Raw genomic sequence first — 55,745 nt, forward strand, 5'->3', positions numbered from 1 at the left:
GGTAACGGGCGCTGGCGCCGGTAGCGATGATCAGCGCGTCGCAGGTGTAGGTGCCGCTGTCGCCGGTCAGGCTGTAGGGCTTGGAAGCGAAGTCCACGGCGTTGATGTGATCGAACACGATCTCGGTTTCAAAACGCTCGGCGTGCTCGCGCATGCGTTCCATCAGCACCGGACCGGTCAAACCGTGGACGTCGCCCGGCCAGTTGTCGACTTCGGTGGTGGTGGTCAATTGACCGCCGGCCTGCATGCCGGTGATCAGCAGCGGCTTGAGGTTGGCACGGGCAGCGTAGACGGCAGCGCTGTAACCGGCAGGGCCGGAACCGAGGATGATCACTCGCGAATGACGGACTTCAGACATGAACCTGCTCCTGTTGACCGGCCAAGACACCTGGCCGGACGCCGGACTGCCGGCGGGAATAAAAAAGGACTGTGGATAACCTTGGGGAAGGCGTGAGCTCGACAGTCCTGTAAAAAGTTGGGTGCAGCGTATCGAGGGGGGCAAGATTAAGGAAATACGGTTTAACAATCCAGCTCATAGGTGGTCTCTATGCCGACACACTGACGAGATGGACGTCTTTGTTACAGTGAATGTCGATCCCGCTGCCGCGCTTTCACAGGTCCTGCAAAGTCGGTAAGGTCGGCGCGTTTTCCCTTGCTCGGAGCACCTTATGCCCGCCCCTGTTCTGTCCGGCCCGCAATACCTGCGCGAAGGCCTCAAACTGGTCTTGAGTCCCGGCCTGCGCCTGTTCGTGCTGCTGCCGCTGGCCATCAACCTGGTGCTGTTCGTCGGATTGATCTATCTGGCCGGTCACCAGTTCAGCCTGTGGGTCGACACGCTGATGCCGTCGCTGCCTGAATGGCTGAGTTTCCTCAGTTACATCCTGTGGCCGCTGTTCGTGGTGCTGGTGGCGTTGATGGTGTTCTTCACCTTTACGATGCTGGCCAACGTGATCGCCGCGCCGTTCAACGGCTTCCTCGCGGAAAAGGTTGAAGTGGTGGTGCGCGGCACCGACGACTTCCCGGCCTTCAGCTGGGGCGAACTGATCGCCATGATCCCGCGCACCCTGGCACGGGAAATGCGCAAACTCGGTTATTTCCTGCCCCGCGCGATCGGCCTGTTCATCCTGTCGTTCATCCCGGTGGTGAACATCGTCGCCGCGCCGTTGTGGCTGCTGTTCGGGGTGTGGATGATGGCGATCCAGTACATCGACTACCCGGCGGATAACCACAAGCTGGGCTGGAACGAAATGCTCGCCTGGCTGCGCCAGAAGCGCTGGCAGAGCATGAGCTTCGGCGGGATCGTTTATCTGGTGTTGCTGATTCCGCTGGTCAACATCCTGATGATGCCGGCCGCCGTGGCTGGCGCGACGCTGTTCTGGGTGCGTGAGCGCGGGGCCGAGAATCTGGTGATGCAACGCTGAGACCGCGTCACAAATCCATCATCGGAACGTCACAACCACGACATGGCCTCAGCCGACACTGAGGCCATGACGACAGCTCTACATATCACCCTCATCAGCGAAACCTTCCCACCGGAAATCAACGGCGTGGCCAATACCCTTGGCCGCTTGTGCGACGGTTTGCGCGCACGCGGGCATCGGGTGGAACTGGTGCGACCGCGTCAGACTGACGATCCGCAGCGCAGTGAAGACGACGCCCTGCTGCTGTGCCGGGGCTGGCCGTTGCCGGGATATCCGGGGCTGCAATGGGGCCAGTCGTCGATGCACAAACTGTTGCGACGCTGGACGCGTCATCGCCCCGACGTGCTCTATATCGCCACCGAAGGCCCGCTCGGGCTGTCGGCGTTACGCGCGGCACGGCGCCTGGGGATTGCCGTGGTCAGTGGTTTTCATACCAACTTTCAGCAATACACCCACCAGTACGGGCTGGGCTTGCTGACGCGCTTGCTCACCCACTATCTGCGCTGGTTTCACAATCGTTCGGCCATGACCCTGGTGCCGAGCGTCAGCCAGCGCCTGGAGCTGGAGCGTCGGCACTTCGAGCGCCTGGCGCTGCTGTCCCGGGGTGTCGACAGTCAGTTGTTCCACCCGGCCAAACGCCTGAATGCCTTGCGTGAGCAATGGGGTCTTGGCGAGCGGGACATTGCTGTCATTCACGTAGGACGCCTGGCGCCGGAGAAAAATCTCGGCTTGCTCAAGCGCAGTTTCGAAAAGCTCGCCGGCACTTATCCACAGCGCAACCTGAAGCTGATCGTGGTCGGCGACGGACCGCAACGAATGGCACTGGAAAACGAACTACCCGAGGCGATTTTCTGCGGCTCGCAACGGGGCGAAGCGCTGGCGGCGCACTATGCGTCGGGGGATGTGTTTCTGTTTCCGAGCCTGACCGAGACCTTTGGCAACGTCGTGCTGGAAGCGCTGGCCTCAGGCCTTGGGGTGGTGTCTTACGATCAGGCCGCGGCGGCCCAGCATATTCGCCATGGCTACAACGGCGTGCTGGCAATGCCCGGAGATGAAGAGGCGTTCTGCGAGGCAGCCGCATGGCTGCTGGAAGAAGACGAAAGGTTGCGCTGCGTACGCCTGAACGCACGCCAGCACGCCAGCCGCCAGGGTTGGGCGGCCATCGTCGAACAGTTTGAAAACCATTTGCTGGGGGCTTGCCGCGACCTGCACGACAAGCCTCCCACATCGATCAAACCAGCGTCATCAACGCCTCACGGCTGAACGGCAGAATGTCCTGCTCGCGGCCTTCGCGCACTTTCTGCGCCCAGTCCGGATCGACCAGCAGCGCACGCCCTACTGCCACCAGATCGAACTCGTCGTTGTTCAGACGCTCCAGCAGTTTCTCCAGACTGGCCGGTTGCGCGACCTTGTCGGTGTTGACCATGAACTGCAGGAACTCGCCATCGAGGCCGACGCTGCCGACGGTGATGGTTGGTTTGCCGGTCAGCTTGCGTGTCCAGCCGGCCAGGTTCAGGTCGGAGCCGTCAAACTCAGGCTCCCAGAAACGGCGCGTCGAGCAGTGGAAAATATCCACCCCGGCGTCGGACAACGGCTTGAGGAACTCACCCAGTGCCTCAGAGGTTTGCACCAGACGCGCGGTGTAGTCCTGCTGTTTCCACTGCGAGAAACGGAAGATGATCGGGAAGCCTTCGCCCACCGCCGCACGCACAGCCTGAATCAGCTCGATGGCGAAACGCGAACGGTTGGCCAGGCTGCCACCGTATTCGTCCGTGCGCTGGTTGCTGCCTTCCCAGAAGAACTGGTCGATCAGGTAACCGTGGGCGCCGTGGATTTCCACGCCGTCCATGCCGATGCTTTGGGCATCTTTCGCCGCTTGGGCGAAGGCTGCGATCACGTCCTGAATGTCCTGTCTGGTCATGCCGTGCACCACGACCTGACCGTCCTTGAGTTTTTCCGACGGGCCATAACCCGGCACGCTCGCGTCCGGCTCGGTGCCCAGACGGCGCACATTGCCGACGTGCCAGAGTTGCGGAACGATCTTGCCGCCTTCGGCGTGTACTGCATCCACGACTTTCTTCCAGCCGGCCAAGGCTGCTTCACCGTAGAAGTGCGGCACGTTCGGGTAACCGTTGGATGCCTGGTGGCCGACGGTGGTGCCTTCGGTAATGATCAGGCCGACACCGGCTGCCGCGCGACGACGGTAGTATTCGATCACTTTGGAATTGGGCACGCCGCCCGGAGAGAACGAACGGGTCATCGGCGCCATGACCACGCGGGTCGGCAGTTCGAGGGCACCGAGCTGGAACGGTTTGAACAGGGCTTGCACGGGCATGGGAAGCTCCACGAAAAATTGATCGACGGGCACGCAATTCATATGACGGCGATAATATGCGGAGTTTCAAACGCCCGATAGCACTATTGATCTGAATGATTAAGGGTCAAAAGGCAGGCAAAAAAAATCGCAGCTCAATGGCTGCGATTTTCGTGTTTCAACTCAGGGCTTTTTCAATCGCCGTAATCACCGAAGGATCATCCGGCGCCGTGCGCGGCGAGAAGCGGGCCAGTACCCGACCGTCCTTGCCGAGCAGGAATTTCTCGAAATTCCAGGTGATGTCACCGGGAAACTCCGCGCCCTCGCCCGCCAGCAGGCGGTACAGCTGATGACGGTCGTGACCGTTGACTTCGAGCTTTTTCGACAACGGAAAACTCACGCCATAGTTGAGGCTGCAGAATTCCTGGATCTCCTGCTCACTGCCCGGTTCCTGACCGGCAAACTGGTTGCACGGCAGGCCCAGCACACTGAAGCCTTTGCCTTTGTATTGCTGATAAAGGTTTTCCAGCGCCGCGTACTGTGGGGTCAAGCCGCATTTGGAGGCGACGTTGACCACCAGCACGACTTGGCCCTTGAAGGGTGCCAGCGGTAGCTCCTGACCATCCAGGGCTGTCAACTTAAGGTCGTGAAAAGCACTCATGACGAACTCCAGATTCCCGTGTTCTACTCGAAACAGCCACTTGGCGAGGGCACCAAGGACAGCCGCGGACTAAAAAGGCGCCCTCGGGCGCCTCTCCAGTTCTCTGAGCTTAGCGCAGAAAATCAGTGGTGATGGCCACCTTCGCCATGGACGTGACCATGAGCGATTTCTTCCTGGCTGGCGTCACGGATGGCAACGACCTTCACTTTGAAGTTCAGGCGCTGACCGGCCAGTGGGTGGTTGCCGTCGACGGTAACGTCGTCGCCGTCCAGATCACGGATGGTGACGATCTGCATCTGGCCGTCCGGCGCCGAAGCGTGGAACTGCATGCCGACTTCCAGCTCGTCAACGCCTTCGAACATGCTGCGGCTCAGGGTGCTGACCAGTTCAGCGGCGTATTCGCCGTAGGCATCTTCCGGCTCGACGGACACTTCCAGCTCGTTGCCGACTTCTTTACCTTCCAGGGCTTTTTCCAGGCCCGGGATGATGTTGCCTGCGCCATGCAGGTAGACCAGCGGAGCGCCGCCGGCGGAGCTGTCGATGACCTCACCAGCGTCGTTGGTCAGGGTATAGTCGATGGAGACAGCCTTATTGGCGGCGATCAGCATGGGGCGAGACCTTTTGCATAAGAATGAAGAACGGACAAGTCTAAACAAGGATTTGCCCGAAAGCGAACAGAACCCGGACAGACGGGATCGATTGGCGCCCGTGACCGTCACCGGATTCCATCAGGACGAGGACGGCCACTGGGTCGCCGAGCTGTCCTGCGGCCATACCCAGCACCTGCGCCACCTCCCGCCCTGGCAGTCCCGGGCGTGGGTTCTGGACGCCACGCAACGCATTGAAAAAATAGGCCAACCCTTTGCTTGCGGTTGGTGCGCTCAAGCCTCGGTTAGCGATAACCTTGGCGACTGAATCTCGGCAGATCGGCACACAGAGACGATCGCCATTGCCATGCACCCTTAGAGAATCCGCATGCAAACTTTTTTTATCGCGCCCACCGACTTTGGTGTGGGTCTGACCTCCATCAGCCTCGGGCTGGTGCGTACGCTGGAACGGGCCGGGCTGAAAGTCGGCTTCTTCAAACCGATCGCCCAGCCGCATCCGGGCGACACCGGCCCTGAGCGCTCCACCGAACTGGTGGCCCGCACCCACGGCCTGAAACCGCCACAGCCACTGGGTCTGGCCCATGTCGAGCGGATGCTCGGCGACGGTCAGCTCGACGAGCTGCTCGAAGAAATCATCACCCTCTACCAGCAGGCAGCCATCGGCAAAGACGTGCTGGTCGTCGAAGGCATGGTGCCGACCCGCAGCGCCAGCTACGCCGCGCGGGTCAACCTGCACCTGGCCAAGAGCCTGGATGCCGAGGTGATACTGGTCTCGGCCCCGGAAAACGAAGTGCTGACCGAACTTTCCGGCCGCGTCGAGTTGCAGGCGCAACTGTTCGGCGGGCCGAAGGACCCGAAAGTCCTCGGCGTGATCCTCAACAAGGTCAAGACCGACGAGAGCATGGACGCCTTCGCTGCGCGCCTGAAAGAGCATTCGCCCTTGCTGCGCACCGGTGATTTCCGTCTGCTCGGCTGCATTCCGTTCCAGCCGGAACTCAACGCCCCGCGCACCCGCGATGTGGCCGACCTGATGGGCGCCCAGGTGCTCAACGCCGGCGACTACGAAACCCGGCGCATGACCAAGACCATCATTTGCGCGCGCACCATGCGCAACACCGTGGATCTGCTCAAGCCCGGCGTGCTGGTGGTGACTCCCGGCGATCGCGACGACATCATCCTCGCCGTCAGCCTCGCCGCGATCAACGGCGTGCCGCTGGCCGGTCTGCTGCTGACCAGCGACACCCTGCCCGATCCGCGCATCATGGACCTGTGCCGTGGCGCGTTGCAGGCTGGCTTGCCGGTGCTGTCGGTGAGCACCGGCTCGTACGACACCGCGAATCTGCTCAACGGCCTGAACAAGGAAATTCCCGTCGATGACCGTGAACGCGCGGAGATCATCACCGACTTCGTCGCCAGTCACCTGGACGCCAACTGGCTGCACCAGCGCTGCGGTACACCGCGGGAAATGCGCCTGTCGCCGGCGGTGTTCCGCTATCAATTGATTCAACGCGCGCAGGCTGCCAACAAGCGCATTGTCCTGCCCGAAGGCAGCGAGCCGCTCACCGTGCAAGCGGCTGCGATCTGCCAGGAACGCGGGATTGCCCGTTGCGTGTTGCTGGCCAAACCGGCGGATGTCGAAGCCGTCGCCCGGGCTCAGGGCATCGTCCTGCCGCCGGGGCTGGAAATCCTCGATCCGGATCTGATCCGCGAGCGCTACGTCGAACCCATGGTCGCCCTGCGCAAGAGCAAGAGCCTCAACGCGCCGATGGCCGAACAGCAACTGGAAGACACCGTAGTGATCGGCACCATGATGCTGGCGCTGGATGAAGTCGACGGCCTGGTTTCGGGCATCATCAACACCACCGCCAACACCATCCGCCCGGCCTTGCAGCTGATTAAAACGGCGCCGGGCTGCACGCTGGTGTCGTCGGTGTTCTTCATGCTGTTTCCCGAAGAAGTGCTGGTCTACGGCGACTGCGTGATGAACCCGCACCCGAGCGCCAGCGAACTGGCCGAAATCGCCCTGCAAAGCGCCGACTCGGCCGCCGCGTTCGGCATCACGCCACGGGTGGCGATGATCAGTTACTCCAGCGGCGAATCCGCCACCGGCGAAGAAGTCGAGAAGGTTCGCGAAGCCACCCTGCTCGCCCACGAACAACAGCACTCGCTGCTGATCGACGGCCCGTTGCAGTACGACGCCGCCGCCAACGAAAACGTGGCCCGGCAACTGGCGCCGAACAGCCAGGTGGCCGGTCGCGCCACGGTGTTCGTGTTCCCTGACCTGAACACCGGCAACACCACCCACAAGGCCGTGCAACGCAGTGCCGACTGCGTCAGCCTCGGCCCGATGCTGCAAGGCCTGCGCAAACCGGTGAACGATCTGCCGCGCGGCGCGCAGGTCGACGACATCGTCTACACCATTGCCCTGACTGCGATTCAGGCTGCCAACCGACCTCTGGATATCTGACCCGATGCTGGCTTTTCTCCCTGCCACCCTGCGCGGCGTAATCGCCGCGCTGCTGCTGGCGCTGAACACGATCCTGCTTTGCTCGTTCCTGTTTCTCGTGGCACTGATCAAAGTGCTGCCGTTCGACCTCGCACGCCGCGCATCGCGCTGGCTGATGAGCCACACTCACGAAGCCTGGATCAGTAACAACAAAGGCTGGATGAACCTGGTGCACCGCACCCGCTGGCACCTCAGCGGCCTGCAAGGTCTGGACTATCAACACTCGTACCTGATCACCAGCAATCACCAGAGCTGGGTCGACATCCTGGTGCTGCAATACGTGCTCAACCGACGCATCCAGCCGCTGAAGTTTTTCCTTAAACAGGAGCTGATCTGGGTCCCGGTGATCGGTCTGGCGTGGTGGACGCTGGGCTTTCCGTTCATGAAGCGCTACTCCAAGGCGTATCTGGAAAAACACCCGGAGAAGAAAGGCAAGGACCTGGAAACCACGCGCAAGACCTGCGCGAAATTCCGCGACAACCCGGTAGGCATCTTCAACTTCGTCGAGGGCACGCGCTTCACCGAAGGCAAACATGCACAGCAGCAATCGCCGTTCAAATACTTGCTCAAACCAAAAGCCGGCGGCATTGCGTTTGTACTGGATGCGATGGGCGAACAGCTGGAATCGATCGTCAACGTGACGATTCATTATCCAGCGGGGCGTCCAGGGTTCTGGGATTTGCTCTGCGGCAATGTGCGCGATGTGGTGGTGCATTTTGAGGAAATCAAAATCCCGCCGGCCTTCATCGGCAAGAACTACGACCAGGACGGCGAGTATCGATTGCAGTTTCAGGGCTGGATCAATCAGCTGTGGCTGGACAAGGATGCGTTGCTGGAGCAGATGCACCGCGAATATCCACCCAAACACTGACCCCTGTGGGAGCGAGCAGGCTCGCTCCCACAGTTGATCGTTTGATCGTTCCCACGCTCCGCGTGGGAACGATCACCCGGCACAAAAAAAGCCCGCCGATGATTGCTCATCGACGGGCTTTTTCTTGCCGCTTGAAACTGGAAGCTTGTCGCTGCTTCAGTGCTTAAATCGCGCCGCGCTGCCGCAACAGCTCCAGCACTTGCTTGACGCTTTCTTCCAGACTCAGCGACTGCGTGTCGATCACCAGGTCGGCGTTGAGCGGCACGTCGTACGGAAAGGATTCGCCCGGGATGTTGTCGCCACCAGCGGCGTACAGCCCTTGCGGATCACGTTCGGCGCACACTGTCGGCGAGGCCTGCACGTAGACCGTCAGCAAGCGATCCTTGCCGATCAGTTCCTTGGCCTTCTCGCGACCTTCCGCACTCGGCGCCACAAAGGCCGCCAGCGTCAGCAGACCGGCTTCGTTGAACTGACGGGCAACATGCGCCGCACGGCTCCAGTTCTCGGTGCGACCCGCGCGATCCTGCGGCAGCCCCTTGTTGAGGTCATGACGCAAGTTCTGGCCATCCAGCACAAACACCGCACGCCCCATGTCGAACAGCTTGCGCTCGACGGCGTACGCCAAGGTGCTCTTGCCAGCGCCCGACAGGCCGCTGAACAGCACGGTAGCCGGTTGCTGACCGAAACGCTGAGCGCGCTCTTCGGTCGCTACATGGGCCATTTTGCCGTGGTGCGTGGCCGTACCGTGGGTCACTGGCTGAGCGACGATCATGCCGGCGCCGACGGTGCCGTTGGTCAAACGGTCGATAACGATGAACGCGCCGGTGGTGCGGTTGCTGTCGTAACCGTCGAGGGCGATCGGCGCGTCGAGCGCGATCTTCACCTTGCCGATTTCGTTGAGCTGCAACGCGCTCGCCGGGCCCTCTTCGAGGGTGTTGACGTCGACCTTGTTGACGATGCTGGCGATGGAGCCCGGCACGTAACTGGTAGCACGCTTGATGTCGTATTTCTTGCCCGGCAGCATCGGCTCTTCAGCCATCCACACCAGCATCGCTTCGAAGCTGTCGGTCACTGGCGGGACGTTGTCGGCGTGCACCAGCAGGTCGCCACGGGAAATGTCGATCTCGTCTTCCATGGTCAGCGTTACCGCTTGGCCAGGACCTGCGTGTTCCAGTTCACCTTCGAAGGTGACGATGGATTTCACGCGGCTGCTCTTGCCCGACGGCAGGACCACGACTTCGTCGCCCTTCTTGACGATGCCGCTGGCCAGGGTGCCGGCGAAACCACGGAAGTTCAGGTTCGGACGGTTGACGTACTGCACCGGGAAACGCAGATCGGTGAAGTTGCGGTCGCCCGCCACTTCCACGGTCTCAAGGATTTCCATCAGCGACTGGCCGGTGTACCAAGGCGAGCGCTCGGACTTGTTCACCACGTTGTCGCCCTTCAGGGCGGACATCGGCACGAAGTGCATGCTCGTAGGCTTCATCTTCAAGCCTTCGGCGAACTTCAGGTAGTCGGCCTTGATCGACTCGAACACGCCCTGATCGAAGCCCTTGAGGTCCATCTTGTTGATGGCGACAACGATGTGCTTGATGCCCAGCAGTGAGGCGATAAAGCTGTGGCGACGGGTCTGGGTCTGCACGCCGTAACGGGCGTCGACCAGGATGATCGCCAGGTCACAGGTGGACGCACCGGTGGCCATGTTGCGGGTGTACTGCTCATGGCCGGGGGTGTCGGCGATGATGAATTTGCGCTTGGCGGTGGAGAAATAGCGGTACGCGACATCGATGGTGATGCCCTGCTCGCGCTCGGCCTGCAGGCCATCGACCAGCAATGCCAGGTCGATGTCGTCACCGGTGGTGCCGACTTTCTTCGAATCGCGGGTGATGGCTTCCAGGTGATCTTCGTAGATCATTTTCGAGTCGTGCAGCAGGCGCCCGATCAGGGTGCTCTTGCCGTCATCGACGTTACCGCAGGTCAAAAAGCGCAGCAGCTCTTTACGTTCGTGCTGGCCCAGGTAGGCGAGGATGTCCTCGCTGATCAAATCAGATGCGTGCGACATGACAGCCCCTTAGAAATAGCCTTGACGTTTCTTGTCTTCCATCGAGCCTGCGCCATCGTGGTCGATGACCCGGCCCTGGCGCTCGGAAGTTCGCGTCAGGAGCATTTCCTGAATGATGTCCGTCAGGCTTTCGGCCTCGGACTCCACCGCGCCCGTCAACGGGTAGCAGCCAAGGGTACGGAAACGCACTTTCTTTTTGACGATGCGCGCCTTGTCCTCGTCGGACAGGTGCTCGAGGATGCGCTCGTCGTCGATCATGATCAGCGTGCCGTTCTTCTCGATCACTTCACGTTCGGCCGCGAAGTACAGCGGTACGATCGGGATGCCTTCGAGGTAGATGTACTGCCAGATGTCCAGCTCGGTCCAGTTCGACAGCGGGAACACACGAATGGATTCGCCCTTGTTGACCTTGCCGTTGTAGACGTTCCACAGCTCGGGACGCTGGTTCTTCGGGTCCCAGCGGTGCTTGCTGTCACGGAACGAGTAGACGCGCTCCTTGGCGCGGGACTTCTCTTCATCGCGACGGGCACCGCCGAAGGCTGCGTCGAAACCATGCTTGTCGAGCGCCTGCTTCAGGCCCTCGGTCTTCATGATGTCGGTGTGCTTGGCGCTGCCGTGGGTGAACGGGTTGATGCCCTGCGCAACGCCATCCGGGTTGACGTGGGTGATCAGATCCAGGCCCAGCTCTTCGACCATCTTGTCGCGGAACTTGTACATCTCCTGGAATTTCCAGCGGGTGTCGACGTGCATCACCGGAAACGGCAGTTTGCCCGGGAAGAACGCCTTGCGTGCCAGATGCAGCATCACGGCGGAGTCTTTACCGATGGAGTACAGCATCACCGGGTTGTCGAACTCGGCGGCCACCTCGCGGATGATGTGGATGCTTTCCGCCTCCAGCTGTTTCAGATGCGTCAGTTTGTCGACCATGGCTACTCACGAAAGCTTTCTTATGAACGGCCAGCGGGCCGTGTTCGAGCGTCGAATCCTAGCACAGCGACCTCTTCTAATCAGGACGCCAACTAGATCGAAAGGGCATATGAATATGCCCGCCCGTTCGGGTGATGAAAGCCAATGTGGGAGCGAGCTTGCTCGCGAAAGCGGTCTGCCATTCAACAATGATGGCGACTGATACTGTCTCTTCGCGAGCAAGCTCGCTCCCACAGGATTTGGGTGAAGTCAGATCGGATTCGGACAGTCGATGAAAATGTGCTCGAGGGCAAAACGCTTCGCCAGATAGTCGCCCAGCGCCTGCACGCCGTAGCGTTCGGTGGCGTGGTGGCCGGCGGCGATGAAGCTGATGTCGTTTTCCCGGGCGCTGTGGAATGTCTGCTCGGAGGCTTCGCCGCTGAGGAACAGATCGACGCCGGCGGCGATGGCATTGTCTATGTAGCCCTGACCGCCCCCGGTGCACCAGCCGACCCGACGAATCATCGCACTGCCCTCGACCAGCAGCGGCTCGCGGCCCATGACTTCCTGCACTTTGCGGGCGAAGTCGCGCGGAGTCATGGGCTCGTTCAGCGAACCGACCAGACCGACGACCTTCAGGTTGTCCGGATCCAGCGGCCCCTCGACGGTGATGTCCAGCTGACGCGCAAGCTGCACGTTGTTGCCGACGTCCGGGTGCAGATCCAGCGGCAGGTGATAACCGAGCAGGCTGATATCGTGCTTGAGCAGCGTCTTCAGACGGCGCTGTTTCATGCCGGTGATGCACGGGTTCTCGCCCTTCCAGAAATAACCGTGATGCACCAGCACCAGATCGGCTTCGGCCTCGACGGCAGCATCGAGCAGCGCCTGACTGGCGGTGACGCCGCTGACGATGCGCATCACCTGCGGACGGCCTTCGACCTGCAGGCCGTTGGGGCAATAATCGGCAATTTTCGCACTGCCGAGGTAACGGTCGGCTTCTTCGACCAGGGTACTGAGGGCAACGGCCATGAAAGACTCCTGAAAATCCCGTTCAGAGGCGCGCGCGGCCTCGTATAATGCGCGACATTATGGGCGGTCTGACCCCGCCTGCAACTTTTCCAGGACGTGCTTAATGCTCAAGGCGCTGCGTTTTTTCGGCTGGCCGCTGTTGGCCGGCGTACTTATCGCTCTGTTGATTATTCAGCGTTACCCGCAGTGGGTCGGGCTTCCAAGCCTTGACGTCAACCTGCAACAGGCCCCGCAGACCACCAGCGTGCAGCAGGGGCCGGTGTCCTATGCCGACGCGGTGACCATCGCCGCGCCGTCAGTGGTCAACCTCTACACCACCAAAGTCATCGCCAAACCGGCGCATCCGTTGTTCGAGGATCCGCAGTTCCGCCGCTTCTTCGGTGACAATTCGCCGAAGCAGAAACGCATGGAGTCCAGCCTCGGTTCCGGCGTGATCATGAGCCCGGAAGGCTACATTCTGACCAACAACCACGTTACCAGTGGCGCCGACCAGATCGTCGTGGCGCTCAAGGACGGTCGCGAAACCCTGGCCCGGGTGATCGGCAGCGATCCGGAAACCGACCTCGCCGTCCTGAAAATCGATCTCAAAAACCTGCCGTCGATCACCGTCGGCCGTTCCGACAACATCCGCATCGGCGACGTCGCACTGGCCATCGGCAACCCGTTCGGCGTCGGCCAGACCGTGACCATGGGCATCATCAGCGCCACCGGCCGCAATCAGCTGGGCCTGAACAACTACGAAGACTTCATTCAGACCGACGCCGCGATCAACCCGGGCAACTCCGGCGGCGCGCTGGTAGACGCCAACGGTAACCTCACCGGCATCAACACCGCGATCTTCTCCAAGTCCGGCGGCTCGCAAGGCATCGGCTTCGCAATCCCGGTGAAACTGGCGATGGAAGTGATGAAATCGATCATCGAGCACGGTCAGGTGATTCGCGGCTGGCTCGGCATTGAAGTGCAGCCGCTGACCCAGGAACTGGCCGAGTCGTTTGGCCTGTCCGGGCGCCCGGGAATCGTGGTGGCGGGCATTTTCCGCGACGGCCCGGCACAGAAGGCCGGCCTGCAACTGGGTGATGTGATCCTGAGCATCGACGGCGAACCGGCCGGTGATGGCCGTAAGTCGATGAACCAGGTAGCGCGAATCAAACCGACCGACAAGGTCACGATTCAGGTGATGCGCAATGGCAAGGAGTTGAAGCTGACCGCTGAAATCGGCCTGCGTCCGCCGCCAGCGCCGGTGCAAGAGAAAGAAGAGTAAGACTTTGTTCGCGCCAATGGCGCGAATAACAGACATTCTCAACGGGCATGTTATATTGTTTCAATTAATACATTGGAACAACATAACATGTCGTCTCGAAAAAAGGCTTCTCTGCTCGGCCTGACCCTTGGCCTGCTTGGCGATCCCGTGTTTGCCGATGAACCGCAAACGCTTGAACTCGATACCATCAGCGTCACCTCCGATTACGAATCCCCTACCGGTCCGGTCAAAGGGTACCGCGCTACGCGCTCGTCCAGCGCCACCAAAACCGACACCGCAATCCGCGATATTCCACAGGCCATCAGCGTGGTGCCCGCCACCGTACTCAAGGATCTGGGTAGTACCAGCGTCGAACGTGCGCTGGAATTCGCCGGTGGCGTGTCGAAGCAAAACAACTTCGGCGGCCTGACGCTTTACGAATACAGTGTGCGCGGCTTCACTACTTCCGAGTTTTACCAGGACGGCTTCAGCGCCAACCGTGGCTACCCGAGCACACCCGACGCTGCCAACATCGAGCGCATCGAAGTGCTCAAAGGACCAGCCGCCAGCCTGTACGGCCGAGGCGATCCGGGTGGCACGGTAAACATCGTCACCAAAAAACCGCAGCCCGAAGCGTTTACTACCCTGCAAACCAGTGCCGGCAGTTGGGATCGTTATCGCACCGCGCTGGACGTCAACACGCCGCTGGATGATCAGGGAGATGTGCTGTCGCGGATCAACCTCGCGGTCGAGGACAACAACAGTTTTCGCGACCACGTCGACAGTAAACGTGTATTCGTCGCCCCCTCTTTCAGTTGGCGGTTGAACCCGGACACCAGCCTGCTGGTGGAGAGCGAATTCGTACGTCATAGCTCGACCTTCGACCGCGGCATTGTTGCGCCAAACAATAAATGGAGCGGCGTCTCGCGTTCGACATTCCTGGGTGAACCGAACGACGGCAACATCGACAACCACAACAACAGACTGCAAGCCACGCTTGAGCACCACCTCAACGATGCCTGGAAACTGCGCCTGGCCAGCCACTACAAGGAAGGCAAACTCTGGGGATTCGCCTCTGAAAGCCGTCCTTTGAATGCCGATGGCCACTCAGTCAACCGCCGCTATCGCGAACGCGATACCAACTGGCACGACAGCATCACCCAGTTGGAACTGCGCGGTCTGTTCGACCTTGGCACCTGGCAGCACGAACTGCTGATCGGCAGCGAGTACGAGAACTTCCGCAAGAACGAGCGCGTCACCAACATCGCCGGCAGGCCTTACGCCATCGATATCTATAACCCGGTATACGGCCAGCCCAAACCCAACGGTGCACGCTCCGGCACGGACTTCTTCGAACACGTCGAAAGCCGTGCGCTGAACCTGCAGGATCAAATCGTCTTCAGCGAAAAACTGCGCGGGATGATCGGGGCGCGATTCGAGCACTTCGAGCAAACCATCGATGACCACAGCCGCAACACCACCAGCCGCCAGACCCACGACGCGCTCACCCAACGTGCCGGCCTGCTCTATCAACTGACACCGGACACCGGCCTGTTCGCCAACGCCTCGACCTCATTCAAACCGAACAACGGCCTCGATGTGGCTGGCAAATCCTTCGATCCGGAAGAAGGCGTGGGTTACGAAATCGGCATCAAGAACGAGCTGTTCGACGAACGGTTAAGCAGCACCCTCGCCTTCTTCCATATCGACAAGGAAAACGTCCTCGCCCTCGACCCGGGCACCGACACCAGCCGCGCCATGGGCAAGGCCCGCAGCCGGGGTTTCGATCTGCAAGTCACCGGGCAAGTCACCGACGCCGTCAGGGTTATCGGCGCCTTCGCCTGGATCGACGCCGAAGTCACCAAGGGTGATGCCGCGATTCCTGCCGGTAGCCGCATCCTCGGGGTGGCCAAACGCAGCGGCAGCCTGCTGGGTGTCTACGAGTTTCAGGACGGCCGCTTGCGCGGCTCGGATATCGGCGCGGCGTTCACTTACGTCGGTGACCGCTCAGGTGAGTCCGGCAGCGATTTCGAGCTGCCGGCCTATCACACCGTTGACCTGCTGGCCCATTACAAGGCCAGCGACAACATCACCGTCGGCCTGAACCTGAACAACCTGTTCGACGAAAAGTATTACGAGCGCTCGTACAGCAACTACTGGGTCAACCCCGGCGAGCCGCGCAATTTCACGGTCAGCCTGACACTCAACCTGTAAAAGGACGTCTCCATGCAATACGGCAAATCCCTGCTGTTCATCGCCGCGCTCTTCGCCACTCACGCCTCGGCCCATGGTTTGTGGACCGAACAAAGGCGCGGCAATATCGAAGTCGTCTACGGACACGGTGCCGAGGACAATGCGTTCAAACCGCAGAAAGTCAGCGGAGCGTGGGCCTATGACGCAAGCGGCAAGATGATTCCCGTCAGCGTGCAGCGCCTGGCAGATCACGCCCGCCTGCAACCGTTGAAACCGCCGGCGGTGATGGCCGTGGCCCTGAACAACGGCATGTGGTCGCAAACCGCCGACAAGAAATGGGTCAACGAGGGGCGTAGCAAAGTCCCGGGAGCCATCGAGTCGACCGAGACCCTCAAGTACAGCCTGGCGATTTATCAGCCCGGAGCGAAGTTGCCCAAACTGGATCAGATCAAATTGCTGATTTTGCCGGAGGTCGATCCGCTGACCGTCGGCCCGGGGAAATCATTGCCGGTGCGGGTGTTGCTGGATGGCAAACCGGCCGCGGGCGTGAAGTTGATCGGTGACTACCGCAGCGCGCCGAATACCTTGAGCACTGAAACCGACAAGGACGGCCGCGCTCAGGTGCTGGTGCGTAATGAGGGATTGAATGTGATTGCGGCGCAGGTGGAAGTGCCGGTGAAGGACAGTGCAGAGGTGAGCAGCAGAGGGTTGTTCAGTTCGTTGACGTTCCTTGGCGAGCCGCATCACGAATAAACCAGCGCTGATCCCTGCGGGACTGAACCCACAGGGATCAGCGTCGTTTCAGAGTTCGCCCAGACCGTCGATCAACGCCTGATTCTGTTCCGGCGTGCCGATCGAGATCCGCAGGAACTGGGCAATCCGCTCCTGTTTGAAATGGCGCACGATCACGCCCTGCTCACGCAGTTTGGCCGCCAGCCCCGCCGCATCGTGTTGCGGATGCCGGGCGAAGATGAAGTTGGCCGCTGACGGCAGCACTTCAAAACCTTTGGCCTGCAACTGCGCAACCACCCACTCGCGACTCTCTATGACCAGTGCGCAGGTCTTGTCGAAGTACTCGCGATCCTCGAACGCTGCCGCCGCGCCGACATTGGCCATACGATCGATCGGGTAGGAGTTGAAGCTGTTCTTGATCCGTTCCAGCGCCTCGATCAGATCCGGATGGCCGACCGCCAGACCGACCCGCAGGCCCGCCAGCGAACGGGATTTGGACAGCGTCTGGGTGACCAGCAGGTTCGGATAACGCTCGACCAGACTGATCGCGGTTTCGCCGCCGAAGTCGATGTAGGCCTCGTCGACCACCACCACTGAATCCGGGCTGGCCTTGAGGATCTGCTCGACCGCTTCCAGCGCCAGCAGGCAACCGGTCGGCGCGTTCGGGTTGGGGAAGATGATCCCGCCGTTCGGTTTGGCGTAGTCGGCAGGGTTGATCCGGAACTGCGCATCCAGCGACACCGCGTCAAACGTGATGCCGTAGAGACCGCAGTAGACCGGATAGAAGCTGTAGCTGATGTCCGGGAACAGGATCGGCTGATCGTGTTGCAACAGGCCGTGAAAGATGTGCGCCAGCACTTCATCCGAACCGTTGCCGAGGAACACCTGATTGCTCTGCACGCCGTAGTATTCGGCGACAGCGTTTTTCAGCCGGTCGCTGTTCGGATCCGGATACAGACGCAGGTTGTCGTTGAGTTCGGCCTGCATCGCCGCCAAGGCTTTTGGCGACGGGCCGTACGGGTTTTCGTTGGTGTTGAGCTTGACCAGACGGGTCAGCTTCGGCTGCTCGCCCGGCACGTAAGGCACCAGATCCTTGACGAACGGGCTCCAGAATTTGCTCATGTTCAGTTCCCCTTCACGTCGTCTTTGATGCGGTATTCGGCGCTGCGCGCGTGGGCGCTCAAGGATTCGCCACGGGCCAGGATCGATGCAGTCTTGCCCAGTTCCGAAGCACCGGCCTCGGAGCAGAAGATGATCGACGAACGTTTCTGGAAGTCATACACGCCCAGCGGCGAGGAGAAACGCGCAGTGCCGGAGGTCGGCAGCACGTGGTTCGGACCGGCGCAGTAGTCGCCCAGCGCTTCGGAGGTGTGACGCCCCATGAAGATCGCGCCGGCGTGGCGGATCTGCGGCAGCCAGGCCTGCGGGTCGGCGACCGACAGTTCAAGGTGTTCCGGGGCGATACGGTTGGCGACTTCGATGGCCTGGGCCATGTCGCGCACGTGAATCAGGGCACCACGGCCATTGATCGAGGTTTCAATGATGGTGGCGCGATCCATGGTCGGCAGCAGTTTGTCGATGCTGGCGGCAACCTTGTCGAGGAATTCGGCGTCCGGGCTGACCAGGATTGCCTGGGCGTCTTCATCGTGCTCGGCCTGGGAAAACAGGTCCATGGCGATCCAGTCCGGATCGGTCTGGCCGTCGCATACCACGAGGATTTCCGACGGGCCGGCGATCATGTCGATGCCGACCTGACCGAACACGTGACGCTTGGCAGTGGCGACGTAGATGTTGCCCGGGCCGACAACCTTGTCCACCTGCGGCACGCTTTCGGTGCCATAGGCCAACGCGGCAACGGCTTGCGCGCCACCGATGGTGAACACCCGGTCAACACCGGCAATGCACGCTGCTGCCAGCACCAGTTCGTTGACTTCACCGCGCGGGGTCGGCACCACCATGACCACTTCGGCCACGCCGGCAACCTTGGCCGGAATCGCGTTCATCAATACCGATGACGGATACGACGCCTTGCCGCCCGGCACGTACAGACCGGCGCGATCCAGTGGCGTGACTTTCTGGCCCAGCACCGTGCCGTCGGCTTCGGTGTAGCTCCAGGAATCCTGCTTCTGTTTTTCGTGATAGCTGCGCACGCGGGCCGCCGCTTTTTCCAGCGCTTCGCGTTGCGGGACAGTGATGCGGGTCAGGGCCAGTTCCAGGCGCTCGCGCGGCAGGATCAGGTCCGCCATCGAAGCGACTTCCAGGCCATCGAATTTCCGGGTGAACTCGACCAGCGCCGCGTCACCGCGCTCGCGCACAGCCTTGATGATGTCCAGCACCCGCTGATTGACCGAGTCGTCAGACACACTTTCCCAGCTCAGCAGATGATCCAGATGATGCGCGAAATCCGGGTCAGCAGCGTTGAGTCGGCGAATTGCAGTCGGTGCGGTCATAGCGAGAGCCTCATAGGAATGGCAAAAAACTCAGGCGCCCGAAATTACCATTCGATCCGCTTGGGCACCTGAGATTCTGGCTATGAGGCGGATAGACGGGCGCGACTTAACGTCGCGCAGGTACATCAGCCGCGGTGTCGAGACTCCACTGCCTTGCGCAGGGTGTCGATCAACGCCTGGATTCGGGCGTGTTGCATTTTCATCGAAGCTTTATTGACCACCAGACGCGAGCTGATCGTGGCGATCAGTTCCTGGGGTTCCAGGCCGTTGGCGCGCAGGGTGTTGCCGGTGTCGACCACGTCGATGATCTTGTCGGCCAGGCCGATCAGCGGTGCCAGCTCCATCGAGCCATAAAGCTTGATGATGTCGACCTGACGGCCCTGCTCGGCGTAGTAGCGCTTGGCGACATTGACGAATTTGGTGGCGACGCGCAGGCGGCCCTTGGGCTCGACGGCGCCGACCTTGCCGGCAGTCATCAGCTTGCACCGGGCAATCTGCAGATCCAGCGGCTCGTACAGACCCTGGCCGGTGTATTCCATCAGCACGTCTTTACCGGCAACGCCGAGGTCGGCCGCGCCATGCTCGACATAGGTCGGCACGTCGGTGGCCCGCACGATCAACAGGCGAACGTCTTCCTGGGTCGTGGGGATGATCAGCTTGCGGCTCTTGTCCGGATTCTCGGTCGGCACGATGCCCGCTTCGGCGAGAAGCGGCAGGGTGTCGTCAAGGATGCGGCCCTTGGACAGTGCGATGGTCAACATGGGAAACGTCAGTCCTTATCAAGGTACTCATGTCCGGTCGCAATCGGCGCCGGACATACATCGAGGGCGTTGCCACCCCCGATCAAAACGAATTCAACGGACACTTCCCTGTGTCCAGATGCAGCGACTAGCCCGGAACGCGACGGATCTTCGCGCCCAGCATCTGCAGTTTTTCCTCGATGCATTCGTAACCACGGTCGATGTGGTAGATGCGGTCGATCAGGGTATCGCCTTCGGCCATCAGGGCCGAGATCACCAGACTGGCCGAGGCCCGCAGGTCGGTTGCCATCACTGGCGCGCCCTTCAGGATTTCAGTACCGGTCACGATGGCCGTATTGCCTTCGACCTGGATCTTGGCGCCCATGCGGTGCAGTTCGTACACATGCATGAAGCGGTTTTCGAAGATCGTCTCGATCACGGCACCGGTGCCTTCGGCAATGGCGTTGAGCGAGATGAACTGCGCCTGCATGTCGGTCGGGAACGCCGGGTACGGCGCAGTGCGCACGTTGACCGCTTTCGGGCGCTTGCCGTGCATGTTCAGCTCGATCCAGTCTTCACCGGTGGTGACTTCTGCGCCGGACTCACGGAGTTTTTCCAGAACGGCTTCAAGGATGGTCGGATCAGTGTCCTTGACCTTCACGCGGCCACCGGTGACCGCAGCAGCCACCAGGTAGGTGCCGGTTTCGATACGGTCAGGCATGACCTTATAGAAAGCCGAACCTAGACGCTCGACGCCGTCGATGGTGATGGTGTCGGTACCGGCACCGGATACCTTGGCACCCATGGCGTTGAGGAAGTTCGCCAGGTCGACGACTTCCGGCTCGCGAGCGGCGTTCTGCAGCACGCTGCGGCCCTTGGCCAGAGCAGCGGCCATCATGATGTTCTCGGTACCGGTCACGCTGACGGTATCGAAGAAGAAGTGCGCGCCACGCAGGCCGCCTTCAGGCGCCTTGGCCTTGATGTAGCCGCCTTCGACGTCGATGACCGCGCCCATGGCTTCCAGGCCACGGATGTGCAGGTCGACCGGACGCGAACCGATGGCGCAGCCGCCAGGCAGTGCGACTTCGGCTTCACCGAAACGCGCAACCATCGGACCCAGTACCAGGATCGAGGCGCGCATGGTTTTCACCAGCTCGTACGGAGCGACCAGGGTCTTGATGGTGCGCGGGTCGATTTCGACGCTGAGCTTTTCGTCGATCACAGGCTCGATGCCCATGCGACCGAACAGCTCGATCATGGTGGTGATGTCGTGCAGGTGCGGCAGGTTGCCAACGGTAACCGGGCCATCGCACAGCAGGGTGGCGGCCAGGATCGGCAGGGCGGAGTTCTTCGCCCCGGAGATGCGGATCTCGCCATCAAGACGAGCGCCACCGGTAATTATCAATTTATCCATAAGAATCTCGACGCCCTAGGGCTCAGGTGCGCTCGGCCCAGGCCGCGCTGCTGAAAAATTTCATAGTGACCGCGTGGATGCTGCCATCGGCGATCCAAGGGTTCAAATGGGCATAGATGCTTTGCTGACGCTTGACCGGGCTCAACGCCGCCAGTTCATCACTAATCACGTTCAGCTGAAAGTTGCAGCCTTCGCCTTCAACTTCCACCAGCGTTCCTGGCAGCTTTCCTTCAAGGAAGCTCTTCACTTCTACGGCCTGCATGCTCAACCTCAATCGGCGCCCTGTGCGCACGGGTCGGACATCATACAAAAAAGCCCCGCGCCTGCGAACCCCGCTGCGCAGGACTCTGACGGGGGGCTTCTCTATTGATGCGGATTCAGGGTTGCGCCAAAAGCTCGGTCAGCTCGCTGACCTGAGCAATTTCGCGCATGTCTTCGGGCATCCCGCGAATACTGACCGCCTTGCCGGCGGCCTTCGCATCGCGAATGAAGCACAGCAGCAGCGACAGACCGACGCTGCTGGACTTCTCCACCGCCGAGCAATCGATCACCAATGCCGGGGCATTGCACGACTTGATCAGCGCCCGGCCCTGCTCACGCAGATCGGGCCCGGTGCGGTAATCCAGCACGCCACTGAGCTGCAGCTCACTGGCTTCGTCCAGACGAATGGCCGACTCGGTCATTGGGCAGGCTTCTCGTTCTGCTCGGCCGACTGCTTGGCCTTGGCGACTTCCCCGGCCCAGCCGTTGATGGTCTTGTCCAGGTCGTTGCCATTGCGCTGCATCGCGTCGGCGAACTGGTCACGGAACAGCTTGCCGATGTTGATGCCGTTGATGATGACGTTGCGCAGTTTCCACTCGCCGTTGATCTTCTCCAGGGTGTACGACACCGGATAGATCGCGCCGTTGTTGCCCTTGACGGTCATGCCGACGCTGGTGCGGTCGCCAGACTCGTCCTTGGGCGCATCAACGGTAATGCCCTGATTGTTGTACTCGAGCAGCGCATTGCCGTAGAACTGGAACAGGCCGCGCTTGAAGTTTTCCTCGAAGGTCTTCATCTGCGCCGGGGTTGCCTTGCGCGAATACTTGACCGTCATGATGCTCTTGGAAATGCCTTCGGCATCTACCACAGGGCCGACGATGGTGTTCAGCGCCGTGTAGAAATCCTGTGGATCCTGCTTGTACTTCTCTTTATTGGCCGACAGATCGGCGAGCATCCGGTTTGTAGTGTCCTGAACCAGATCGTGCGCCGACTGTACCGCCACGGCGTTAGCCACCAGCGGCAGCGCCGCAAGCAACACCAACAGGCCACGTCGCAAGGTAGAGATCATTCAAAAGCTCCTCATTTGGCGTCTTTGCTAACGGTATTGAGCAGGAATTTACCGATCAGGTCTTCCAGTACCAGAGACGACTGCGTGTCGTGGATGGTTCCACCATCCTTGAGCAGGGTGTCTTCCCCGCCCACGCTGATACCGATGTATTTCTCGCCCAGCAGACCCGCAGTCAGGATAGATGCTGTGGAGTCGGTCGGCAGGTTGTCGACGCTTTTATCCACTTGCAGGGTCACCCGACCGGTGAAGCTGTCGCGGTCCAGATCGATCGCGGTGACCTTGCCGATCGTCACACCCGCCATGGTCACTTTGGCTCTGACCGTCAAACCGGCGATATTGTCGAAATACGCGTAAAGCTTGTAAGTATCGGTGGTCGAAGTCGGAGAAAGGCCACTGACCCGCAAAGCGAGCAGCAACAAAGCCAGGATCCCTGCCAGCAGGAACAGGCCGACACCGATTTCCAGGGTGCGGTTTTGCATCAGAAATCTCCAAACATCAAAGCGGTCAGAATAAAGTCCAGGCCGAGTACTGCCAGCGAGGCGTAAACCACGGTCTTGGTGGTGGCACGGCTGATTCCCTCGGAAGTGGGTTCGCAGTCATAGCCTTGAAATACGGCGATCCAGGTGACGACAAAAGCGAATACTGCACTTTTGATGATGCCGTTGAGCACATCGTCACCGAAGCTCACGCTGTTCTGCATGTTCGACCAGTAGGAACCTTCGTAGACGCCCAGCCAGTCGACGGCGACCCACGAACCGCCCCAGATACCGACCACGCTGAAAATCATCGCCAGCACCGGCAGGGAAATGAAGCCGGCCCACAGACGCGGGGCGATGATGTACTTGAGCGGGTCGACCCCGATCATTTCCAGGCTGGACAGCTGCTCGGTGGACTTCATGTTGCCGATTTCCGCCGTCAGCGCCGAACCGGCACGACCGGCGAACAACAGGGCGGTCACCACCGGCCCCAACTCACGCAGCAGGGTCAGCGCCACCATCTGCCCGACAGCCTGCTCCGAGCCATAGCTCGACAGGATGTTGAAGCCCTGCAGCGCCAGCACCATGCCGATGAAGATCCCGGACACCACGATGATCACCAGCGACATCACGCCGACGGAATGCAACTGCTTGACCAGCAGACCAAAACCGCCGCCGATGCCGCCCCGCCCGAGCAAGGCATGAAACAGGAACAGGGTCGAACGCCCGAACACTGCGACGCTGTCGATGCCGGCGAGGCCGAAACGACGCACACGCTCCATTAAAGTAATTCTGCGCATCAGCGGCGCTTCCCCAGAAGATCTGCGCGGTAATCCGGCGCTGGAAAGTGATACGGCACCGGGCCGTCGGGTTCACCGGTCATGAACTGGCGGATACGCGGATCGTCCGAACTCATCAGTTCATCCGGCGTGCCCTGCCCCAATACCTGGCCATCACCGACCACATAGATGTAGTCGGCAATGCTCGCGGTTTCGGCGAGATCGTGCGACACCACGATACTGGTGATTCCCAGGGCATCATTGAGCAGCCGGATCAGGCGAACCAGAACACCCATAGCGATCGGGTCCTGGCCGACGAACGGTTCGTCGTACATCAGGATCTGCGGATCGAGGGCAATGGCCCGGGCCAGGGCGACACGACGTTTCATGCCGCCAGACAGCTCATCAGGCATCAGCTCGATCGCACCGCGCAGGCCCACGGCCTGCAACTTGAGCAGCACGATGTCGCGAATCATCTCGTCCGGCAGATCGGTATGAACCCGCAGCGGAAAGGCGACGTTCTCGAACACATCAAGATCGGTGAACAGCGCACCGCTCTGAAACAGCACGCCCATGTGTTTGCGCGCATCGAACAGATCGCTGCGCGACAGCTTCGGCAGGTTCTGGCCGTTGACCCAGACCTCGCCTTTGGATGGCCGCAACTGGGCGCCCATCAGGCGCAACAGTGTGGTCTTGCCACACCCGGAAGGTCCCATGATGCCGGTGACCTTGCCGCGCGGGATGCGGATATCGACGTTATTGAAAATGCTCCGCGCACCGCGCTTGAAGGAGACTCCCTTCAGCTCGACCGCGTAGGCGTTATCGGCACTCATCTAAACTCCTTGCGATGCAGCCTCTCACTCGGACACCTGGCTTTCTGGAGGAAAGCCCCTACATCCCGGGCAGGCCGAACTGGCGGCGAACTATATCACTGCAAAGGGCAAGCGCCCAAGGCCTGCACCGGCCTGCCTTCTGCGACTTGAAGGGCTTGAAGCCTTATTTACAGAGTTTTGGCAACAAGGAATGACAAAGCACGACGAACTTGCGTGAGGCTTTTCAACATAACCGCTATAATCGCCGCCTTTTCATCGGGCTATACGATTTCTGACATGAGCCAAACCAGCGACCTGATTCAATCGGCACAACGCACCGTCCGCCTCGAAGTGGAAGCCGTACAAGGCTTGTTGCCCCATATCGACGCCGATTTCGTACGCGCTTGCGAGATGATTCTGGCCAGCAAGGGCCGTGTTGTCGTGGTCGGCATGGGCAAGTCCGGACACATCGGCAACAAGATTGCCGCGACCCTGGCCAGCACCGGCACCCCGGCGTTTTTCGTGCACCCGGCCGAGGCCAGTCACGGCGACATGGGCATGATCACCCGTGACGACGTGATTCTGGCCCTGTCGAACTCCGGCTCCACCAACGAAATCGTTACCCTGCTGCCACTGATCAAACGCCTGGGCATCCAGCTGATCAGCGTCACCGGCAATCCGCAATCGCCGCTGGCCAAGGCTGCCGAGGTCAATCTCAACGTGCACGTCGAGCACGAAGCCTGCCCGCTGAACCTGGCGCCGACCTCCTCGACCACCGCCGCACTGGTCATGGGCGACGCCCTGGCCGTGGCGCTGCTGGAAGCGCGCGGCTTCACCGCCGAAGACTTCGCCTTTTCCCACCCGGGCGGCGCGCTGGGACGGCGCCTGCTGCTTAAAGTGGAGAATGTCATGCACGCCGGTCAGGAACTGCCGCAGGTACAGCGCGGCACCCTGCTCAAGGATGCATTGATGGAAATGACCCGCAAGGGTCTGGGCATGACCGTCATTCTTGAAGCGGACGGCAAACTGGCCGGGATCTTCACTGACGGCGACCTGCGTCGCACCCTGGATCGCAGCATCGATATCCACAGCGCCACCATCGACCAGGTGATGACCGTGCACGGCAAGACCGCCCGCGCCGAGATGCTCGCCGCCGAGGCCCTGAAAATCATGGAAGACCACCGAATCAACGCACTGGTTGTCGTGGATGAAGAGGATCGCCCGGTCGGCGCCTTCAACCTCTCCGATCTGCTGCGCGCAGGAGTGATGTAAATGAGCAACGATCTGCTGCAACGCGGCAAAGCCATCAAACTGGCGGTTTTCGACGTCGACGGCGTCCTCACCGACGGTCGCCTGTACTTCCTTGAAGACGGCAGCGAGTTCAAGACTTTCAATACGCTCGATGGCCAGGGCATCAAGATGCTGATGAACGCCGGCGTCCAGACCGCCATCATCAGCGGTCGCAAGACTCCGGTGGTCGAGCGCCGGGCAAAAAACCTCGGCATTGCGCACCTGTTTCAGGGCCGCGAAGACAAACTGGTCGTTCTCGACGGTCTTCTGGAGCAACTGGGCCTAAGCTATGAACAAGTGGCCTATCTCGGTGACGACCTGCCGGATCTGCCGGTGATCCGCCGCGTGGGGCTGGGCATGGCCGTAGCCAACGCCGCTGCATTCGTGCGCGAGCACGCCCATGGCGTGACCCAGGCCCGGGGCGGCGAAGGTGCCGCCCGCGAATTCTGCGAACTGATCCTGCGCGCCCAAGGCAGCCTCGACGCCGCCAACAACGCGTACCTGTGAGTCCAACCATGTTTAGCAAAAAGTTTCGCAACATCCTGCTGTTCGGTTGCATCGCAGCGATTTTCGGTGCGGTCGGCTACTGGAACATCAGCCCGGAGCGCTTCCTCGACAAACCGCCGGTTTCGGCAGAGGAAAGCCCGATCGACTGGTATGCGACCAATACACACACGATCCAGTACCTCGAAGACGGCAAAGTGCAGTACGAAATGACGTCCGACAAGGCTGAGCACGTCAAGGCGACCGACATTACACTGGTCACCAAGCCCGATCTGAACATGTTCCGTGGCACCGATTTTCCATGGCACGTGACCAGTGAACGCGGCGAAGTGAACTCCGGTGGCACCGAGGTCGAACTGATCGACTCGGTACGTGTCAAGCGCACCGACGAAAAGAACCGCGATACCCTGATCACCTCCACTCGCATGACGGTGTTCCCGCAGCAGCAATATGCGCAGACCCAGCAACCCGTTAGAATCGACGGCGCTGGCGGTGTATCGACTGGCGTAGGAATGAAAGCGTATTTGAAGGAAAGCAGGATACACCTGCTATCGAACGTAAGAGGACAGTATGAGGCTCGTTAAAACCCTCCCTATTTTGCTCAGTCTGGGCGCAGCACTGGGAAGCGTGAGCGCCTGGGCTCTGCCGAACGATCAAGAGCAGCCAATCCGCATTCAGGCCGACGATGCCCAGCTGGACGACAAGAACGGCGTTGCCACCTATAAAGGCGACGTGATCATCACCCAGGGTTCGATGGTCGTCAAAGGCAACACCGTGACCATGACCCGTGCGCCCAACGGCGACATCGACGTCGTGACTTCGGTGGGCAACCTCGCCTACTTCGAACAGTTGCAGACTGCCGGTGACACCAAACCCGTTCAGGGCTGGGGCGTGACCATTCAGTACCACGCACAGCAGAACCGCGTTGTACTGATCGACAAGGCCAAAGTCGTCGACAAGGACAACAACACCACTCAAGGCGAGAAAATCGTCTATGACACGGTGAAAAAACTGGCCAGCGCCGGTCGAGCCACTGGCAGCAAGGTCACCGAAGCGCGTCCGCGCATCGACATGGTGATTCAGCCGAAGAAGAAAACCGACGAGAAAACCCAGTAATGGCAACTCTGAAAGCTCAGCACCTGGCCAAGGCCTATAAAAGCCGCCAGGTCGTGCGCGACGTCAGCCTGTCGATCGACAGCGGTCAGATCGTCGGCCTGCTCGGCCCGAACGGCGCCGGCAAGACCACCTGTTTCTACATGATCGTCGGCCTGGTCCAGGCCGATCAGGGTCGCGTACTGATCGACGATCTGGACGTCAGCCACCAGCCGATGCACGGTCGCGCCAAGGCTGGTATCGGCTATCTGCCGCAGGAGGCGTCGATCTTCCGCAAACTGTCGGTCGCCGACAACATCATGGCCATCCTCGAGACCCGCCAGGAACTCGACAAGGCCGGTCGTCGCAAGGAGCTGGAAAGCCTGCTGCAGGAATTCCACATCAGCCACATCCGCGACAACCTAGGCATGAGCCTGTCCGGTGGTGAGCGCCGCCGGGTGGAAATCGCCCGCGCACTGGCCACGGCACCGAAGTTCATCCTGCTCGACGAACCGTTCGCGGGTGTCGACCCTATCTCGGTCGGCGACATCAAGCAGATCATCCACCACCTCAAGGCCAAGGGCATCGGTGTACTGATCACCGACCACAACGTCCGCGAGACGCTGGATATCTGCGAAACCGCCTACATCGTCAACGACGGCCAGTTGATCGCTGAAGGCGACTCCGCGACCATCCTCGCCAACGATCTGGTGAAGGAAGTCTACCTGGGTCACGAGTTCCGCCTGTAAGCAAGACGGCATTCGATCAGCCGTTCGGGTGCTGTAACGTTGAAGCGCTTTTTTATACGCTTTTATTGTTACAGCGCTCTAGGCAAACACGACAGTTTCAGGCATATAATTTGCTTAAGTTTGGCGCCCCGGCGCCCTGTAGTGGATGGCGCATAGCGCCGGCGAATAAGGTGTTAAGCCCCTGCCATGAAACCATCGCTAGTCTTGAGAATGGGCCAGCAGCTGACGATGACACCGCAGCTGCAACAGGCCATCCGCCTGCTCCAATTGTCGACCCTGGATCTGCAGCAGGAAATCCAGGAGGCTCTGGAATCCAATCCGATGCTCGAACGCCAGGAAGACGGCGACGACTTCGACAACTCCGATCCCATGGCCGACAACGCCGAACAGAAGCCCAACACCGAGATCCAGGAACCCTCCTATCAGGAGACCGCGCCGACAGTCGATAACCTCGAAGACGGCGAATGGAACGAGCGAATCCCCAACGATCTACCCGTCGACACCGCCTGGGAAGACGTCTATCAGACCAGTGCCAGCAGCCTGCCGAGCAGCGATGATGACGAGTGGGACTTCACCACCCGCACTTCCGCCGGCGAGAGCCTGCAAAGCCACCTGCTGTGGCAATTGAATCTGGCACCGATGTCCGACACCGATCGCCTGATCGCGGTCACCCTGATCGATTGCATCAACAATCAGGGCTACCTCGACGAAACCCTCGAAGAAATCCTCGACGCCTTTGATCCGGAACTCGATATCGAGCTGGACGAGATCGAAGCCGTCCTGCACCGCATCCAGCAGTTCGAACCGGCCGGCATCGGCGCGCGCAACCTGGGCGAATGCCTGCTATTGCAATTGCGCCAGCTGTCGGCCAAGACCCCTTGGCTGGCCGAAGCCAAGCGCCTGGTTACCGATTACATCGACCTGCTCGGCAGCCGCGACTACAGCCAACTGATGCGCCGCATGAAGCTCAAGGAAGACGAACTGCGCCAGGTCATCGAACTGGTGCAGAGCCTCAACCCGCGCCCCGGCTCGCAGATCGAGTCGACCGAAGCCGAATACGTGGTGCCTGACGTCATCGTACGCAAGGACAACGAACGCTGGCTGGTGGAGCTGAACCAGGAATCAGTGCCGCGTCTGCGGGTCAACGCCCAGTACGCCGGTTTCGTACGTCGTGCCGACACCAGTGCCGACAACACCTTCATGCGCAATCAGTTGCAGGAAGCCCGCTGGTTCATCAAGAGCCTGCAGAGCCGCAACGAAACCCTGATGAAAGTTGCCACCCAGATCGTCGAGCATCAGCGCGGCTTCCTGGAGTACGGCGACGAAGCCATGAAGCCGCTGGTCCTGCATGACATCGCTGAAGCAGTGGGCATGCACGAGTCGACAATTTCCCGAGTGACCACGCAAAAATTCATGCATACCCCGCGGGGCATATATGAGCTGAAATACTTTTTCTCCAGCCATGTAAGCACCTCCGAAGGCGGTGAATGCTCGTCCACGGCGATCCGCGCGATCATCAAGAAACTGGTTGCCGCGGAAAATCAGAAAAAGCCGTTGAGTGACAGCAAGATCGCTGGTTTACTGGAGGCACAAGGCATTCAGGTGGCTCGCCGCACCGTCGCCAAGTACCGCGAATCCCTCGGGATCGCGCCTTCGAGCGAACGCAAGCGGTTGATGTAAGCCACGTTACAGCGTTCCAGTGGCAGGCTCTTCGGCCTGCCGCTTTATGCACTGGCAACGAAGGAGAAGCTGTATGCAAGTCAACATCAGTGGACACCAACTGGAAGTTACCCAACCTCTCCGTGAGTACGTTGAGCAAAAGCTCAAGAGGCTTGAGGGACATTTCGACAAGATCACCAACGTGCAAGTCACGATGTGCGTCGAAAAGCTGAAGCAGAAAATCGAAGCCACGATGCATATTCCCGGCAATGAAGTCGTCGCTAACGCGGAACATACTGACATGTACGCTGCGATCGACGCGCTGACCGACAAGCTTGATAAACAACTCAAAAAGCATAAGGAAAAGACCCAGAGCCTGCTTCAGGGCGCTACCGGTCGATAACCCCCACCCCCATGATCCGACTTGAAAGTATCCTGACCCCCGGCCGTTCCCTGGTGAACGTGCCGGGCGGCAGTAAAAAGAAAGCCCTCGAACAAATTGCCAACCTGATCGCCCGGGAAGTCCCGGATCTGGAGATGCAAGATGTCTTCGAGGCATTGATTGCCCGTGAAAAACTGGGTTCCACCGGTTTTGGCAACGGCATCGCCATTCCCCACTGCCGCCTCAAGGGCTGCGAAGCGCCGATCAGTGCGCTGATGCACCTTGACGCCCCTATCGATTTTGACGCTATCGACGGCGCGCCTGTGGACCTTCTGTTCGTCCTGCTGGTGCCGGAAGCCGCCACCGATGCTCACCTGGAGCTTTTACGCCAGATCGCCAGCATGCTCGACCGCAAGGATGTACGCGACAGACTGCGTAGCGCACCAAGCAACGAAGCCTTGTACCAGGTTGTACTGGAAGAACAGAACAGGCCGTAATCATGCGCTTGATCATTGTCAGTGGCCGTTCCGGCTCGGGTAAGAGTACTGCCCTGGATGTCCTTGAGGACAATGGCTACTACTGCATTGACAACCTGCCTGCCGGCTTGCTTCCGGATCTCGCCGAGCGCGCGCTGGTGCATACCGAAATGCTCCAGCCGCTGGTGGCTGTCTCGATCGACGCCCGCAACCTGCCGAGCCATCTGTCACGTTTTCCAGAGCTGCTCGAGGAAGTTCGCAGCCGGCACATCCAGTGCGATGTCCTGTACCTGGATGCCGATGACGAAACATTGCTCAAACGTTTTTCGGAGACCCGTCGTCGTCACCCGCTCAGCAATGCCAACCGCTCGCTGGCCGAAGCCATCAACGACGAAACCGCCCTGCTGGGCCCGATCGCCGATCTGGCCGATCTAAAGGTCAACACCACTAACCTCAATCTCTATCAACTGCGCGACACCATCAAGCTGCGCCTGCTGAACCAGCCTGAGCCGGGCACTGCGTTTCTGGTGGAGTCGTTCGGTTTCAAACGCGGCATGCCGGTGGATGCGGATCTGGTGTTCGATGTACGCTGCCTGCCGAATCCGTACTGGAAACCGGAGCTGCGCGCGCAATCCGGTCTCGATCAGCCGGTCGCCGAGTATCTGGCGGCGCAGCCGGAGGTCGAGGAGATGTACCAGGACATTTACTCGTATCTGTACAAATGGTTGCCGCGCTTTGCGGCGAGCAACCGCGCTTATGTCACCATTGCCATCGGCTGCACCGGCGGGCATCACCGCTCCGTTTACCTGACCGAACGTCTTGGCCAGGCGCTGCAGAAGACCCTGAAGAACGTCCAGGTTCGCCACCGCGACCTCAGCTAAAGGATTCACACCGCGATGCCTGCTCGGGAAATAGAAATTATCAACAAGCTGGGCCTGCATGCCCGCGCATCGGCAAAATTCGTCGGGGTGGCGGGTAAGTTTCCCGATTGCACGATCAGAGTGGGCCGCACCCCGGAAACCACGGTTGACGGCAAAAGCATCATGGCGATGATGATGCTCGCTGCAGGCAAGGGCACCAAAATCTACCTGAGCACCGAAGGTCATCAGGAACAGGAAGCCATGGACGAGTTGGTAACGCTGATTAACAACTACTTCGACGAAGGTGGTTGAGAACGCTTGAGGCGAGGGAGTTCGCTCCCTCCTCCCGACTCATCCCAACGCCGTGTCCATCACCATCATCAGACAGAAGCCGATCAGCAATCCCAGACTTGCCAGCTTCTCATGGCCATTGCGTCGCGACTCCGGGATAACCTCGTGAGTCACCACCAGCAGCATGGCTCCCGCCGCCAACGCCAACCCCAAGGGCAGCAACAACTCGGCCAGACTGACCAGCCACGCACACAGAAGCGCGAACACCGGCTCGACCAGTCCTGACGCTGCGCCAATCAGAAACGCCTTCACCCGCGACATCCCGGCGCCAGCCAACACCAGTGCAATCACCAGCCCTTCCGGCACATCCTGCAAGGCAATGCCCATCGCCAGACTGTCTGCGTCCGGCATTCCACCGCCAGCCGAGACGCCGACGGCCATCCCTTCCGGGATGTTGTGGGCGATGATGGCGAACACAAACAACCAGATCCGCGGCGGAATCACCGGATGCTCGACAGTGCCGATGAGCATTTCCGGCGAAGCGCCCGACACCCGGCGATCAACCAGATACAGACCGAACGCTCCGAGCATGATGCCGAAGCAGATCAGGCCGCTGGCGCCCCACGAACTCAGTCCCAGACTTTCGGCGGCGGCGATTCCCGGCACGATCAGCGAAAACGCGGTCGCCGCCAGCATCACACCGGCGCCAAAACCCAGCAGCGTATCGCCCAGTGCCTGGGGCATGTTGCGGATCACCAACACTGGAACGGCTCCAAGTGCGGTGCCGAGGGCGCAAATCGCCCCGCCCTGCAACGCACGCGATAGCCTGGGCTCCAGATTCAGCCATTCCAGTCCGTGGGCGACCAGCAAGGTCATACCCGCCAACAGCAACAGCGATCCAATTGCGTAACGAAACATACGCCCACTTCCGATCGCCAGTGTTTCAGTGCCCATAGTCAGCCTTGGATTGTTTTTATAGAAGACTTAAACCAGCGCGGCCTGATAGCGCGCAGCGACTTCCGGCCAATTGATGACGTTGTAGAACGCGCTGATGTATTCCGGCCGACGGTTTTGATAACGCAGGTAGTACGCGTGCTCCCACACATCGAGCCCGAGAATCGGCGTATTGCCGCTCATCAGCGGGCTGTCCTGGTTACCGCTGCTTTCCACCACCAGTTTCTTGTCCGGCGTCACACTGAGCCAGGCCCAGCCACTGCCGAAACGGGTCAGCGCGGCTTTGGTGAAAGCGTCCTTGAAGCTGTCGAGGCCGCCCAATTGTTCATCGATCGCCCTGGCCAGCGCACCATCCGGTTTACCACCACCGTTGGGCACCATTACTTCCCAGAACAGCGAGTGGTTGGCGTGACCGCCCCCCTGGTTGATCACCGCCGCACGAAGTTTTTCCGGTAGTTGCTGGACGCTGGCGACCAGTTTTTCCACCGGCCATTCCGCGAACTCGGTGCCCTCGATTGCAGCGTTCAGATTGTTGATATAGGTCTGGTGATGTTTGGTGTAGTGGATCTCCATGGTTTGCGCATCGATGTGCGGTTCCAGAGCGTCGTAGGCGTAAGGCAAGGCTGGCAGGGTAAAAGCCATTTCAATGGACTCCATGGTGATGTGGGGCAGGCGCGCGGCGCGCATTGCCTGTATCCGGGTGCAGCAAACGCTGGGTGCGCGGGTATTCGCCGTGTTCGCTGATGAAATTGAGCAGCTCGACGTAGGTCTTGCTGCTCTGGCGCAATGCCGCTTCACGCAGCGCCGGGCGCAGTCGCTCGTCCTGCATGGTCTGCAACAGGCGCTGGTGGATAGCGCAGAGGTACTCGGCGCTCTCCTCCGGCTGATTCAGGCGCAGATGCAGATCCGCCAGGTTGTGATGGGAAATGACGCAGGCCGCCACTGCTTCGTCGGCATCGGCCCAGCGTTCGAACAACACTTGAGCCAGGGCCAAGGCTTGCAGATAAGCCTCGCGGGCGTCGATCAGATCGCCCAGCATGAAACAGCGATTGGCCCGTTCGATCGTGCGTTTCCAGTGCTCCATGGTGAACCTCCAAAGCGGTTGCGGTGCTTACACGCCGCCGGCGGTGAGTTTCTCAGGATTGAGCAACTCTTCCAGTTGGCTGCGCGACAGGTCGGTGTGTTCCAGCGCGACGTCGATCACCGGACGGCCCTGTTTGTAGGCCTGCTTGGCGATTTCGGCGGCTTTCTGGTAACCGATGATCGGGTTGAGCGCGGTCACCAGAATCGGGTTGCGCGACAGCGCTTCCTTGAGCCGCGACTCGTTGACCTTGAAGCTGGCGATGGCCTTGTCGGCCAGCAGACGGCTGGATTTGGCCAGCAACTCGATGCTGCTCAACAGGTTCTGGGCGATGATCGGCAGCATCACGTTCAATTCGAAATTGCCCGACTGACCGGCGATGGTGATCACCGAATCGTTGCCGATCACTTGCGCGGCGACCATGGCGGTAGCTTCAGGAATCACTGGATTGACCTTGCCCGGCATGATCGACGACCCCGGTTGCAAACCATCCAGCTCGATTTCACCGAGGCCGGCGAGCGGGCCGGAATTCATCCAGCGCAGGTCGTTGGCGATTTTCATCAGCGACACGGCAGTAGCCTTGAGCTGACCCGACACCGCTACGGCGGTGTCCTGCGAGCCGATCAGGGCGAACAGATCCTTGCCCGGCGTGAACTGGACGTTGGTCAACAGGCTCAACTGGCGGCTGAAACGCGCTGCGAACTCCGGATGCGCATTGATCCCGGTGCCGACCGCCGTGCCGCCCTGGGCCAGAGATTGCAGGCTTGGCAGCAAATCCTGCAGATGACCGATATTGACCTTGAGCTGCTGTGCCCAACCGTTGAGTACCTGACTCATGCGCACCGGCATCGCGTCCATCAAGTGGGTGCGGCCAGTCTTGACGTGATGATGGACTTGCCCGGACTTGCGCTCGATCACTTGCACCAGATGCAGCAGCGCTGGCAGCAATTGTTCGTGCAGGGCCAACGCGGCGCTGACGTGGATGGTGGTCGGGATGATGTCGTTGCTGCTCTGCCCGCAGTTGACGTGATCGTTGGGGTTCACCGGTTCTTCGAGCAGGCGGCTGGCCAGGGTGGCGATCACTTCGTTGGCGTTCATGTTGGAGCTGGTGCCGGAGCCGGTCTGGAAGATATCCACCGGGAAATGCTGCATGAAGTCGGCTTCCAGCAGTGCTTGAGCGGCATCGCTGATGGCCTTGCCTTGCGCGGCGCTGATCTGGTTGAGTTCGACGTTGGCGCGGGCGGCGGCCGCTTTCGCCAGAATCAGGGAACGGATGAACTGGGTCGGCATCGGCTTGCCGCTGATCGGGAAGTTATCCACTGCACGCTGGGTCTGCGCGCCGTAGAGAGCGTCCACCGGCACCTGCAGTTCGCCCATACTGTCGCGCTCAATACGTGTCTTGGTCATCGCTAAATCCTTGGACTAATTCAATGAGAGGAATCGAGGGTTGCAACTCGCAGGTGGCGAGCTGCCAGGTGTAGCTTTGCCAGCGTTTGAGCCGGCATTTGCACATTGAGAGGCGTTCCATTTCACGCAGCGGTCGCCAGGCTTGATCGAGACAGAGGCTGCGCCAATGCCACGGCAGCGCGATGTCGGAGGCCGTGTCGAGCAGCAGACGGAAAGAGGTTTCAGCGATCATCCAGGGTGAGGTCACTGTGCAGCAGGCCAGATATCGGCCTTCGGCCAAGTAGTGTTCGATCAGACGCGGCTCGTCGGGATCCATCGCGCAACGGATCTGGCGACTCATCCAGCGCCAGCTTTCGAGGTACGGCTGCTCGTGCAAGGCAGAACTCATGATCCTGGGCTCATCCGATAATGAGATTTATTATTAGATGATAATAAGAACCAAAACAAGGACGGCTTTTTAGCTGACCTGATCAGCTAAAAAAATTTTCGGACACAAAAAAAGCGCGCCACCCCAATTGGGTGGCGCGCCTTTGTTTACCTGACGGGGGCTTAACTGCCCGCCACAGTCATCTTCTCGATCAACACCGAGCCGGTGCGAATATTGCTGCGCAGTTCCAGATCGTTACCAACGGCGACGATCTGCTTGAACATGTCGCGCATGTTGCCGGCGATGGTCACTTCCTGCACCGCGAACTGGATTTCACCGTTCTCGACCCAGAAACCCGCCGCACCGCGCGAGTAATCACCAGTCACCATGTTCAGACCATGGCCCATCAACTCGGTGACCAGCAACCCGCGCCCCATACGCCGCAGCAAGGCCGCCTGGTCTTCATCGCCATGAGTGACAAACAGGTTATGCACGCCGCCGGCGTTGGCGGTACTCGGCATGCCGAGTTTGCGACCCGAATAGGTGCCGAGGATGTACGAGACCAACTCACCCTTTTCGACGAACGGCTTGGAATAGGTCGCCAGACCGTCACCGTCGTACGATGCACTGCCCATGGCACGCATCAGGTGCGGGCGCTCGTCGATGGTCAGCCATTCCGGGAACAGCTTCTGCCCCAGGGTGCCTTCAAGGAACGACGATTTGCGGTACAGACTGCCGCCGGAAATCGCCGACAGGAAGCTGCCGAACAATCCACCTGCCAGTTCCGCTGAAAACAAAACCGGCACTTCGCAGGTCGGTACCGGACGCGCGCCCAGACGGCTCGCCGCCCGTTGTGCCGCACGCTGGCCAATGCTCACCGGATCCGCCAGCAAACTGCCCTGACGGTTCACGTCATACCAGTAATCGCGCTGCATCTGGCCATCGGCCTCGGCGATCATCACACAGCTCAGGCTGTGTCGGGTCGAGGCATAACCACCGATGAAACCATGGCTGTTGCCGTACACGCGGCAGCCCTGATGAGTGCTCAACGTGGTGCCATCGGCATTCTTGATGCGGGCATCGGCATCGAACGCGGCGGCTTCGCAGAGCAGCGCTTTCTCGATGGCCTGCTCCGGGGTGATGTCCCATTCGTGGAACAGATCGAAATCCTGAATATCCCTGGCCATCAGCGCTGCATCGGCCAGCCCGGAGGCTTCGTCTTCGGAGGTGTGCTTGGCAATCGCCAGCGCCGCAGCGACGGTCTCGCGAATCGCATCCGGCCCGGTGGCGGAGGTGCTGGCCGAGCCTTTGCGCTGACCGACGTACAACGTGATGCCAAAGCCCTGATCACGGTTGAACTCGACCGTCTCGACTTCACGTTGACGCACCGACGTGGACAGTCCCTGCTCCAGCGACACCGCTACTTCGCAGGCACTCGCACCCTGACGCTTGGCTTCGGCGATGATCTGCTCGACCTGTTCCTGCAGTGCCGGCAATGCCTGTGGGCCGACGCTTTCAACTGCACTCATGCTCATCTCCACTCAAATTCTGCTTTCGGCTGGGGCCTTCGAGCGACCGGGCCGGACAAGCGGCCCCCGACTGGTTATCATGGCGGCGTTTCTTTGCGGACTGCCACCATGGTTGATTCTTACGACGACTCCCTCGATACGGGAGAAAAAAGCAAATCCCAGGTCAAACGCGAGCTGCATGCTCTGGTTGACCTTGGCGAGCGCCTTACGACACTCAAGCCGGACCGGCTGGCCAAACTGCCACTGACCGACGCCCTGCGCCGGGCTCTGGCCGATGCGCCCAAACACGTTGCGCACATTGCACGTAAACGGCATTTGCAGTTCATCGGCAAACTCATGCGCGATCAGGACACCACCGCGATCCTTGAGCTGCTCGATCAACTCGATGCCTCTACCCGTCAGTACAACGAGCGGTTCCACAACCTCGAACGCTGGCGTGACCGCCTGATCGCCGGTGACGATGCCGTGCTGGAGAAATTCGTCGTCGAGTACCCGGACGCCGACCGCCAGCAACTGCGCTCCCTGATCCGTCAGGCCCAGCACGAGGTAGCGCATAACAAGCCTCCTGCCTCGAGCCGTAAAATTTTCAAGTACATCCGTGAGCTGGACGAGACTCAACGCGGTCTGCGCTGATATTCGCCACCGGGTGGCCGCACCGCGCGCCACCCGAAGCTCCATCCTTCTTATGCGCCCGTGCCACCCACGGTGATCGCATCGATCTTCAGCGTCGGCTGACCGACACCTACCGGCACCGACTGGCCGTCCTTGCCGCAAGTCCCCACACCGCTGTCCAGCGCCAGATCGTTACCGACCATCGACACCCGGCTCATCGCTTCCGGACCGTTGCCGATCAACGTTGCGCCTTTGACCGGTGCGGTGATCTTGCCATCCTCGATCAGGTAAGCCTCGCTGGTGGAGAACACGAACTTGCCGCTGGTGATGTCGACCTGACCGCCGCCGAGGTTGGCGCAGTAGATACCCTTCTTCACCGAGGCGATGATTTCCGCCGGATCGCTCTGGCCGCCGAGCATGTATGTGTTGGTCATCCGCGGCATCGGCAGGTGCGCATAGGATTCACGGCGACCGTTACCGGTGCGGGCCACGCCCATCAGCCGCGCATTGAGCTTGTCCTGCATGTAACCCTTGAGTACGCCGTTTTCGATCAGCGTGGTGCACTCGGTCGGGGTGCCTTCGTCGTCGACGCTCAGGGAACCGCGACGACCGGCCAACGTGCCGTCATCGACGATGGTGCAAAGTTTCGAGGCAACCATTTCACCCATGCGACCGCTGTAGGCCGAACTGCCCTTGCGGTTGAAGTCGCCTTCCAGACCGTGACCCACCGCTTCGTGCAGCAGCACGCCGGACCAGCCCGAGCCCAGAACAACCGGCAATGTGCCGGCGGGTGCCGGAATCGCTTCCAGATTCACCAGCGCCTGACGCAACGCTTCACGGGCATAGCCCATGGCGCGGTCTTCGGCGAGGAAATAACGGTAGTCGGTACGCCCACCGCCGCCGTGGCCGCCACGCTCGCGACGACCGTTCTGCTCGACGATCACGCTGACGTTGAAACGCACCAGCGGACGCACATCGGCAGCCAGGCCACCGTCGGTCGAAGCCACCAGAATACGTTCCCAGACCCCGGCCATGCTTACGCTCACCTGCTGGATACGCGGGTCTAGGGCGCGGGTCGCAACGTCGATGCGCTTGAGCAATTCAACTTTTTCAGCGCGGCTGAGAACCTCCAGCGGATTGTCCGGCGCATACAACTGGGCGACGTCCTGGGCGCTGAACGCCTGCACCGTGCCGTTCTGCCCGGCGCGGGAAATCGAACGGGCCGCACGGGCCGCTGCGCCGAGGGCTTCGAGGGTGATCGCGTTGCTGTAGGCGAAACCGGTTTTCTCACCGGACTGCGCACGCACGCCGACACCCTGGTCGAGGTTGAAACTGCCTTCCTTGACGATGCCGTCTTCCAGCGACCAGGACTCGGAAATCTGCCCCTGGAAATACAGGTCGGCCGCATCGATGCCTGGGCCCGCCAGATCACCGAGTACGCCTTGCAGACTCTCGATCGTCACGCCGCCGGGCGCCAACAGGTGATCACTGACTGAGGACAACAACTCGCTCATAGGTTTTACGCCTTAAATTCGTGTTCTGAAGCAGGTCGCTGTGCGCCCTGCGAAAAAAACCGCCGATGACCCGTCACCGGCATTCGCGCCCGGATGGACGCTTGTTCACTGCTGTCGCGCTCGGCCAACAGCACGGCTTCGCCTCGTTCCTGTTGCGCCAGCACGCGCCCCCACGGATCGACAATCGCCCCGTGGCCAAAGGTTTCACGCGGCCCCGGATGCGTTCCGCCCTGAGCGGCCGCCAGCACATAGCACTGGGTTTCAATGGCCCGCGCGCGGATCAGCACATCCCAGTGCGCCGCCCCCGTCACAGCGGTGAAAGCCGACGGTGCGGTAATCAGTTCAGCCCCGGCAGCGCGCAATTCGCTGTACAGCTCCGGGAAGCGCAGGTCGTAACACACCGTCAGCCCCAATCGCCCGACCGGCGTATCCGCGACCACCACGCCACTGCCATAAGCATAGTCATCGGATTCGCGGTAACGGCCGCGATTGTCCGCTACGTCAACATCGAACAGGTGCAACTTGTCATAGCGGGCAACGATTTCACCCTGATCGTTCACCAGCAACGAGCAGGCATGGGACTTGGCCTCAGGCTGCCCCATTGGCGGCAACGGCAAGGTGCCGGCCACAATCCATAACCTGAGGTCGCGGGCGGTCTGTTTCAACCACGGCAGGATCGGGCCATCGCCAAGCGCTTCGGCCCGGCCGATATCGGCGATGTCGCGACGCCCCATGGCCGCGAAATTTTCCGGTAGCACGGCCAGCTTCGCGCCGGCACTGGCTGCTTGTTCGAGCAAACGTCGGGCATCGCGCAGATTGGCCAGCACATCGCTCTGGCTGACCATTTGAATCACCGCTAAAGACATGGCGCACTCCGCAAGAGATATGCGGCCATGCTACTCCATCGGTTCAGAGGGTGGCTGTTCAAAAAGGCTTGTCGAAGGTGATTTTCGGCTCTTTCCAAGGCCCTTTGACGGTGTATTTGACGCTGGCGAAGCGCGCCACGCGATCGCCGATCAGCTTGTCGATCAGGAACAAGGCACCGCCGACTGCCGGCGCGCCGACAATCAGCGCGGCAATCGGCAGGTTGTTGGTCACCGGCAACGTCACCAGCAATTTGGCATCCACCTTGTCGCCCACCAGATCCAGCGTGCCATCCAGTTCCAGGTTGCTCGAAGGGCCGGTCAACTTGATCGGCTCTTTCGTGACATAGACCCCGTTGGTCGCCTCCAACAATCCCTTCACCCAGTCATAGCTCAAGCCTTTGCCGAACAGATCGGAGAAGTCGAGACGCAAACGCCGGCCAATGGAGTTGAAGTTGAGCAGACCGAATACGCGCAATGCCTGAGCGCCGCCCTCCACTTCGACAAACTGGCCTTTGTTCAACGACGCATCGAGGGTGCCGGAGAAACGTTTGGTCGCCAGCCACGCCGGCGAGCCCGGCCATCGGCCATCGACATCCATGTGGAATTCTTCGCTGGTCACGCTCGGCGCAAAACCCCAGCCCTTGAGCACATCGGCGAGGTTCTTGCCGCCGATCCGCCCCTTGTACCAACTGGTCGTGGCACCGGGCGCACCTTCCCAGCCACCGCTGCCCTGCAAGAGAATGCCCTTGAGACCCAGATCAAGGTTGTTCAGGGCGATGCCCTTGGCGGTCGGCCGAACCTTGAGCGACCAGCCACCGACCAGGTCCTGGCCCAGGAACAATTGATTGATGGTGATATCCAGCGCCGGAATCTTGCTCGGATCGACCGAAGCCAGTGGATCGGGCGCGTTTTCGTCGGCCTGCACCGTCGGGTCCGGCGCCGGCAACCGCACGTATTGCAGGTTCACCGCAATCGGCGCGCCCTTGGCGTCGGGAATGCCGGCCGTGCCTTTGGCCTGTTGACTGTCGAGGGCCAGAGCCCAGGCGCCAGGCTTGCGATTCACTTGCACTGCCGCCTGATCCAGCGTGGTGCCGAAGGCCGTGAGTTTGCCGATCTTGAAGTCCGCGCTGCTGAGCAACTGCTTGGCATTGCCGCCTGGATCCTGACCAGCGTACTTGTCCAGCAGATCCTGCCAGGGTTTGACGTCCAGCTCGGACAACACGCCGCGTATCCGCAAACCTTTGTTACCCGGCAACACCGCTTCGCCGGCGCCGAGGAACAATTCGCCACGGCCATCGGCAAAATTGTCCGGTGGCGCAGCGAAGGTGAAGTTGGCCAGTTGATCGTAATTGACCCAGTAACGCCGCTCCTGTCCCTGCAACGTCATGCGGAACACCGTGTCACGCCCGACATCGGCGGCCATGCCGAACGGTGCCGGCAAATCCACCGCCACACCCTTCATGCTGGAACTGACCATCAATTGGCTGTCGGCACCGTCCAGATTCACCTGCAGCTGATATGGAAGGGTCCCGGACACCGGCAACGGCTGAGTCACGCCCAGCCAGTCGGTGAGTTTCTTGACCTCGACCTGCCCTGACGCTGCTACCCGGGTCTTGAGTTTGCCGGGGCCGCCGTCGGCGAAGATTTGCGCGGTGACCGGTTTGTCGAAGGCCCGGGCACTGATGTTCTGCCCGCTCAGGCCCTTGGCGCTGTCGAAGCGGAAATCACCCTTGAGCTGGCTCAGTTCGAGCTTCGGCTCCGCCAGCTTCAATCGCGCATTGGCAGTTTTGAAGTCGACGAGGATTTTCGGCTGATCGCCCTTGGCCAACGGCACATCGAGCTTGAGCGTACCTTGCAGATCGCCCTCGCCTTCCCAGCCGGCGAAGGTGTCGGCGGTGCCGATCGGCGCTTCCTGAAGAATTTTCAAGCCATCGCCCAGCCCGCCGGCAAAGGTGCCGTCGAGGAACATATGGCTGTGCTCGCCGCTCGGCACATGGGGAATATTTACGAAGACATCGCTGACCTGAGTGTCGAGCAACTGGCCCTTGCTGGCGAGAATACGCACGCCGCTGTCTTCGATGAACACGTCACCGTTGACCTTGCTCACATGCGGCCAGCCCGGCTGGAACGCCAGTTCGGCGTCATGCACCTTGAAGAACAGGCTGATGCTGCGATCCGCTTCCCCGGCGTTCTTGTTCAGCGAGCCCTGATACTGGAAGAACCCTTGATCCACTGCGCCCTTGAGAATCGCCGTACGCAGCCATTCGTCGAGTGCCGGGCTCAGGACTTGCGGCAGGTACTTGGCGGTATAACGACCGTCGCCGTCCACCAGACCGACCCGCAGGTCCATGTAGTCTTCCTGGCTGTGATCGAAATGCAGGCGGATCAGGAAGTCGCCAGCGATCTTGCCCTCCTCGCCGAGCACCTTCAGGTAGGGGGCGATCAGGGTGAAACCTTCTTTATCGAGCTTCCAGGTCAATCGGGCGTTGGCCTGAATGTATTGCCACGGCTTGGCAAAAATCGGATCGAGGTGCAGGACGAAATCCTTGCTGTCCATGCGCAGCTCGCCGCCGCCGAGGTTGCCGCTGAGACTGCCGCTGACGTTCCGGGCCGCCGGGGCGCCGTGATAGGCGTCGAAACCGACCTGATCAAGGTTGGCGGCGAAGCTGAATTTGCTGTCGTCGGTGGCGTTCGGCCGGAAATCCAGCAGCACGTTGCGCAGACCGCCGGTCACTTTCAGGCGCTCGACCACGGTGGCGAAGCCTTCGGGCAACGGGCCGAGGGCATTGAGCAAGGGCGTGATCGGTGTCAGGTCGAGCCGGTCGGCCTGCAAATGCCAGAGCTCTTCAGTCTTGTCGGTGGCAGCGGTCTGTTTGATCTGGACATGCGATTCCCAACGGGTTTCGCCGAAATTCATCGCCAACGAATCAAGCGTGACAGTGGCTCCCTCCGGACCGCGCTGGAAGTAGCCGTTGAGCGCCAGATTGTTGATCTGGATCGGCTTGCGTTCGGCATAGGCGCCGGTCAGTTGCGGCGCGTTGAGACGGATCGCAGCACTCTGCAACGCCCCTTCGCGCCAGTTGACCCACAGCTCCCCGCCGGCCTTGATCTCGGAGAAATTCCATTGTTGGGTCAGGCGCTCGGGCAGCCATTTCGACCAGTCGCTCTGCGGCAGGCTGACATAACCTTCCACTTCGCTGTTCTGCCAGTTGTTCGCACGAATCCGCGTGCGCAGGCTCAGCGCCACGGGCTGGCCGTCCGGCAGGGTCAACCGCGCATCGAGGCGCTGGCGGCTAGTGCCAGTTTTTAGATTGAGGCCGACATACGTGAAGGTCAGCGGTGCCTGTTCCCGCGGCTGCAAGGTCACCTGGCTGTCGAGCACCGACAGTTGCTGAATCATTTGCATGCGGTTGAACAGTTGCTCGGGATCCATGGGCTGATCCTGCTGCACCGGCAGGCCTTCCAGCGCCCACTTTCCGTCTTCGCCTTCCTTGAGGCTGATCTTCAGGCCATTGAGTTCAAGGTGGGCGATTCGCACTTCGCGAGCCAGCAGACTGGCCCACAGATCCGGCACCGCACGCACCCGATCCAGGCGCAAGGCGTTGGCGCCGCTGCCGACCATCACGTCATGAGCCAGCAGGATCGGCGCAAATCCGCTCCAGTTGCCTTCCAGCTCGCCGATCTGCAGTGGCATGCCCAGGGCAGCACTGGCCTTGTCTTCGATATCCGCGCGGTATTCGGCCACCAGCGGCGTGAGTTCCCGGCCGAGACTGACGTACAACGCCATCAATACCAGAACCAACGCGCACAGGCCCAGACCCCAGCGGGTCAGTGCGGCCAAAATGCGTGTCAGACGTTCCATGTCAGTTGGCTCCCATGGCAAAAATACTGCAAAAAGCTGAGGCCAGCCGTTTCAGGAAAAGGGTGACGCAGGGATTCAGAGCAGCACCACGTCATATTGTTCCTGGGAATACATGGTTTCCACCTGAAAGCGTATGGTGCGCCCGATGAAACCTTCAAGCTCGGCCACGTTACCGGACTCTTCATCAAGCAGGCGATCCACCACCTTCTGGTTCGCCAGCACCCGATAACCCTCGGCCTGATAGGCCCGGGCTTCACGCAGGATCTCGCGGAAAATCTCGTAGCAAATGGTTTCCGGGGTTTTCAGCTTGCCCCGGCCCTGACAGCTGCTGCACGGTTCGCACAGCACTTGCTCGAGACTTTCGCGGGTGCGCTTGCGCGTCATCTGCACCAAGCCCAACTCGGTGATACCGATGATGTTGGTCTTGGCGTGATCGCGCTCCAGCTGTTTCTCCAGAGTACGCAGCACCTGACGCTGATGCTCTTCATCTTCCATGTCGATGAAGTCGATGATGATGATCCCGCCCAGGTTGCGCAGGCGCATCTGCCGGGCGATCGCGGTCGCGGCTTCGAGGTTGGTCTTGAAGATGGTCTCTTCGAGGTTGCGATGACCGACAAACGCCCCGGTGTTCACATCGATGGTGGTCATGGCTTCCGCCGGGTCGATCACCAGATAGCCACCGGACTTCAGCGGCACCTTGCGTTCCAGGGCTTTCTGGATTTCATCCTCGACGCCATAAAGATCGAAGATCGGCCGTTCACCCGGGTAGTGCTCCAGACGATCGGCGATTTCCGGCATCAGTTCGGCAACGAACTGCGTGGTCTTCTGGAAGGTTTCCCGGGAGTCGATGCGGATTTTCTCGATCTTCGGGCTGACCAGATCGCGCAGGGTGCGCAGCGCCAGGCCGAGGTCTTCGTAGATGACGCTCGGTGCGCCGATGGTCTTGATCTGTTCGTTGATCTGATCCCAGAGGCGGCGCAGGTAGCGGATGTCCATCAGGATCTCATCGGCCCCGGCACCTTCGGCGGCAGTGCGCAGAATGAAGCCGCCGGCCTCCTTGATGCCTTCTTTGGCCACGCAATCGCTGACCACCTGTTTGAGACGTTCGCGCTCGGCTTCGTCTTCAATTTTCAGGGAAATGCCGACGTGGGCGGTGCGCGGCATGTACACCAGATAGCGCGACGGAATCGACAGTTGCGTGGTCAGCCGCGCGCCTTTGGAACCGATCGGATCCTTGGTGACTTGAACCACCAGGCTCTGGCCTTCGTGCACAAGGGCGCTGATGCTTTCCACCGCCGGGCCTTCGCGCAGGGAAATTTCCGAGGCGTGAATGAAAGCTGCGCGATCCAGACCGATGTCGACGAATGCCGCCTGCATGCCCGGCAGGACGCGCACCACCTTGCCTTTATAGATGTTGCCGACGATCCCGCGTTTTTGCGTACGCTCGACGTGCACTTCTTGCAGCACACCGTTTTCGACCACCGCCACGCGCGATTCCATCGGCGTGATGTTGATCAGAATCTCTTCACTCATGGCAGGGTCTCGTTCAGGCATGTTCACGATTATGGCCGCATCTTTTCCGTTCGACGCTCATTGCGCGTTCAGGGTTTGCCAACAGGGTATGCCGAAATGGCCGAGCAGTTCTGCGCTTTCGCACACCGGCAAGCCGACGACCGCCGAGTAACTGCCATTGAGGCCGGCAACGAACACCGCGCCGAGCCCCTGAATGCCGTAGCCACCCGCCTTGTCCCGAGGCTCGCCGCTGGCCCAGTAGGCGGCGGCTTCTTCGCGGCTGATCGACCGGAACCGCACCAGACTGCGCACCACACGCGACTCGCAGCGCTCGCCGTCGAGTACGGCAATCGCCGTCAGCACTTCGTGCTCCTTTCCGGACAGCATCATCAGCATGGCGCATGCATCGGCTTCGTCCACCGGTTTGCCAAGAATTTTGCCGTCCAGCACCACGGCGGTGTCGGCGCCCAGTACGCAAAACGCCACATCGGAAACGACCGTGCGCTGTCCGGCTTCGGCCTTGCCGCGCGCCAGGCGCTCGACGTAGGCCGATGGGGATTCATGGGCTAGAGGGGTTTCATCGATATCCGCGCTGATGGCGGTAAACGGGATGCCGATCTGCGTGAGCAATTCACGCCGACGCGGCGATCCTGAGGCGAGGTAAAGCGGCTTCATCAAGACATCTCCCTGTTTGGTGCCCGGCCTCACAAATGCTGTTCCCTTTGGTCGGCGTCTGGTGTTGCCTACTGCGTTGCCGCTCCTCGCCATAGCACGCTATGACTCGTCACGGCGCCTTGTCTGGCAACAACAGCCACTCGCAAAAAAGCTCTTCATTTGCGAGGCAAGCACTGGTACGGGCAAATGCCTGAGCGATCAGTTGATTTTGTAGCGACGGCGCAATCCACGCAGAGCGAAGCTGACCCATGGCCAGAGCAAGGCACTGACCAGTGCCGGCAGGACCAGCGCGAGAGTCGGCTGTCGGTTGCCGGTCAAGGCACTGAGCCAAAGCTGTACCAGCTGGGCAAGGCCGAAGATCACCAGAATCACCAGGCTTTGCTGCCACATCGGGAACATTCGCAGACGTTGCTGCAATGAAAGCACCAGGAATGTGATCAGGGTCAGGATCAAGGCATTCTGACCGAGCAGGTCGCCCTGCAGCACGTCCTCGGCCAGTCCCAGGCAGAAAGCCGTGACCATGCCGACGGTGTGCGGCAGATACAAAGCCCAGAAAGTCAGGAGCAAGGCCAGCCACAGCGGGCGCAGGATTTCCATGAAAATGGGCAGTGGCGACACACTGAGCAGTATGCCGACAATAAACGTCAGCCAGACAATCCAGCCGTTCCGCGATGCGGTAGCCCCGACCATTATTCTTGCCTCCCGGTGGTAGCCGGCACAGTGACTGGCGGTTTGGCCGCTGGTCGAGCCGCCGGTTGATTTGCCGGTGGTTTGCTGGCCGCTGGTGTGGCTGCAGGCGGTTTGCTTGCAGCGGGTTTGACCGGCGTGGTGCTGGCGGCAGGCGCAGCCGGTGTCGCCGTGGCAGGGGTTGCTGTTGCGGCTGCGGCAGGCGGTGTGACGATTTTCGGCACTGTGGCTGGAATCACCGGACCGCCACCGAAGGCATCAAGGTTTTCCTGCGCCTGCGCGGCATCATTGGCACGTTCTTCGGCCGTGCGGTTGTCACTGAATACCAGCAGCAGGTAACGGCTGCGGTTCAGTGCGGCGGTCGGCACAGCGCGAACAATGGCGAAAGGCTGGCCGGAGTCGTGGATGACTTCCTTGACCGTTGCCACCGGATAACCGGCCGGAAAACGCTGACCCAGGCCGGAGCTGACCAACAGATCCCCTTCCTTGATATCGGCAGTATCGGCAACATGGCGCAACTCAAGGCGCTCCGGGTTGCCCGTCCCACTGGCGATCGCCCGCAGACCATTACGGTTCACCTGCACGGGAATGCTGTGAGTCGAGTCGGTCAGCAACAATACGCGGGAGGTGTACGGCATCAGCTCGACCACCTGCCCCATCAGACCGCGAGCATCGAGCACCGGCTGACCGAGCACCACGCCATCACGCTCACCTTTATTGATGATGATGCGATGGGTGAAAGGGTTGGGGTCCATGCCGATCAGCTCGGCCACTTCGACCTTCTCGTTGACCAGCGCGGAGGAATTGAGCAACTCGCGCAGACGGACGTTCTGCTCGGTGAGGGCGGCAAGCTTCTGCATGCGCCCCTGCAACAGCAGGTTCTCCGACTTGAGTTTTTCGTTTTCGGCCACGAGCTCGGTGCGACTGCCAAACTGGCTGGCGATACCTTCCCACAACCGTCCGGGCAGGTCAGTAATCCAGTAGGCGTCCATCAGCACCAGCGAGGCCTGGCTGCGTACGGGTTTAAGCAGGCTGAAACGCGCGTCAACGACCATCAGCGCGACCGATAGCACGGCCAGCACCAACAAGCGCACGCCCAGTGAGGGGCCCTTGGCGAAAAGCGGTTTAATAAGCCGCTCCTCCCAGGCAAATGTTCTGTTTATTCATACGGCATCAAACCGGCCTGGATGAAGACTGACAGAAGATAAACGCCAACAGGCAGCACTGCAAAGTGCTGCCTGCGCGCTCACCCACGTATTGCACCCGGCGATTATTCGCTGGAGAGCAGGTCCATGGTGTGCTTGTCCATCATTTCCAATGCACGGCCACCGCCGCGAGCGACGCAGGTCAGCGGATCTTCGGCAACGATCACCGGCAGACCGGTTTCCTGAGCCAGCAGCTTGTCGAGGTCACGCAGCAGCGCGCCACCACCGGTCAGCACCAGGCCACGCTCGGCGATGTCGGAAGCCAGTTCCGGCGGCGATTGCTCAAGAGCACTTTTCACGGCCTGAACGATAGTTGCCAGGGACTCTTGCAGAGCTTCCAGCACTTCGTTGGAGTTCAGGGTGAATGCGCGTGGAACGCCTTCGGCCAGGTTGCGACCGCGAACGTCGACTTCGCGAACTTCGCCGCCCGGGTAGGCTGTGCCGATTTCCTGCTTGATGCGCTCGGCGGTGGATTCGCCGATCAGGCTGCCGTAGTTGCGGCGCACGTAGGTGATGATCGCTTCGTCGAAGCGGTCGCCGCCAACGCGTACGGATTCGGCATAGACCACACCGTTCAGGGAGATCAGCGCGATTTCGGTAGTACCACCACCGATATCCACGACCATCGAACCGCGAGCTTCTTCAACCGGCAGGCCGGCACCGATTGCAGCGGCCATTGGTTCTTCGATCAGGAACACTTCACGGGCACCGGCGCCAAGGGCCGATTCACGGATGGCACGACGCTCAACCTGGGTGGACTTGCATGGAACGCAGATCAGCACACGAGGGCTGGGCTGCAGAAAGCTGTTTTCGTGAACCTTGTTGATAAAGTATTGCAGCATCTTTTCGCAGACGCTGAAGTCGGCGATCACGCCGTCCTTCATCGGACGAATGGCAGCAATGTTGCCCGGCGTACGACCGAGCATGCGCTTGGCCTCGGTGCCGACAGCGACGACACTTTTCTGGTTACCGTGTGTCCGAATGGCCACAACCGATGGCTCATTCAGGACGATGCCGCGCTCGCGCACGTAAATAAGGGTGTTGGCAGTGCCCAGGTCAATGGAAAGATCGCTGGAAAACATGCCACGCAGTTTCTTGAACATGGGAAAGGGACCCTAGGCAACGCGTGGGTAAAAAAGTGCGGCAAACTCTAACAACGACAGGGATTTTGGGCAAGGCGCCAATATGTTAAATTGGCCGCTTTTCTGTGCACCAAGCCCCACAATCGCGGCCTTATGACCGTAGAAGTGCGGTAGTGTTCCGACAATCTAACACACGGACGCCGTCCGTCCTGTTTTCCACTGGAGAAACCCGATGGCGCTAGAACGCTCCGACGTGGAAAAAATCGCTCATCTGGCCAGCCTTGGCCTTAATGACGCCGATCTTCCACATATCACTTCGGCCCTCAACAGCATTCTCGGGCTGGTCGACGAAATGCAGGCGGTCGATACCGACGGTATCGAGCCGCTGGCCCACCCGCTGGAAGCCAGTCAGCGCCTGCGCGCCGACGTCGTGACCGAAAGCAATAACCGCGAGGCTTATCAGTCCATCGCACCAGCGGTCGAAAACGGCCTGTACCTGGTTCCGAAAGTCATCGACTAAAGGGAAAGAGCCTGCAATGCATCAATTGACTCTGGCCGAGATCGCCCGCGGTCTCGCCGATAAAAAGTTTTCTTCCGAAGAGCTGACCAAAGTCCTGCTGGCGCGCATTACCCAGCTCGATCCGCAGCTCAACAGTTTCATCAGCCTCACCGAAGAGCTGGCCCTCGAGCAGGCCAAAGCCGCCGACGTGCGCCGGGCCAATGGTGAGAGCGGCGCGCTGCTCGGTGCGCCGATCGCCCACAAAGACCTGTTCTGCACCCAGGGCATCCGCACCAGTTGCGGCTCGAGGATGCTCGACAACTTCAAGGCCCCGTACGACGCCACCGTGGTGTCGAAGCTGGCCGCCGCCGGCACCGTGACTCTGGGCAAGACCAACATGGACGAATTCGCCATGGGTTCGGCCAACGAGTCGAGCTGGTACGGCGCGGTGAAAAACCCGTGGAACCTGGAACACGTGCCGGGCGGTTCGTCCGGTGGTTCGGCGGCAGCAGTTGCCGCTCGTCTGCTACCGGCTGCCACGGCCACCGACACCGGCGGTTCGATCCGCCAACCGGCCGCGTTCACCAACCTCACCGGCCTGAAGCCGACCTACGGTCGGGTGTCGCGCTGGGGCATGATCGCTTACGCCTCCAGCCTCGATCAGGGTGGCCCTCTGGCTCGCACCGCCGAAGACTGCGCGATTTTGTTGCAAGGTATGGCCGGCTTCGATCCGAACGACTCCACCAGCATCGATGAGCCAGTGCCGGACTACACCGCCGGCCTGAACGGTTCGCTGCAAGGGCTGCGCATCGGCGTGCCGAAGGAATACTTCGGCGCCGGTCTCGACCCGCGCATCGCCGAACTGATCCAGAACAGCATCAAAGAGCTGCAGAAGCTCGGTGCCGTGATCAAGGAAATCAGCCTGCCGAACATGCAGCACGCGATTCCTGCGTACTACGTGATCGCCCCGGCAGAAGCGTCCTCCAACCTGTCGCGTTTCGACGGCGTGCGCTTCGGCCACCGCTGCGAAGACCCGAAGAACCTGGAAGACCTGTACAAGCGCTCGCGTGGCGAAGGCTTCGGGGCTGAAGTCCAGCGCCGGATCATGGTTGGTGCCTACGCGCTGTCCGCCGGTTACTACGACGCCTACTACCTGAAAGCGCAGAAGATCCGTCGCCTGGTGAAGAACGACTTCATGAGCGCATTTAACGAAGTCGACATCATCCTCGGCCCGACCACGCCAAACCCGGCCTGGAAACTCGGCGCCAAGAACAGCGACCCGGTCGCTGCCTACCTGGAAGACGTCTACACCATCACCGCCAACCTCGCGGGCCTGCCAGGCCTGTCGATGCCGGCCGGTTTTGTCGATGGTCTGCCGGTCGGCGTGCAACTGCTCGCTCCGTATTTCCAGGAAGGCCGCTTGCTCAACGTTGCGCACCAGTATCAGCTGAACACTGACTGGCACACCCGCACCCCAACCGGCTTCTGAGGAGACACACATGCAATGGGAAGTCGTGATCGGGCTGGAGATTCACACCCAGCTCACCACCCGGTCGAAAATCTTTTCCGGTAGTTCCACCACTTTCGGTTCCGAGCCGAACACCCAGGCCAGCCTGATCGACCTGGGCATGCCCGGCACCCTGCCGGTACTGAACCAGGAAGCCGTGCGCATGGCGGTGATGTTCGGTCTGGCGATTGACGCCGAGATCGGCCAGCGCAACGTGTTCGCCCGTAAAAACTACTTCTACCCGGATCTGCCGAAGGGCTACCAGATCAGCCAGATGGAATTGCCGATCGTCGGCAAGGGCCACCTGGACATCGCCCTGGAAGACGGCACGGTCAAACGCGTCGGCATCACCCGCGCGCACCTGGAAGAAGACGCCGGCAAGAGCCTGCACGAAGAATTCAGCGGTGCCACCGGCATCGACCTGAACCGTGCCGGCACGCCGCTGCTGGAAATCGTGTCCGAACCTGACATGCGCAGCGCCAAGGAAGCCGTGGCCTACGTCAAGGCGATCCACGCGCTGGTGCGTTACCTGGGCATCTGCGACGGCAACATGGCCGAAGGCTCGCTGCGTTGCGACTGCAACGTGTCGGTGCGTCCCAAAGGCCAGGTTGAATTCGGCACCCGCTGCGAGATCAAGAACGTCAACTCGTTCCGCTTCATCGAGAAGGCAATCAACTCCGAAATCCAGCGTCAGATCGACCTGATCGAAGACGGCGGCAAAGTGATCCAGCAGACCCGTCTGTACGATCCGAACAAGGACGAGACCCGTCCGATGCGCAGCAAAGAGGAAGCCAACGACTACCGTTACTTCCCCGATCCGGACCTGCTGCCGGTGGTCATCGAGGACTCGTTCCTCAACGACGTGCGCGCCACCCTGCCGGAACTGCCACCGCAGAAACGCGAGCGCTTCCAGACTGCGTTCGGTCTGTCGGCCTACGACGCCAACGTGCTGGCCACCAGCCGTGAGCAGGCGGACTACTTCGAGAAGGTCGCCAGCATCGGCGGCGACGCCAAACTGGCGGCGAACTGGGTGATGGTCGAGTTGGGCAGCCTGCTCAACAAGCAGAACCTGGACATCGAGGATTCGCCGGTTTCGGCCGAGCAACTGGGCGGCATGCTGCAGCGCATCAAGGACAACACCATCTCCGGCAAGATCGCCAAGGTGGTGTTCGAAGCGATGGCCAACGGTGAAGGCAGCGCGGACGAGATCATCGAGAAGCGCGGTCTGAAGCAAGTCACCGACACCGGTGCAATCTCGGCGGTACTGGACGAAATGCTCGCGGCCAACGCCGAGCAGGTCGAGCAATACCGTGCGGCAGACGAAGCCAAGCGCGGCAAGATGTTCGGCTTCTTCGTCGGTCAGGCCATGAAAGCCTCCAAAGGCAAGGCCAACCCGCAGCAAGTGAACGAACTGCTGAAAAGCAAGCTCGAAGGCTGACCACAATGGAGCCAGATCCAAAGCCTGGCTCCATTCCCTGTGGGAGTGGCGGTTCGGCGCTCCGACTTGCCCGCGAAGGCGTCGTGACATTCAACATTGATGCTGAATGTGACGGCTTCTTCGCGAGCAAGCTCGCTCCCACATTGTTATTTGGGAGCTTTTGAATGAAACGTCTGCTCGGCGCCTGCGCCCTGCTCTCTTTGCTAGCCGGTTGCGCCAGCACCGACACCATCGACCCGCACGGTTACGACCAGACCGGCGTCGCCTCCTATTACGGTGCCAAGCACCACGGTAAACGCACCGCCAGCGGCGAAGCGTTCAACCAGAATTCCCTGACCGCCGCCCACCGCCAGTTACCGTTCGGCACACGGGTGAAGGTCACCAACCTGAAAAACGATGAATCCGTCGTGGTCCGCATCAACGACCGCGGCCCGCACACCCGTGGCCGCCTGATCGATGTTTCACGTGCGGCGGCCGAACAGCTCGGTATGCTGCGCAGTGGAACCGCCCGTGTTCGGGTCCAGGCTCTCGACGACTGATGGAGCGCCCACCATTTTCGGATTGACCGACTTACCCCTGATCAGCGTGATCGAATTGCTCAGCGGGCTGTTCCTGCTGATCGCCGGCGCCGAACTGATGGTGCGCGCAGCCGTGCGCCTGGCCGCGCGCCTGCATGTACGACCGTTGATCATCGGCCTGACCATCGTTGCCCTCGGCAGCAGCGCTCCACAAATGGCCGTCAGCCTGCAGGCCGTGCAGGCGCACACGCCGGACATCGCCGTCAGCAGCGTGATCGGCAGCAGTATTTTCAACATTCTTGTCACCCTCGGCCTGTCGGCGCTGATCATTCCGCTGCGGGTGTCGCGGCAACTGGTGCGCCTCGACATCCCGTTGATGATCGGCGCCAGCCTGCTGGTGTTCGTGCTGGCGTGGAATGAAGAGCTCGGGCGCCTCGACGGCATACTGCTGCTTGGCGCCCTGGGGCTTTACCTCGGGTTGTTGCTGCGCCAGTCGCGGCACTCGACCCGACCGCATTCCGATCAACCGCACGATCCGCAGGCGCCGTGGTTTACCAGCCTGCTGATGATCGTCGGCGGTCTGGGCATGCTGGTGTTCGCCGGGCACCTGCTGCTGGGTGCGGCCGTGGTCGTGGCCACCGACCTGGGATTCTCCGAACGGGTGATCGGCCTGACCGTGGTCGCGGTCGGCACCTCGCTGCCGGAGCTCGCCACCTCACTGATCGCCGCGCTGCGCGGCCAGCGGGACATTGCCGTAGGCAACGTGATCGGTGCCAACCTGTTTAATCTGCTTGGGGTGCTGGGCCTCACCGCACTGATCGCGCCGACGCCGCTGTCGGTCTCGCCGAACGCACTGGATTTCGACCTGCCGGTGATGCTCGGCGTCGCGGCGCTGTGCCTGCCGGTGTTCTATTCCGGTTATCGCGTGACTCGGGCTGAAGGCCTGTTGCTGCTTGGTTTGTATCTGGCTTACGGGCTGCACGTGGTGTCGTTCACCACCGGCATGCCACTGGCCGGCAAGCTTGAACGGTTGATGCTGTTTTATGTGCTGCCGACGCTGCTGACGTTTCTGTTTTTTACGTCCGTACGCGCCTGGCGCCGCCAACACCACAAGAGGGATGTGCCATGACCGAATCGAAGAAATCCGGGGTTGAAGTCCGCCGTCAGGTAATGGGCGACGCGTTTGTCGACCGCGCGCTGGGCAACGCCACCGAATTCACTCAACCGTTGCAGGATTTCGTCAACGAACACGCTTGGGGCGGCGTGTGGAATCGCGAAGGCCTGCCGCTGAAAACCCGCAGCCTGATCACTCTTGCCGCACTGACCGCGCTGAAGTGCCCGCAGGAGTTGAAGGGGCATGTGCGTGGTGCGCTGAACAACGGCTGCACGGTCGATGAGATCCGCGAAGCGCTGCTGCATTGCGCGGTGTACGCCGGCGTGCCGGCGGCAATCGATGCGTTCCGCGCGGCGCAGGAAGTGATCGATACCTACCAGAAACCCTGATTGACGGGCCTGTTCGCGAAGAGGCCCGAAAGATCAAGCCCGGTCTCGGGCTAGATCCACCCGCCCCACTGCAAGAAGAAGATCCCGATGTTGGTGGTGATCGCCGCCATCAACGTGGTCAGCACGATGATCGCCGCCGCCAGTTCATGGTTGCCCTGCGCGGCACGGGCCATGACGAAACTGGCCGCGGCGGTCGGGCTGCCGAAGTACAGAAACAGAATCCCCAGCTCCGCCCCGCGAAAGCCCCACAGCCATGCACCCAGCGTGGCGATCACCGGCAGGCCGATCATCTTCACCAGACTCGAACTGAGCGCCATGTTGCCGCTCTTGCGCAGCGCCGCCAGCGACAGCGTACCGCCGATGCAGATCAGGGCCAGCGGCAGCGTGGTCTGCGCCAGGTACTGACCGGAGGTTTCCAGCCAGCCCGGCAGACCGATCTTGAAATAAGCGAACGGTGCCGCTGCGATCACGCTGATGATCAGCGGATTGCTGACCACGCTTTTGCAGATGCTCCACGGATCGGACTTGATCACCGGGCTGTACACCGCCAGCACGATGGTCGACAGGGTGTTGTAGAACAGGATCACCAGCGCCGCGAGAATCGCCCCGAGGGAAATTCCGTAGTCGCCGTACATGCTCGCCGCCAGCGCCAGGCCGATCACCCCGTTGTTGCCGCGAAACGCGCCTTGGGTGTAGATGCCACGATCTTCGCGCGGACAGCGAAAAATCGCCCAGCCCCAGGCGACGGCAAAACTGACCAGCGTGGCCAGTGCGAAATAGATCAGCAGCGCCGGTTGCAGCGCGGCGTGCAGGTCGGCATGCAGGATGCCGAGAAACAGCAGCGCCGGCATGGTGACGTTGAACACCAATGACGATGCCGTGTGGATGAAGTTGTCGTTGATCCAGTCGATGCGCTTGAGCAGCACACCGAGAAACAGCATGGCAAACACCGGCGCGGTGATGTTCAAGGTTTCGAGGAAGATAGCCAGCATGCCGGAGAGCCTTGGAGGTGAGCGTCGTCAGGGGGCCAATGATAAGCCACTTTCACCCTGATCGTTCCCACGCTCTGCGTGGTAACGT

Annotated in this window: 57 protein-coding genes (1 of these 57 running past the window's edge); 25 read left to right on the forward strand and 32 right to left on the reverse strand. The window is 60.7% G+C overall.

Features of this window, described 5'->3' with window-relative positions; genetic code table 11:
- A protein-coding gene (trxB, locus tag MKZ87_RS25165) for a thioredoxin-disulfide reductase (protein WP_085698483.1) crosses the window boundary here: on the reverse strand, positions 1-358 show its 5' portion. 605 nt of this gene lie to the left of the window's left edge; 358 of the gene's 963 nt are visible here — the first part of the coding sequence; the start codon lies at positions 356-358; its stop codon lies beyond the left edge, outside the window.
- A gap of 310 nt (positions 359-668) precedes the next feature.
- Between trxB and cysZ the strand changes: the two genes are divergently transcribed.
- Both cysZ and MKZ87_RS25175 read left to right on the forward strand, forming a co-directional pair.
- Complete coding sequence (gene cysZ / locus MKZ87_RS25170; RefSeq protein ID WP_085698482.1) at positions 669-1,421, forward strand: sulfate transporter CysZ; 753 nt, start codon at positions 669-671, stop codon at positions 1,419-1,421.
- 42 nt (positions 1,422-1,463) lie between these two features.
- Positions 1,464-2,684, forward strand: coding sequence for a glycosyltransferase family 4 protein (locus MKZ87_RS25175; protein WP_266202113.1), 1,221 nt, complete (start codon positions 1,464-1,466; stop codon positions 2,682-2,684).
- On the opposite strand, the gene MKZ87_RS25180 is transcribed toward MKZ87_RS25175, so the two are convergent.
- The 3 genes from MKZ87_RS25180 to MKZ87_RS25190 all read right to left on the reverse strand — a co-directional run bounded on the left by MKZ87_RS25180 (position 2,653) and on the right by MKZ87_RS25190 (position 5,004).
- Positions 2,653-3,756 carry an NADH:flavin oxidoreductase gene (locus MKZ87_RS25180; RefSeq protein ID WP_085698480.1) on the reverse strand — a complete coding sequence of 368 codons (1,104 nt, stop codon included), beginning with the start codon at positions 3,754-3,756 and terminating at the stop codon, positions 2,653-2,655. The genes MKZ87_RS25175 and MKZ87_RS25180 overlap by 32 nt on opposite strands.
- A 157-nt stretch (positions 3,757-3,913) precedes the next feature.
- Positions 3,914-4,396, reverse strand: coding sequence for a glutathione peroxidase (locus tag MKZ87_RS25185; RefSeq protein WP_007959082.1), 483 nt, complete (start codon positions 4,394-4,396; stop codon positions 3,914-3,916).
- 122 nt (positions 4,397-4,518) lie between these two features.
- Positions 4,519-5,004: an FKBP-type peptidyl-prolyl cis-trans isomerase gene (locus MKZ87_RS25190; RefSeq protein WP_085698479.1), complete on the reverse strand. Its 486-nt coding sequence runs from the start codon at positions 5,002-5,004 to the stop codon at positions 4,519-4,521.
- Between MKZ87_RS25190 and MKZ87_RS25195 the strand changes: the two genes are divergently transcribed.
- Genes MKZ87_RS25195 through MKZ87_RS25205 form a run of 3 tightly spaced genes read left to right on the forward strand, consistent with a single transcriptional unit; the run spans position 4,973 to position 8,381 of the window.
- Complete coding sequence (locus MKZ87_RS25195) at positions 4,973-5,311, forward strand: DUF3565 domain-containing protein (protein WP_227234467.1); 339 nt, start codon at positions 4,973-4,975, stop codon at positions 5,309-5,311. The genes MKZ87_RS25190 and MKZ87_RS25195 overlap by 32 nt on opposite strands.
- Positions 5,312-5,371: 60 nt before the next feature.
- The gene (gene pta / locus MKZ87_RS25200) at positions 5,372-7,471 is read left to right on the forward strand and encodes a phosphate acetyltransferase (protein WP_085698478.1); all 2,100 of its coding nucleotides are present in this window, start codon (positions 5,372-5,374) and stop codon (positions 7,469-7,471) included.
- 4 nt (positions 7,472-7,475) lie between these two features.
- On the forward strand, positions 7,476-8,381 hold the full coding sequence (locus tag MKZ87_RS25205) for an acyltransferase (protein ID WP_227234465.1): 906 nt from the start codon (positions 7,476-7,478) through the stop codon (positions 8,379-8,381).
- A gap of 163 nt (positions 8,382-8,544) precedes the next feature.
- Here MKZ87_RS25205 and cysN read toward each other — a convergent pair whose 3' ends face one another.
- The 3 genes from cysN to MKZ87_RS25220 all read right to left on the reverse strand — a co-directional run bounded on the left by cysN (position 8,545) and on the right by MKZ87_RS25220 (position 12,378).
- Positions 8,545-10,443, reverse strand: coding sequence for a sulfate adenylyltransferase subunit CysN (gene cysN, locus MKZ87_RS25210; protein ID WP_266202114.1), 1,899 nt, complete (start codon positions 10,441-10,443; stop codon positions 8,545-8,547).
- Between the two features lie 9 nt (positions 10,444-10,452).
- The gene (gene cysD, locus MKZ87_RS25215; RefSeq protein ID WP_007953546.1) at positions 10,453-11,370 is read right to left on the reverse strand and encodes a sulfate adenylyltransferase subunit CysD; all 918 of its coding nucleotides are present in this window, start codon (positions 11,368-11,370) and stop codon (positions 10,453-10,455) included.
- Positions 11,371-11,619: 249 nt separating this feature from the next.
- On the reverse strand, positions 11,620-12,378 hold the full coding sequence (locus MKZ87_RS25220; protein ID WP_085702482.1) for a Nif3-like dinuclear metal center hexameric protein: 759 nt from the start codon (positions 12,376-12,378) through the stop codon (positions 11,620-11,622).
- A gap of 103 nt (positions 12,379-12,481) precedes the next feature.
- Here MKZ87_RS25220 and algW point away from each other — a divergent pair, with 103 nt between their 5' ends.
- From algW to MKZ87_RS25235, 3 genes are all read left to right on the forward strand, one after another.
- Positions 12,482-13,639, forward strand: a complete 1,158-nt coding sequence (algW, locus tag MKZ87_RS25225) for a Do family serine endopeptidase AlgW (RefSeq protein WP_085702481.1) — start codon at positions 12,482-12,484, stop codon at positions 13,637-13,639.
- An 87-nt stretch (positions 13,640-13,726) separates the two neighbouring features.
- Positions 13,727-15,832: a TonB-dependent siderophore receptor gene (locus tag MKZ87_RS25230; protein WP_266202115.1), complete on the forward strand. Its 2,106-nt coding sequence runs from the start codon at positions 13,727-13,729 to the stop codon at positions 15,830-15,832.
- 12 nt (positions 15,833-15,844) lie between these two features.
- Entirely contained in the window at positions 15,845-16,564 is a 720-nt protein-coding gene (locus MKZ87_RS25235; protein WP_234206472.1) for a DUF4198 domain-containing protein, read from the forward strand.
- Positions 16,565-16,612: 48 nt separating this feature from the next.
- Here the strand turns inward: MKZ87_RS25235 and hisC are convergent, their stop codons facing one another.
- The 10 genes from hisC to MKZ87_RS25285 form a co-directional block, all read right to left on the reverse strand.
- Entirely contained in the window at positions 16,613-17,665 is a 1,053-nt protein-coding gene (hisC, locus tag MKZ87_RS25240; protein ID WP_266202116.1) for a histidinol-phosphate transaminase, read from the reverse strand.
- Positions 17,666-17,667: 2 nt separating this feature from the next.
- On the reverse strand, positions 17,668-18,993 hold the full coding sequence (gene hisD, locus MKZ87_RS25245) for a histidinol dehydrogenase (protein WP_234206466.1): 1,326 nt from the start codon (positions 18,991-18,993) through the stop codon (positions 17,668-17,670).
- 125 nt (positions 18,994-19,118) lie between these two features.
- On the reverse strand, positions 19,119-19,754 hold the full coding sequence (gene hisG, locus MKZ87_RS25250; RefSeq protein WP_065260859.1) for an ATP phosphoribosyltransferase: 636 nt from the start codon (positions 19,752-19,754) through the stop codon (positions 19,119-19,121).
- A gap of 127 nt (positions 19,755-19,881) precedes the next feature.
- Complete coding sequence (gene murA, locus MKZ87_RS25255; protein ID WP_085698469.1) at positions 19,882-21,147, reverse strand: UDP-N-acetylglucosamine 1-carboxyvinyltransferase; 1,266 nt, start codon at positions 21,145-21,147, stop codon at positions 19,882-19,884.
- Positions 21,148-21,169: 22 nt separating this feature from the next.
- Positions 21,170-21,409: a BolA family protein gene (locus MKZ87_RS25260; protein ID WP_039769303.1), complete on the reverse strand. Its 240-nt coding sequence runs from the start codon at positions 21,407-21,409 to the stop codon at positions 21,170-21,172.
- Between the two features lie 115 nt (positions 21,410-21,524).
- Complete coding sequence (locus MKZ87_RS25265; protein WP_007953557.1) at positions 21,525-21,830, reverse strand: STAS domain-containing protein; 306 nt, start codon at positions 21,828-21,830, stop codon at positions 21,525-21,527.
- Positions 21,827-22,477: an MlaC/ttg2D family ABC transporter substrate-binding protein gene (locus MKZ87_RS25270; RefSeq protein WP_085698467.1), complete on the reverse strand. Its 651-nt coding sequence runs from the start codon at positions 22,475-22,477 to the stop codon at positions 21,827-21,829. The genes MKZ87_RS25265 and MKZ87_RS25270 overlap by 4 nt, the downstream gene beginning before the upstream one ends.
- Before the next feature lie 11 nt (positions 22,478-22,488).
- Positions 22,489-22,956, reverse strand: a complete 468-nt coding sequence (mlaD, locus tag MKZ87_RS25275; protein ID WP_085698466.1) for an outer membrane lipid asymmetry maintenance protein MlaD — start codon at positions 22,954-22,956, stop codon at positions 22,489-22,491.
- Complete coding sequence (gene mlaE / locus MKZ87_RS25280) at positions 22,956-23,753, reverse strand: lipid asymmetry maintenance ABC transporter permease subunit MlaE (RefSeq protein ID WP_007953561.1); 798 nt, start codon at positions 23,751-23,753, stop codon at positions 22,956-22,958. Before mlaE ends, mlaD begins: the two co-directional genes overlap by 1 nt.
- Positions 23,753-24,565, reverse strand: coding sequence for an ATP-binding cassette domain-containing protein (locus MKZ87_RS25285; RefSeq protein WP_007953564.1), 813 nt, complete (start codon positions 24,563-24,565; stop codon positions 23,753-23,755). Before MKZ87_RS25285 ends, mlaE begins: the two co-directional genes overlap by 1 nt.
- 276 nt (positions 24,566-24,841) lie before the next feature.
- Here MKZ87_RS25285 and MKZ87_RS25290 point away from each other — a divergent pair, with 276 nt between their 5' ends.
- The 10 genes from MKZ87_RS25290 to MKZ87_RS25335 all read left to right on the forward strand — a co-directional run bounded on the left by MKZ87_RS25290 (position 24,842) and on the right by MKZ87_RS25335 (position 31,868).
- Positions 24,842-25,816: a KpsF/GutQ family sugar-phosphate isomerase gene (locus tag MKZ87_RS25290; RefSeq protein WP_085698465.1), complete on the forward strand. Its 975-nt coding sequence runs from the start codon at positions 24,842-24,844 to the stop codon at positions 25,814-25,816.
- Positions 25,817-26,341 carry a KdsC family phosphatase gene (locus tag MKZ87_RS25295; RefSeq protein WP_085698464.1) on the forward strand — a complete coding sequence of 175 codons (525 nt, stop codon included), beginning with the start codon at positions 25,817-25,819 and terminating at the stop codon, positions 26,339-26,341.
- 8 nt (positions 26,342-26,349) lie between these two features.
- The gene (lptC, locus tag MKZ87_RS25300) at positions 26,350-26,922 is read left to right on the forward strand and encodes an LPS export ABC transporter periplasmic protein LptC (protein WP_007953568.1); all 573 of its coding nucleotides are present in this window, start codon (positions 26,350-26,352) and stop codon (positions 26,920-26,922) included.
- Entirely contained in the window at positions 26,909-27,454 is a 546-nt protein-coding gene (gene lptA, locus MKZ87_RS25305) for a lipopolysaccharide transport periplasmic protein LptA (RefSeq protein WP_085698463.1), read from the forward strand. Before lptC ends, lptA begins: the two co-directional genes overlap by 14 nt.
- Positions 27,454-28,179 (forward strand): LPS export ABC transporter ATP-binding protein, encoded by a 726-nt coding sequence (lptB, locus tag MKZ87_RS25310; protein WP_007953572.1) that lies wholly within the window; start codon positions 27,454-27,456, stop codon positions 28,177-28,179. Before lptA ends, lptB begins: the two co-directional genes overlap by 1 nt.
- A gap of 186 nt (positions 28,180-28,365) precedes the next feature.
- On the forward strand, positions 28,366-29,859 hold the full coding sequence (locus MKZ87_RS25315; RefSeq protein WP_085698462.1) for an RNA polymerase factor sigma-54: 1,494 nt from the start codon (positions 28,366-28,368) through the stop codon (positions 29,857-29,859).
- A gap of 73 nt (positions 29,860-29,932) precedes the next feature.
- Positions 29,933-30,241: a ribosome hibernation-promoting factor, HPF/YfiA family gene (hpf, locus tag MKZ87_RS25320; protein ID WP_085698461.1), complete on the forward strand. Its 309-nt coding sequence runs from the start codon at positions 29,933-29,935 to the stop codon at positions 30,239-30,241.
- Between the two features lie 11 nt (positions 30,242-30,252).
- Positions 30,253-30,717, forward strand: a complete 465-nt coding sequence (gene ptsN, locus MKZ87_RS25325) for a PTS IIA-like nitrogen regulatory protein PtsN (RefSeq protein WP_007953580.1) — start codon at positions 30,253-30,255, stop codon at positions 30,715-30,717.
- A gap of 2 nt (positions 30,718-30,719) precedes the next feature.
- A complete protein-coding gene (rapZ, locus tag MKZ87_RS25330) occupies positions 30,720-31,577 on the forward strand; it encodes an RNase adapter RapZ (RefSeq protein ID WP_085698460.1) in 858 nt (285 codons plus the stop codon).
- Positions 31,578-31,592: 15 nt separating this feature from the next.
- Positions 31,593-31,868, forward strand: a complete 276-nt coding sequence (locus MKZ87_RS25335; RefSeq protein WP_085698459.1) for an HPr family phosphocarrier protein — start codon at positions 31,593-31,595, stop codon at positions 31,866-31,868.
- Positions 31,869-31,907: 39 nt separating this feature from the next.
- Here MKZ87_RS25335 and MKZ87_RS25340 read toward each other — a convergent pair whose 3' ends face one another.
- The 6 genes from MKZ87_RS25340 to pmbA all read right to left on the reverse strand — a co-directional run bounded on the left by MKZ87_RS25340 (position 31,908) and on the right by pmbA (position 37,185).
- Entirely contained in the window at positions 31,908-32,801 is an 894-nt protein-coding gene (locus MKZ87_RS25340) for a ZIP family metal transporter (protein ID WP_085698458.1), read from the reverse strand.
- A 30-nt stretch (positions 32,802-32,831) separates the two neighbouring features.
- Positions 32,832-33,443 (reverse strand): superoxide dismutase, encoded by a 612-nt coding sequence (locus MKZ87_RS25345; protein ID WP_266202117.1) that lies wholly within the window; start codon positions 33,441-33,443, stop codon positions 32,832-32,834.
- A gap of 1 nt (position 33,444) precedes the next feature.
- Entirely contained in the window at positions 33,445-33,885 is a 441-nt protein-coding gene (locus MKZ87_RS25350; RefSeq protein ID WP_085698456.1) for a hypothetical protein, read from the reverse strand.
- A gap of 27 nt (positions 33,886-33,912) precedes the next feature.
- Complete coding sequence (locus MKZ87_RS25355) at positions 33,913-35,289, reverse strand: class II fumarate hydratase (RefSeq protein ID WP_266202118.1); 1,377 nt, start codon at positions 35,287-35,289, stop codon at positions 33,913-33,915.
- Entirely contained in the window at positions 35,270-35,677 is a 408-nt protein-coding gene (locus MKZ87_RS25360) for a FagA protein (RefSeq protein ID WP_266202119.1), read from the reverse strand. Before MKZ87_RS25360 ends, MKZ87_RS25355 begins: the two co-directional genes overlap by 20 nt.
- A 161-nt stretch (positions 35,678-35,838) precedes the next feature.
- Positions 35,839-37,185: a metalloprotease PmbA gene (gene pmbA / locus MKZ87_RS25365; protein ID WP_416383557.1), complete on the reverse strand. Its 1,347-nt coding sequence runs from the start codon at positions 37,183-37,185 to the stop codon at positions 35,839-35,841.
- A 108-nt stretch (positions 37,186-37,293) separates the two neighbouring features.
- Here pmbA and yjgA point away from each other — a divergent pair, with 108 nt between their 5' ends.
- Positions 37,294-37,818: a ribosome biogenesis factor YjgA gene (yjgA, locus tag MKZ87_RS25370; RefSeq protein ID WP_085698452.1), complete on the forward strand. Its 525-nt coding sequence runs from the start codon at positions 37,294-37,296 to the stop codon at positions 37,816-37,818.
- Between the two features lie 50 nt (positions 37,819-37,868).
- On the opposite strand, the gene tldD is transcribed toward yjgA, so the two are convergent.
- From tldD to mreB, 8 genes are all read right to left on the reverse strand, one after another.
- Complete coding sequence (gene tldD / locus MKZ87_RS25375) at positions 37,869-39,311, reverse strand: metalloprotease TldD (RefSeq protein ID WP_085698451.1); 1,443 nt, start codon at positions 39,309-39,311, stop codon at positions 37,869-37,871.
- 5 nt (positions 39,312-39,316) lie between these two features.
- Complete coding sequence (locus MKZ87_RS25380) at positions 39,317-40,177, reverse strand: carbon-nitrogen hydrolase family protein (RefSeq protein WP_085698450.1); 861 nt, start codon at positions 40,175-40,177, stop codon at positions 39,317-39,319.
- A gap of 58 nt (positions 40,178-40,235) precedes the next feature.
- Complete coding sequence (locus MKZ87_RS25385; protein ID WP_266202121.1) at positions 40,236-44,039, reverse strand: YhdP family protein; 3,804 nt, start codon at positions 44,037-44,039, stop codon at positions 40,236-40,238.
- 75 nt (positions 44,040-44,114) lie between these two features.
- Positions 44,115-45,572 carry a ribonuclease G gene (rng, locus tag MKZ87_RS25390; protein ID WP_007953605.1) on the reverse strand — a complete coding sequence of 486 codons (1,458 nt, stop codon included), beginning with the start codon at positions 45,570-45,572 and terminating at the stop codon, positions 44,115-44,117.
- A gap of 57 nt (positions 45,573-45,629) precedes the next feature.
- Positions 45,630-46,226, reverse strand: coding sequence for a Maf family protein (locus MKZ87_RS25395; RefSeq protein WP_085702467.1), 597 nt, complete (start codon positions 46,224-46,226; stop codon positions 45,630-45,632).
- 198 nt (positions 46,227-46,424) lie between these two features.
- The gene (gene mreD, locus MKZ87_RS25400) at positions 46,425-46,916 is read right to left on the reverse strand and encodes a rod shape-determining protein MreD (protein ID WP_064593386.1); all 492 of its coding nucleotides are present in this window, start codon (positions 46,914-46,916) and stop codon (positions 46,425-46,427) included.
- Entirely contained in the window at positions 46,916-48,043 is a 1,128-nt protein-coding gene (gene mreC, locus MKZ87_RS25405; RefSeq protein WP_266202127.1) for a rod shape-determining protein MreC, read from the reverse strand. The genes mreD and mreC overlap by 1 nt, the downstream gene beginning before the upstream one ends.
- 140 nt (positions 48,044-48,183) lie before the next feature.
- On the reverse strand, positions 48,184-49,221 hold the full coding sequence (gene mreB, locus MKZ87_RS25410; RefSeq protein ID WP_002555108.1) for a rod shape-determining protein MreB: 1,038 nt from the start codon (positions 49,219-49,221) through the stop codon (positions 48,184-48,186).
- Positions 49,222-49,432: 211 nt separating this feature from the next.
- On the opposite strand from mreB, the gene gatC reads away from it, so the two are divergent.
- From gatC to MKZ87_RS25440, 6 genes are all read left to right on the forward strand, one after another.
- A complete protein-coding gene (gatC, locus tag MKZ87_RS25415; protein ID WP_085698446.1) occupies positions 49,433-49,720 on the forward strand; it encodes an Asp-tRNA(Asn)/Glu-tRNA(Gln) amidotransferase subunit GatC in 288 nt (95 codons plus the stop codon).
- A 16-nt stretch (positions 49,721-49,736) separates the two neighbouring features.
- Positions 49,737-51,188: an Asp-tRNA(Asn)/Glu-tRNA(Gln) amidotransferase subunit GatA gene (gatA, locus tag MKZ87_RS25420; protein ID WP_266202122.1), complete on the forward strand. Its 1,452-nt coding sequence runs from the start codon at positions 49,737-49,739 to the stop codon at positions 51,186-51,188.
- Positions 51,189-51,198: 10 nt separating this feature from the next.
- On the forward strand, positions 51,199-52,644 hold the full coding sequence (gene gatB / locus MKZ87_RS25425) for an Asp-tRNA(Asn)/Glu-tRNA(Gln) amidotransferase subunit GatB (RefSeq protein WP_085698444.1): 1,446 nt from the start codon (positions 51,199-51,201) through the stop codon (positions 52,642-52,644).
- Between the two features lie 164 nt (positions 52,645-52,808).
- On the forward strand, positions 52,809-53,183 hold the full coding sequence (locus MKZ87_RS25430; protein WP_039769262.1) for a septal ring lytic transglycosylase RlpA family protein: 375 nt from the start codon (positions 52,809-52,811) through the stop codon (positions 53,181-53,183).
- Between the two features lie 46 nt (positions 53,184-53,229).
- Positions 53,230-54,291 (forward strand): calcium/sodium antiporter, encoded by a 1,062-nt coding sequence (locus MKZ87_RS25435; protein WP_266202128.1) that lies wholly within the window; start codon positions 53,230-53,232, stop codon positions 54,289-54,291.
- Positions 54,288-54,665 carry a carboxymuconolactone decarboxylase family protein gene (locus MKZ87_RS25440; RefSeq protein ID WP_085698443.1) on the forward strand — a complete coding sequence of 126 codons (378 nt, stop codon included), beginning with the start codon at positions 54,288-54,290 and terminating at the stop codon, positions 54,663-54,665. The genes MKZ87_RS25435 and MKZ87_RS25440 overlap by 4 nt, the downstream gene beginning before the upstream one ends.
- A 50-nt stretch (positions 54,666-54,715) precedes the next feature.
- On the opposite strand, the gene MKZ87_RS25445 is transcribed toward MKZ87_RS25440, so the two are convergent.
- Entirely contained in the window at positions 54,716-55,657 is a 942-nt protein-coding gene (locus MKZ87_RS25445; protein WP_085702465.1) for an AEC family transporter, read from the reverse strand.
- Positions 55,658-55,745: the final 88 nt, after the last annotated feature.

This window comes from Pseudomonas sp. MCal1, assembly GCF_026341415.1.
Classification (GTDB): Bacteria; Pseudomonadota; Gammaproteobacteria; order Pseudomonadales; family Pseudomonadaceae; genus Aquipseudomonas.

Excerpts from the sequence above, each read along its gene's own strand:
- mlaE (WP_007953561.1), bottom strand. The coding sequence starts at position 23,753 with ATGCGCAGAATTACTTTAATGGAGCGTGTGCGTCGTTTCGGCCTCGCC.
- MKZ87_RS25235 (WP_234206472.1), top strand. The coding sequence starts at position 15,845 with ATGCAATACGGCAAATCCCTGCTGTTCATCGCCGCGCTCTTCGCCACT.
- MKZ87_RS25360 (WP_266202119.1), bottom strand. The coding sequence starts at position 35,677 with ATGAGTTCTGCCTTGCACGAGCAGCCGTACCTCGAAAGCTGGCGCTGG.
- mlaD (WP_085698466.1), bottom strand. The coding sequence starts at position 22,956 with ATGCAAAACCGCACCCTGGAAATCGGTGTCGGCCTGTTCCTGCTGGCA.
- MKZ87_RS25190 (WP_085698479.1), bottom strand. The coding sequence starts at position 5,004 with ATGCTGATCGCCGCCAATAAGGCTGTCTCCATCGACTATACCCTGACC.
- MKZ87_RS25285 (WP_007953564.1), bottom strand. The coding sequence starts at position 24,565 with ATGAGTGCCGATAACGCCTACGCGGTCGAGCTGAAGGGAGTCTCCTTC.
- MKZ87_RS25220 (WP_085702482.1), bottom strand. The coding sequence starts at position 12,378 with ATGGCCGTTGCCCTCAGTACCCTGGTCGAAGAAGCCGACCGTTACCTC.
- MKZ87_RS25335 (WP_085698459.1), top strand. The coding sequence starts at position 31,593 with ATGCCTGCTCGGGAAATAGAAATTATCAACAAGCTGGGCCTGCATGCC.
- MKZ87_RS25345 (WP_266202117.1), bottom strand. The coding sequence starts at position 33,443 with ATGGCTTTTACCCTGCCAGCCTTGCCTTACGCCTACGACGCTCTGGAA.
- MKZ87_RS25185 (WP_007959082.1), bottom strand. The coding sequence starts at position 4,396 with ATGAGTGCTTTTCACGACCTTAAGTTGACAGCCCTGGATGGTCAGGAG.
- MKZ87_RS25315 (WP_085698462.1), top strand. The coding sequence starts at position 28,366 with ATGAAACCATCGCTAGTCTTGAGAATGGGCCAGCAGCTGACGATGACA.
- ptsN (WP_007953580.1), top strand. The coding sequence starts at position 30,253 with ATGATCCGACTTGAAAGTATCCTGACCCCCGGCCGTTCCCTGGTGAAC.
- hisC (WP_266202116.1), bottom strand. The coding sequence starts at position 17,665 with ATGAGCAAATTCTGGAGCCCGTTCGTCAAGGATCTGGTGCCTTACGTG.
- mreD (WP_064593386.1), bottom strand. The coding sequence starts at position 46,916 with ATGGTCGGGGCTACCGCATCGCGGAACGGCTGGATTGTCTGGCTGACG.
- MKZ87_RS25195 (WP_227234467.1), top strand. The coding sequence starts at position 4,973 with ATGGAGACAGCCTTATTGGCGGCGATCAGCATGGGGCGAGACCTTTTG.
- MKZ87_RS25380 (WP_085698450.1), bottom strand. The coding sequence starts at position 40,177 with ATGTCTTTAGCGGTGATTCAAATGGTCAGCCAGAGCGATGTGCTGGCC.
- rapZ (WP_085698460.1), top strand. The coding sequence starts at position 30,720 with ATGCGCTTGATCATTGTCAGTGGCCGTTCCGGCTCGGGTAAGAGTACT.
- MKZ87_RS25180 (WP_085698480.1), bottom strand. The coding sequence starts at position 3,756 with ATGCCCGTGCAAGCCCTGTTCAAACCGTTCCAGCTCGGTGCCCTCGAA.
- MKZ87_RS25385 (WP_266202121.1), bottom strand. The coding sequence starts at position 44,039 with ATGGAACGTCTGACACGCATTTTGGCCGCACTGACCCGCTGGGGTCTG.
- pta (WP_085698478.1), top strand. The coding sequence starts at position 5,372 with ATGCAAACTTTTTTTATCGCGCCCACCGACTTTGGTGTGGGTCTGACC.
- lptC (WP_007953568.1), top strand. The coding sequence starts at position 26,350 with ATGTTTAGCAAAAAGTTTCGCAACATCCTGCTGTTCGGTTGCATCGCA.
- hpf (WP_085698461.1), top strand. The coding sequence starts at position 29,933 with ATGCAAGTCAACATCAGTGGACACCAACTGGAAGTTACCCAACCTCTC.
- pmbA (WP_416383557.1), bottom strand. The coding sequence starts at position 37,185 with ATGAGTGCAGTTGAAAGCGTCGGCCCACAGGCATTGCCGGCACTGCAG.
- gatC (WP_085698446.1), top strand. The coding sequence starts at position 49,433 with ATGGCGCTAGAACGCTCCGACGTGGAAAAAATCGCTCATCTGGCCAGC.
- MKZ87_RS25440 (WP_085698443.1), top strand. The coding sequence starts at position 54,288 with ATGACCGAATCGAAGAAATCCGGGGTTGAAGTCCGCCGTCAGGTAATG.
- lptA (WP_085698463.1), top strand. The coding sequence starts at position 26,909 with ATGAGGCTCGTTAAAACCCTCCCTATTTTGCTCAGTCTGGGCGCAGCA.
- MKZ87_RS25355 (WP_266202118.1), bottom strand. The coding sequence starts at position 35,289 with ATGACCAAGACACGTATTGAGCGCGACAGTATGGGCGAACTGCAGGTG.
- gatA (WP_266202122.1), top strand. The coding sequence starts at position 49,737 with ATGCATCAATTGACTCTGGCCGAGATCGCCCGCGGTCTCGCCGATAAA.
- MKZ87_RS25230 (WP_266202115.1), top strand. The coding sequence starts at position 13,727 with ATGTCGTCTCGAAAAAAGGCTTCTCTGCTCGGCCTGACCCTTGGCCTG.
- yjgA (WP_085698452.1), top strand. The coding sequence starts at position 37,294 with ATGGTTGATTCTTACGACGACTCCCTCGATACGGGAGAAAAAAGCAAA.
- cysN (WP_266202114.1), bottom strand. The coding sequence starts at position 10,443 with ATGTCGCACGCATCTGATTTGATCAGCGAGGACATCCTCGCCTACCTG.
- hisD (WP_234206466.1), bottom strand. The coding sequence starts at position 18,993 with ATGACCGCACCGACTGCAATTCGCCGACTCAACGCTGCTGACCCGGAT.
- MKZ87_RS25350 (WP_085698456.1), bottom strand. The coding sequence starts at position 33,885 with ATGGAGCACTGGAAACGCACGATCGAACGGGCCAATCGCTGTTTCATG.
- MKZ87_RS25265 (WP_007953557.1), bottom strand. The coding sequence starts at position 21,830 with ATGACCGAGTCGGCCATTCGTCTGGACGAAGCCAGTGAGCTGCAGCTC.
- tldD (WP_085698451.1), bottom strand. The coding sequence starts at position 39,311 with ATGAGCGAGTTGTTGTCCTCAGTCAGTGATCACCTGTTGGCGCCCGGC.
- MKZ87_RS25445 (WP_085702465.1), bottom strand. The coding sequence starts at position 55,657 with ATGCTGGCTATCTTCCTCGAAACCTTGAACATCACCGCGCCGGTGTTT.
- MKZ87_RS25205 (WP_227234465.1), top strand. The coding sequence starts at position 7,476 with ATGCTGGCTTTTCTCCCTGCCACCCTGCGCGGCGTAATCGCCGCGCTG.
- MKZ87_RS25430 (WP_039769262.1), top strand. The coding sequence starts at position 52,809 with ATGAAACGTCTGCTCGGCGCCTGCGCCCTGCTCTCTTTGCTAGCCGGT.
- MKZ87_RS25260 (WP_039769303.1), bottom strand. The coding sequence starts at position 21,409 with ATGCAGGCCGTAGAAGTGAAGAGCTTCCTTGAAGGAAAGCTGCCAGGA.
- MKZ87_RS25290 (WP_085698465.1), top strand. The coding sequence starts at position 24,842 with ATGAGCCAAACCAGCGACCTGATTCAATCGGCACAACGCACCGTCCGC.
- rng (WP_007953605.1), bottom strand. The coding sequence starts at position 45,572 with ATGAGTGAAGAGATTCTGATCAACATCACGCCGATGGAATCGCGCGTG.
- MKZ87_RS25295 (WP_085698464.1), top strand. The coding sequence starts at position 25,817 with ATGAGCAACGATCTGCTGCAACGCGGCAAAGCCATCAAACTGGCGGTT.
- algW (WP_085702481.1), top strand. The coding sequence starts at position 12,482 with ATGCTCAAGGCGCTGCGTTTTTTCGGCTGGCCGCTGTTGGCCGGCGTA.
- gatB (WP_085698444.1), top strand. The coding sequence starts at position 51,199 with ATGCAATGGGAAGTCGTGATCGGGCTGGAGATTCACACCCAGCTCACC.
- MKZ87_RS25340 (WP_085698458.1), bottom strand. The coding sequence starts at position 32,801 with ATGGGCACTGAAACACTGGCGATCGGAAGTGGGCGTATGTTTCGTTAC.
- MKZ87_RS25175 (WP_266202113.1), top strand. The coding sequence starts at position 1,464 with ATGGCCTCAGCCGACACTGAGGCCATGACGACAGCTCTACATATCACC.
- MKZ87_RS25395 (WP_085702467.1), bottom strand. The coding sequence starts at position 46,226 with ATGAAGCCGCTTTACCTCGCCTCAGGATCGCCGCGTCGGCGTGAATTG.
- hisG (WP_065260859.1), bottom strand. The coding sequence starts at position 19,754 with ATGTTGACCATCGCACTGTCCAAGGGCCGCATCCTTGACGACACCCTG.
- lptB (WP_007953572.1), top strand. The coding sequence starts at position 27,454 with ATGGCAACTCTGAAAGCTCAGCACCTGGCCAAGGCCTATAAAAGCCGC.
- MKZ87_RS25270 (WP_085698467.1), bottom strand. The coding sequence starts at position 22,477 with ATGATCTCTACCTTGCGACGTGGCCTGTTGGTGTTGCTTGCGGCGCTG.
- cysD (WP_007953546.1), bottom strand. The coding sequence starts at position 11,370 with ATGGTCGACAAACTGACGCATCTGAAACAGCTGGAGGCGGAAAGCATC.
- mreB (WP_002555108.1), bottom strand. The coding sequence starts at position 49,221 with ATGTTCAAGAAACTGCGTGGCATGTTTTCCAGCGATCTTTCCATTGAC.
- cysZ (WP_085698482.1), top strand. The coding sequence starts at position 669 with ATGCCCGCCCCTGTTCTGTCCGGCCCGCAATACCTGCGCGAAGGCCTC.
- murA (WP_085698469.1), bottom strand. The coding sequence starts at position 21,147 with ATGGATAAATTGATAATTACCGGTGGCGCTCGTCTTGATGGCGAGATC.